47 protein-coding genes (1 of these 47 cut by a window edge) are annotated in these 57671 nt (G+C 47.8%); 39 read left to right on the forward strand and 8 right to left on the reverse strand.

What is annotated here, in order from left to right:
* The first annotated feature begins 50 nt into the window (after positions 1–50).
* From H8S80_RS03760 to H8S80_RS03805, 10 genes are all read left to right on the forward strand, one after another.
* Positions 51–1499 (forward strand): carbohydrate ABC transporter substrate-binding protein, encoded by a 1449-nt coding sequence (locus H8S80_RS03760; RefSeq protein WP_117630264.1) that lies wholly within the window; start codon positions 51–53, stop codon positions 1497–1499.
* Between the two features lie 76 nt (positions 1500–1575).
* Positions 1576–2460 (forward strand): carbohydrate ABC transporter permease, encoded by an 885-nt coding sequence (locus H8S80_RS03765; protein WP_117630265.1) that lies wholly within the window; start codon positions 1576–1578, stop codon positions 2458–2460.
* Between the two features lie 13 nt (positions 2461–2473).
* Positions 2474–3331: a carbohydrate ABC transporter permease gene (locus H8S80_RS03770; protein WP_117630266.1), complete on the forward strand. Its 858-nt coding sequence runs from the start codon at positions 2474–2476 to the stop codon at positions 3329–3331.
* 12 nt (positions 3332–3343) lie between these two features.
* Positions 3344–5866, forward strand: coding sequence for a glycosyl hydrolase family 95 catalytic domain-containing protein (locus tag H8S80_RS03775; RefSeq protein WP_117630267.1), 2523 nt, complete (start codon positions 3344–3346; stop codon positions 5864–5866).
* Positions 5867–5877: 11 nt separating this feature from the next.
* Positions 5878–7302, forward strand: coding sequence for a sulfatase family protein (locus H8S80_RS03780; RefSeq protein WP_117630268.1), 1425 nt, complete (start codon positions 5878–5880; stop codon positions 7300–7302).
* Positions 7303–7326: 24 nt separating this feature from the next.
* Positions 7327–9111, forward strand: coding sequence for a sensor histidine kinase (locus H8S80_RS03785; RefSeq protein WP_117630269.1), 1785 nt, complete (start codon positions 7327–7329; stop codon positions 9109–9111).
* Complete coding sequence (locus H8S80_RS03790) at positions 9096–10586, forward strand: response regulator (RefSeq protein ID WP_117630270.1); 1491 nt, start codon at positions 9096–9098, stop codon at positions 10584–10586. The genes H8S80_RS03785 and H8S80_RS03790 overlap by 16 nt, the downstream gene beginning before the upstream one ends.
* A 291-nt stretch (positions 10587–10877) precedes the next feature.
* Positions 10878–12392, forward strand: a complete 1515-nt coding sequence (locus H8S80_RS03795; RefSeq protein ID WP_117630271.1) for a sensor histidine kinase — start codon at positions 10878–10880, stop codon at positions 12390–12392.
* Between the two features lie 75 nt (positions 12393–12467).
* A complete protein-coding gene (locus tag H8S80_RS03800; RefSeq protein WP_117630272.1) occupies positions 12468–13484 on the forward strand; it encodes an ABC transporter substrate-binding protein in 1017 nt (338 codons plus the stop codon).
* A gap of 36 nt (positions 13485–13520) precedes the next feature.
* On the forward strand, positions 13521–15137 hold the full coding sequence (locus H8S80_RS03805; RefSeq protein WP_117630273.1) for a response regulator: 1617 nt from the start codon (positions 13521–13523) through the stop codon (positions 15135–15137).
* Between the two features lie 8 nt (positions 15138–15145).
* Here H8S80_RS03805 and H8S80_RS03810 read toward each other — a convergent pair whose 3' ends face one another.
* Complete coding sequence (locus H8S80_RS03810) at positions 15146–16228, reverse strand: GntR family transcriptional regulator (RefSeq protein ID WP_117630274.1); 1083 nt, start codon at positions 16226–16228, stop codon at positions 15146–15148.
* 381 nt (positions 16229–16609) lie between these two features.
* On the opposite strand from H8S80_RS03810, the gene H8S80_RS03815 reads away from it, so the two are divergent.
* From H8S80_RS03815 to H8S80_RS03830, 4 genes are all read left to right on the forward strand, one after another.
* Entirely contained in the window at positions 16610–17692 is a 1083-nt protein-coding gene (locus H8S80_RS03815; protein WP_117630276.1) for an ABC transporter substrate-binding protein, read from the forward strand.
* A gap of 108 nt (positions 17693–17800) precedes the next feature.
* Entirely contained in the window at positions 17801–19321 is a 1521-nt protein-coding gene (locus H8S80_RS03820) for a sugar ABC transporter ATP-binding protein (protein ID WP_117630277.1), read from the forward strand.
* A complete protein-coding gene (locus H8S80_RS03825; protein WP_117630278.1) occupies positions 19318–20400 on the forward strand; it encodes an ABC transporter permease in 1083 nt (360 codons plus the stop codon). The genes H8S80_RS03820 and H8S80_RS03825 overlap by 4 nt, the downstream gene beginning before the upstream one ends.
* Before the next feature lies 1 nt (position 20401).
* Positions 20402–21451 (forward strand): ABC transporter permease subunit, encoded by a 1050-nt coding sequence (locus tag H8S80_RS03830; protein WP_002600235.1) that lies wholly within the window; start codon positions 20402–20404, stop codon positions 21449–21451.
* 71 nt (positions 21452–21522) lie between these two features.
* On the opposite strand, the gene H8S80_RS03835 is transcribed toward H8S80_RS03830, so the two are convergent.
* Complete coding sequence (locus tag H8S80_RS03835; RefSeq protein ID WP_002600234.1) at positions 21523–22107, reverse strand: DUF305 domain-containing protein; 585 nt, start codon at positions 22105–22107, stop codon at positions 21523–21525.
* Between the two features lie 234 nt (positions 22108–22341).
* On the opposite strand from H8S80_RS03835, the gene H8S80_RS03840 reads away from it, so the two are divergent.
* The 3 genes from H8S80_RS03840 (at position 22342) to H8S80_RS03850 (ending at position 25253) form a co-directional block, all read left to right on the forward strand.
* A complete protein-coding gene (locus H8S80_RS03840; RefSeq protein ID WP_117630279.1) occupies positions 22342–23250 on the forward strand; it encodes an AraC family transcriptional regulator in 909 nt (302 codons plus the stop codon).
* A gap of 95 nt (positions 23251–23345) precedes the next feature.
* Entirely contained in the window at positions 23346–23837 is a 492-nt protein-coding gene (locus H8S80_RS03845; protein ID WP_117630280.1) for a pyridoxamine 5'-phosphate oxidase family protein, read from the forward strand.
* Between the two features lie 750 nt (positions 23838–24587).
* Positions 24588–25253 carry a DUF3592 domain-containing protein gene (locus H8S80_RS03850; RefSeq protein ID WP_117630281.1) on the forward strand — a complete coding sequence of 222 codons (666 nt, stop codon included), beginning with the start codon at positions 24588–24590 and terminating at the stop codon, positions 25251–25253.
* Between the two features lie 42 nt (positions 25254–25295).
* Here H8S80_RS03850 and H8S80_RS03855 read toward each other — a convergent pair whose 3' ends face one another.
* Positions 25296–26660 carry an FAD-binding oxidoreductase gene (locus tag H8S80_RS03855; RefSeq protein WP_117630282.1) on the reverse strand — a complete coding sequence of 455 codons (1365 nt, stop codon included), beginning with the start codon at positions 26658–26660 and terminating at the stop codon, positions 25296–25298.
* Positions 26661–26890: 230 nt separating this feature from the next.
* Between H8S80_RS03855 and H8S80_RS03860 the strand changes: the two genes are divergently transcribed.
* The 9 genes from H8S80_RS03860 (at position 26891) to H8S80_RS03900 (ending at position 38197) form a co-directional block, all read left to right on the forward strand.
* Complete coding sequence (locus tag H8S80_RS03860; protein WP_002600228.1) at positions 26891–27202, forward strand: hypothetical protein; 312 nt, start codon at positions 26891–26893, stop codon at positions 27200–27202.
* Between the two features lie 202 nt (positions 27203–27404).
* Complete coding sequence (locus H8S80_RS03865) at positions 27405–27782, forward strand: BlaI/MecI/CopY family transcriptional regulator (RefSeq protein ID WP_002600221.1); 378 nt, start codon at positions 27405–27407, stop codon at positions 27780–27782.
* Between the two features lie 5 nt (positions 27783–27787).
* Positions 27788–29503, forward strand: a complete 1716-nt coding sequence (locus H8S80_RS03870) for a M56 family metallopeptidase (protein ID WP_243007805.1) — start codon at positions 27788–27790, stop codon at positions 29501–29503.
* A gap of 208 nt (positions 29504–29711) precedes the next feature.
* A complete protein-coding gene (locus H8S80_RS03875) occupies positions 29712–31088 on the forward strand; it encodes an ABC transporter substrate-binding protein (protein ID WP_117630284.1) in 1377 nt (458 codons plus the stop codon).
* Between the two features lie 82 nt (positions 31089–31170).
* Positions 31171–32052, forward strand: a complete 882-nt coding sequence (locus tag H8S80_RS03880; protein WP_117630285.1) for a carbohydrate ABC transporter permease — start codon at positions 31171–31173, stop codon at positions 32050–32052.
* Positions 32052–32882 carry a carbohydrate ABC transporter permease gene (locus H8S80_RS03885; RefSeq protein WP_002600217.1) on the forward strand — a complete coding sequence of 277 codons (831 nt, stop codon included), beginning with the start codon at positions 32052–32054 and terminating at the stop codon, positions 32880–32882. Before H8S80_RS03880 ends, H8S80_RS03885 begins: the two co-directional genes overlap by 1 nt.
* A gap of 24 nt (positions 32883–32906) precedes the next feature.
* Positions 32907–34721, forward strand: coding sequence for a cache domain-containing sensor histidine kinase (locus H8S80_RS03890; protein ID WP_117630286.1), 1815 nt, complete (start codon positions 32907–32909; stop codon positions 34719–34721).
* A complete protein-coding gene (locus H8S80_RS03895) occupies positions 34718–36235 on the forward strand; it encodes a response regulator transcription factor (RefSeq protein ID WP_117630287.1) in 1518 nt (505 codons plus the stop codon). Before H8S80_RS03890 ends, H8S80_RS03895 begins: the two co-directional genes overlap by 4 nt.
* Positions 36236–36238: 3 nt before the next feature.
* Complete coding sequence (locus tag H8S80_RS03900; protein WP_117630288.1) at positions 36239–38197, forward strand: beta-N-acetylhexosaminidase; 1959 nt, start codon at positions 36239–36241, stop codon at positions 38195–38197.
* Between the two features lie 105 nt (positions 38198–38302).
* Here H8S80_RS03900 and H8S80_RS03905 read toward each other — a convergent pair whose 3' ends face one another.
* From H8S80_RS03905 to H8S80_RS03915, 3 genes are all read right to left on the reverse strand, one after another.
* On the reverse strand, positions 38303–39046 hold the full coding sequence (locus H8S80_RS03905; protein ID WP_117630289.1) for an ABC transporter permease: 744 nt from the start codon (positions 39044–39046) through the stop codon (positions 38303–38305).
* Complete coding sequence (locus H8S80_RS03910) at positions 39039–39767, reverse strand: ABC transporter ATP-binding protein (protein ID WP_117630290.1); 729 nt, start codon at positions 39765–39767, stop codon at positions 39039–39041. The genes H8S80_RS03905 and H8S80_RS03910 overlap by 8 nt, the downstream gene beginning before the upstream one ends.
* A 94-nt stretch (positions 39768–39861) precedes the next feature.
* Positions 39862–40680: an IclR family transcriptional regulator gene (locus H8S80_RS03915; RefSeq protein WP_117630291.1), complete on the reverse strand. Its 819-nt coding sequence runs from the start codon at positions 40678–40680 to the stop codon at positions 39862–39864.
* Between the two features lie 371 nt (positions 40681–41051).
* Here H8S80_RS03915 and H8S80_RS03920 point away from each other — a divergent pair, with 371 nt between their 5' ends.
* Genes H8S80_RS03920 through H8S80_RS03945 form a run of 6 tightly spaced genes read left to right on the forward strand, consistent with a single transcriptional unit; the run spans position 41052 to position 45939 of the window.
* Positions 41052–42332, forward strand: coding sequence for a hypothetical protein (locus H8S80_RS03920; RefSeq protein ID WP_117630292.1), 1281 nt, complete (start codon positions 41052–41054; stop codon positions 42330–42332).
* 15 nt (positions 42333–42347) lie between these two features.
* On the forward strand, positions 42348–43421 hold the full coding sequence (buk, locus tag H8S80_RS03925) for a butyrate kinase (protein ID WP_117630293.1): 1074 nt from the start codon (positions 42348–42350) through the stop codon (positions 43419–43421).
* Entirely contained in the window at positions 43421–44341 is a 921-nt protein-coding gene (locus H8S80_RS03930; protein ID WP_117630294.1) for a phosphate acyltransferase, read from the forward strand. Before buk ends, H8S80_RS03930 begins: the two co-directional genes overlap by 1 nt.
* 23 nt (positions 44342–44364) lie before the next feature.
* Entirely contained in the window at positions 44365–45006 is a 642-nt protein-coding gene (locus H8S80_RS03935) for a nuclear transport factor 2 family protein (RefSeq protein WP_117630295.1), read from the forward strand.
* A gap of 25 nt (positions 45007–45031) precedes the next feature.
* A complete protein-coding gene (locus H8S80_RS03940; RefSeq protein WP_002600211.1) occupies positions 45032–45442 on the forward strand; it encodes a peptide deformylase in 411 nt (136 codons plus the stop codon).
* Positions 45443–45480: 38 nt separating this feature from the next.
* A complete protein-coding gene (locus H8S80_RS03945; protein ID WP_117630296.1) occupies positions 45481–45939 on the forward strand; it encodes a YaiI/YqxD family protein in 459 nt (152 codons plus the stop codon).
* A 26-nt stretch (positions 45940–45965) separates the two neighbouring features.
* Here the strand turns inward: H8S80_RS03945 and H8S80_RS03950 are convergent, their stop codons facing one another.
* Positions 45966–46871: a DMT family transporter gene (locus H8S80_RS03950; protein ID WP_117630297.1), complete on the reverse strand. Its 906-nt coding sequence runs from the start codon at positions 46869–46871 to the stop codon at positions 45966–45968.
* A 131-nt stretch (positions 46872–47002) separates the two neighbouring features.
* On the opposite strand from H8S80_RS03950, the gene H8S80_RS03955 reads away from it, so the two are divergent.
* The 7 genes from H8S80_RS03955 to H8S80_RS03985 all read left to right on the forward strand — a co-directional run bounded on the left by H8S80_RS03955 (position 47003) and on the right by H8S80_RS03985 (position 56623).
* Positions 47003–47680 carry a cyclic nucleotide-binding domain-containing protein gene (locus tag H8S80_RS03955; protein ID WP_320965757.1) on the forward strand — a complete coding sequence of 226 codons (678 nt, stop codon included), beginning with the start codon at positions 47003–47005 and terminating at the stop codon, positions 47678–47680.
* A 197-nt stretch (positions 47681–47877) separates the two neighbouring features.
* Positions 47878–49221, forward strand: a complete 1344-nt coding sequence (locus tag H8S80_RS03960; RefSeq protein WP_117630299.1) for an ABC transporter substrate-binding protein — start codon at positions 47878–47880, stop codon at positions 49219–49221.
* A 77-nt stretch (positions 49222–49298) separates the two neighbouring features.
* On the forward strand, positions 49299–50177 hold the full coding sequence (locus tag H8S80_RS03965; protein ID WP_029466082.1) for a carbohydrate ABC transporter permease: 879 nt from the start codon (positions 49299–49301) through the stop codon (positions 50175–50177).
* 8 nt (positions 50178–50185) lie between these two features.
* Positions 50186–51019, forward strand: coding sequence for a carbohydrate ABC transporter permease (locus tag H8S80_RS03970; RefSeq protein WP_117630300.1), 834 nt, complete (start codon positions 50186–50188; stop codon positions 51017–51019).
* Between the two features lie 14 nt (positions 51020–51033).
* Positions 51034–53133: a DUF5054 domain-containing protein gene (locus tag H8S80_RS03975; protein WP_117630301.1), complete on the forward strand. Its 2100-nt coding sequence runs from the start codon at positions 51034–51036 to the stop codon at positions 53131–53133.
* Positions 53134–53333: 200 nt separating this feature from the next.
* A complete protein-coding gene (locus H8S80_RS03980) occupies positions 53334–55049 on the forward strand; it encodes a sensor histidine kinase (RefSeq protein WP_147338519.1) in 1716 nt (571 codons plus the stop codon).
* A 32-nt stretch (positions 55050–55081) separates the two neighbouring features.
* Positions 55082–56623, forward strand: a complete 1542-nt coding sequence (locus H8S80_RS03985; RefSeq protein WP_181987855.1) for a response regulator transcription factor — start codon at positions 55082–55084, stop codon at positions 56621–56623.
* 48 nt (positions 56624–56671) lie between these two features.
* Here H8S80_RS03985 and H8S80_RS03990 read toward each other — a convergent pair whose 3' ends face one another.
* A protein-coding gene (locus tag H8S80_RS03990) for a GntR family transcriptional regulator (protein ID WP_243010325.1) crosses the window boundary here: on the reverse strand, positions 56672–57671 show its 3' portion. The gene runs 515 nt beyond the window's last position; 1000 of the gene's 1515 nt are visible here — the last part of the coding sequence; its start codon lies off the right edge, out of view — the gene reads right to left on this strand; the stop codon is at positions 56672–56674.

Here is a 57671-nt window from a genome sequence, read left to right on the forward strand (position 1 = left end):
AGCCTTCTTTTTATATAATAGACACATAAAACAATACAGGGGGTTACATCATGAATAAAAAGTTGACAGCATTACTGGCGGTATCATCTGTAACAATAGCGGCGCTGACCGGCTGTGGAAGCGGTCAGAGTGCTAAGACAGAAAGTACAAAGACAGAGAGTCCAAAAACAGAGAGCACGGCGGCTTCGTTGGACCAGAGCGGTGAAGCAGGCATTACCGATGCAGAAAAAAAGGTAGAAGGTGATTTAGAACTGGCCTTATTCCAGGGCGGTTATGGCGCTGATTATTGGGAAGAAATTATCTCCCGTTTTGAGGAAAAGTATCCGGATGTTCATGTGAATTATAAAATCAATCCGAAAATAGGAGATTTAATCCGACCACAGATTATCTCCGGCGATGTGCCAGATCTTATTTACCATAATATGGGGCAGAGCGACGGTGTTGTGCTTGGTCTTATAAAAGATAAAGAACTGCTGGAACTTACGGATTTGTTTGAAGAGAATGCGCTGGATAAAGAAGAGAAATTAAAAGATATTATGCTGGCAGGAAAACTTGAAAGCAAAGCGTACGCACCTTATGGCGATGGAAAAATATATTTAGCTCCGCTCAATACCTCGCCAACAGGACTGATCTATAACAAAGCACTGTTTGAAGAAAAGGGCTGGGAAGTGCCTGAAACGTGGGATGAATTCTTTGCACTGGGCGATGTGGCTAAGGAAGATGGCCGAGCGCTTATTACATTCCCTGGAATATACCCTACCTACTGTGAAAACTTTTTAAATACATCAATTGCGGATGCAGCTGGCATGGACGCTTTGAATGATATCTTTGATTACAAAGAAGGTTCATTTTCAAATGATAAGGTAATGCAGGTGCTTAAGAATATAGAAAAAATTAAAACCGGCGGTTATTTAATGGATGGCAGTACCGGTTTAAACCATACGCAGTCCCAGAGCGAGATGATGCTGGGAAAAGCGCTGTTTATTCCCAATGGTACATGGATTGAGAATGAAATGAAGGACGCGCCGAGAGAAAATGAAGAGAACTTTGAGTTTGCACTTTTACCAGGACTTAAATTAAACGCGGATGATCCGGATTTTGTCTCTACATCTATCGAACAGCTTTCAATACCGAAAAATGCAAAGAATCCGGAAGCTGCGAAGGAATTTATCCGTTTTATATATACAGATGATTCGGTTCGCCTGTTTGGCGAAAAAGCACAGGGAATGATTGCTGTAAAGGGGGCAACAGATCTGGTCAAAGAGTATTTTACTCCTGGTATGAACAACATGTTCTCTGTTCTGAGCGACGAGTCTGTAACCACATACTCTCCGGCATATCAGACGCCACCGGCCAATGCCAAATTTAATAAAAATATGATTTATGAAAATGGACTGCTTCCTGTTTTAAATGGTGAAATGGATGCAGAAGCATGGGCGGCCTTTACGGAAAAAGGATTTGCAAGCCTGAGAGAAGATCTGGCTTCTGAAAACAAATAATACATGACAAAGGAGGTATAAGAGATTGCGTATATGCATTCCTTTAGACCTCCTTTTCTTTTAAGGAGATGAAGATTTGAAAATAAAAAAACAGGAAAAAATATTTATTGCGGCATGTCTCTTTCCAGCACTGCTGCTGACCGTTGTGTTTTTTTTGGCACCTCTTTTCAGGGGACTTGCACTTTCTTTTACAAAATCGACTGCAACTAATATAGGCGGTGAGTTTGTAGGTTTAAAAAATTACATAGATTTGTTTTCAGACCCATATTTTTATCAGGCTCTTGGAAATACCTTTAAATTACTGCTGTTTGTACCATTCTGCTTAAATGCACTTGCATTGACCCTGGCCTTTTTGGTCACTCAGACACGTTTGAGAGAGCGGGGCTTTTATCGTTTCCTGTTCTTTTTCCCCAGCATTATATCGGCTACAGCTCTGGGCGTACTCTGGAGCAATATTTATTCTCCTACGCTCGGTATTGTGAAAAAACTCGGCGAACTTCTGGGAATAAGTTCACTTCAGTCTCTTGCTGTCCTTGGAAACCAAAAAACGGTTCTCATAGCTGTAGGAGTTGTTATGGTCTGGCAGTCAGTTGGATACTACATGGTTATGTACATTGCTTCCATTGACGGAATTGATACTTCTGTTTTTGAAGCGGCTACAATGGACGGGTGTGGGATTATCAAAAAGATAGTATATATAACACTTCCAATCCTTCGAAATATGATCAGCGTGACTTTTGTACTGTCATTGTCCAGTGCGTTGGCGATGAGTTACATTATCACATCGGTTATGACCGCGGGAGGACCCTCCGGTTCATCTACCGTTATTCTGTACTATATGTATAAACAGGCTTTTGAACAGTCGAACTTTGGATATGCCATGAGTGTGGCGGTGGTTACACTGATCCTGGCATTCCTGCTGTCCAAACTCTCCAGGTGTCTTACAGCAGAGCGGGAATAAAGGAGGAAAAAACGTGAATATCAACAAAAAACGAACAAATACTGTCATATTCTTAAGGAACCTTCCGGTAAGATTGATTTTAATAGTCTATAGTGTGATCGTAGGTTATCCATTGATCTGGACCGTCGTTATGTCATTTAAGACAAGCAGGGAAATCCTGACAGATCCCTGGAAGCTTCCGTCCGGATTTGCTGTAGAAAATTATATCAATGCGTTTACAAAAGCGAAGATGGCTGATTACTTCTTTAATTCTGTTGCTGTTGTAATTGTTGCGACCATTGTACTTGTGTTGATCGCGGTGCCCGCAGCTTACGTACTGGCACGCTTTCGGTTTCGAGGCGGAAAACTGATATTAAATGTGTACATGACCTGTATTTTCGTGCAGGGAACGTATCTGATGATCCCTCTGTTTCTTGAAATGATGAATTTTCATATGCTGAACAACAGATGGTGGCTTGCCGTGGTATATGCAGTCATGAACTTTCCCTTTACGATTTTTCTGCTGAATGGCTTTATGAGTTCCATCCCAAAGGAATACGAAGAGGCAGCAAAAGTTGATGGCTGTACGCCGCTTCAGACGATGATAAGGGTGATGCTCCCTATGGCAAAGCCGGGAATTATGACTGCAGTCATGCTGGCCTTTATGAGCTTCTGGAATGAATATCCTCTGGCCCTTATTCTGGTCCAGGATGATGAAAAAAAGACTCTTCCCATTGGTCTGGCTAACTTATTTGAAGTGCAGAAATTTGCAACAGACTGGGGCGCGTTATTTGCCGCGCTTGTCATTGTGTTAATACCTACCACTGTAGTTTATTCACTGATGCATAAAAAACTGACCAGTGGCCTCAGTGTAGGCGGATTAAAGGGATAAGGAGATTAAAATATGTACGGAGCAGTATCATTGAATAAAAATGGTCATTTGAATGTCCGGATTATGCAGTATTTAAAAAAACATAATATTGTATACCGATCACCACAGTATCGGGGATGTGAGGGATTCCCCATAGGAAATGGCAGTTTCGGAGGAATGCTGTACCACAGTGCGGATACGATTGAGATGACGCTTTCTCATACAGATGCCATCGATTTTACGAAAGACGGAAATTTTAAAGCGTGGGCCTGGGAGAGTGAGGAGGAGAATACGGCTCCTGCAGCGTGCGGACGGCTGTCTATATTTGATGGAATGCCGTCTTTTGACAAGCTGTATTTAAAGAAGTACTGCAGTACACTTTCCCTGGCTGAGGGAAGCGTTCAGATGGAATCGGAAACCTGTTTTTCAAAATACCATATGACGATGTTTTGCAGCAGGGAAAAGCAGCTTTTGTATTGCGATGTGAATGTCGATACTGTGGAAGACGTGGTAAAAACGGTAAGACTGACCCGCTGGGGAAGCAGAAACTTTTTTCACGACTATGAACAGATGGCTGAGTGCAGAGAAAAAAACCTGCAAAAAACCAGAACAGGGACAGAAAATGGCTGTCTCTATGTCATGCAGAAGCTGCGTGGCTCTATAACGCTGACTATGGTACAGGTAGCTGGTCAGGGACAGGTGATCGTGAATAACAGTCACAGCATCGAATACCAGGTGAATCCGAAATGCCGTCATTTTACTGTCTTTGTGCGCTGCCAGATCATAGAAACGGAAGAGGAGGCGGCCTCTGCCTGTCTTCAGTTTAAAGAAGAGGCAGAAGGTATTACAGCGGAAAAACTGATGGCTGTGCAGCGACAAGAATGGAAGGAATTCTGGATTAAATCCTTTGTTTATCTTCCGGATGATGATTATATAGAAAATTTGTACAATTCCTATTTATATTTACTCAACAGCTGTTCCAGAGGACAGTATCCGGTAACATTTGGAGGCATCTGGTGTCCTAATGCGGATATCCGAAACTGGGGACATTACTATCATTGGAATCACCAGCAGATTTATTGGGGGCTGCATACAGGCGGGCATTCAGAACTGATGGAAAATTACTACAACTATCGGGAAAATATGCTGCCGCAGGCACAGGCAGATGGAATGGTATTGTTCCATTCCAGCGGAGCGTTTTATTCGGATATCTCTAATTATAACGGATATCAGGCGCTGGAACCCGATACAGTCCGCAATCTGACACCTGGGGCGCAGATTGCCATGGATTTTTATAAACATTATCAGTATACGTGTGATGAAGTATTTCTGCGGCAGCGTGCTTATCCTATGATGAAAGCATGTGCAAAGCTGTATGAAGATTTATTGGAAGACAGTGATCAGGGATACATGATACGAGGCGGAAGTTCCTGTTATGAGAGCTACTGGATCCTAAAAGCAACAATGACGGACTGGGCAATGATTTCAGTATTGTTCGATGCGCTTACAGAAGCCTCTGTCGTGTTAGGCTGTGATGAAGAAAAGAGAAAAGAGTGGGAAACGATCCGGAGACGCCTTTACAGCCTGCCGCTATCGAGAGAAGATACTGGGAAAGGGGAGGCTACACTGTTGTCTCCAGGATTAAAGTGGGATAATATACCGGTCCGATTCGGGGAGGGAGAGTATCCCTTTAATACATTCGGCTTTAGTCAGCTGGCTGCTGTTTACCCATCAGGGGTTATTAGCCTGAAGGATCGGGGCAAAAAGGAATTTAAGGCAGCAGAAGCTACGTTTGAACTGGCTAAAGAACGGGACTTCATGGTGAGAAATTCTGAAGCAACAGCAGGACATAATGCAGCACCGGAAATTGGTGCCAGACTGGGAGATAAGAAGGATACCATGGAATTGATCCGTATGTTCGCCCTGAAATACCAGGTATTTAAAAATGGCACCTGTCATTTTGCAGACATCAGAAGCGGTAAACGCCATGAGGTAAAATACAGAACGCGTGTTATTGAATCTGGAATGCCTACAGATTGGAGAAAAGTCCACGAAAAGAATGATGGGAAGCGGGTATTACTGGATACGGAGGTCTTTTTGCATTGCTATTTTGAGGCCCATGCAAATATCTATACGGGGATAAATGAAATGCTGCTGCAAAGCTGTGATGGAATTATCAGAGTGTTTCCGGCTGCGGAACAGGGCATGAACGCAGCCTTTGAACTGTATGCTGCGGGAGGCTTTCGCGTGGTGTCGGAGATGGTGAGAGGGGAAATACTGTACGTGTCTGTCACGGCCAGTGTGCAATCTGACTGTCGTTTGGAAAATCCATGGGAGCAGGAAGAACCGATTCGTATTATCAGTCAAGACTGTGAGATCCCCTTTGAGGAGATGGAAGGGGTAGTAAAGTTTCACATGGAGGCGGATGAGATCTGCGTGATCGAACGATGTAATCGGCCGTTATGCTGCTATTATCAGAATGAGATTACAGGAAAAGAAAATACTGGAGTAAAGCAGTTCAAAGGGAATCAATTGGGCTGTGACCAGGAATTTTAAGGGGCGATGTTATGGAAAAAAAGTACAATCTTGTTATTATAACTCCTGACCAGCTGCGTCAGGATTATCTGGGGTGTTACGGACACAAAACGATTGGAACACAGCACATTGATGAACTGGCAGCAGATGGAATTACGTTGGATCATTGCTACTGTGCGGCACCTCTCTGCGCGCCAAGCAGAATCAGCTTTGCCACAAGTACCTACATGTCAGAACATGGCCACCGGAACTACTGGTCGGAAATTAGTCCAGATGTCCCCAATCTGGTTACCTCGCTTAAGAAGAACGGATACCGCACGGGGATGTTTGGAAAAAATCATCTGTTTACCTATGACAGGCTACACGAGGTATGGGACGAGATGGATGAGATATGTTTGGGGAATTATGACGGGATGGAGCAGTATCAGCACTCTTTTTCCTCCTTTACCATGGAGAAGGACCATCCCTTCCATATCAATCCCAGATTGACAGAAAAGGCGGAACAGTTTATCAGAGATAACGGCGGGCAGCCATTTTTTCTCTGGTTAAATTATCAGGACCCACATCCTGCATTTACCTGTCCGGCTCCCTATGATACCATGTTTTCACCGGCTGATATAGAGATCCCTGCTTCCGCATATGAGTATATAAAGGAAGAACAGCCGGTACGCTGTGAAGTATGGCGAAAGCATTCGGAGATGGATTTATGTGACGAGTTATCATACAGAAAAGCGATTGCATACTATATGGGACAGATTCGGTATATTGATGACTGCGTAGGGCGTGTGACGAAAGCATTGAAGCAGGAGGGACTCTATACGGATACTGTAATTCTGTTTTTTTCAGATCACGGAGAATTATTGGGGGATTACCAGATGTTTCATAAAATTCCAGTTTTCTATGATTGCCTGACAAAAATTCCAGTAATTGTAAAGTACCCGAACCAGGAGCACCGAGGAGAGAGAGTTGCCGGTCTGGTGGAAGAAGTGGATTTAGCGCCATGGCTTTTGGAGATACTTTCCATAGAACGGCCAGCCGTCATGATGGGGAAATCTCTTGACAGTTCTTTGAAATTAGGCGATTATAAGAAAGGGAAAGACAGCATTCTCTGTGAAGCAGGAGGAGGTGCTCCGACATATCAGAAACCAGTAAAAGATCTTCGTCTGCTTGCGCCGCATGTGCCGACTTCTTTTGGGCCGGGAGCTATGATTCGGAAAGAGAATTTTAAGCTCTCTGTCTATTTTGATGACAGATGCGAGCTTTATGATTTATCCTGTGATCCGAAGGAACTTCATAATTTATACGGAGAGCCCGATTATAGTATGGTTCAGTGGGAACTGACGGAAGCGTTGCTTAAAAGAATTCTGGGAACCAAGGTAAGAGATATCGGTTCTCTGGAATGGAATAAAGCTGAGTATCCGTGGGATGTCAGATTTGAGCCTTTGGAAATATCATAACAGCAGCGGAGGAGAATCCATCAGATGAAATTTGGGGCGGGGAAGATAAAGAAAGAAATAGTCAAAAGCATTCGAAAGCGAAGCATAGCAAAGCGGCTGCGTACAGCATTTATCTGTACCACAGTGGTTCCACTCATTTTACTGGGGATTCTTTTTTCTATATCATATGAACAGGATATGGAAAAGAAACTGACAGACACCTTTATGCAGGTGCTTCAAGGACTAAACAAGACGATGGATGTGACTATGACAAAATTTCTGGATTATTCCTATCCAATGATCGTCAGCGATCAGGTGAATGAACTTTTGAATACACCTGATTCGAAGGGGGAGGATACAAAGATAGAGGATATTGTGGCAGATAACAACTTGACTGAGTACTTTTGGTCGGAAAGCTATGACAATATTCTGCTGTATGACAATGAGATTACAATTGTCAGCAGCATGGGAGTGTCAGAACCTGATAAAGCTGGTATTATGGCGGTTGTTGAAAAACTTTCGGCGACTGGAAAGAATCATTCATGGAGCTGTGTTATGACGGACACGGGGAAAAATGCCATTACATTTTTAAAGCGAATATATTCCAAGAGTGAGAGGGGAAAGCAGATTGGTTACATCTGCTTTGTATTTAATGAAAAACGATTGTTCCAAAATATATATAAAGATGTAAATATTGGAAACGATTCGGAGATCTTTGTTCTGGATCGTGAGTTACAGTATCTTTCCCTTAAGCATGAAAAAACTAAAATTGGCAGCAGTGCGGCAGAAGATATCCCGGAAATAAAAGAGAAGATAACTGGGGATAAGGGAAACTTTACCACGGTTTATAATGGCAGGCGCAGTCTGATCGTTTATCAGTATAACAAAAAACTGGACTGGACACTTTTGACTGTGGTAGATCAATCTTATATTAGTCAAAATATAATACATATGGTGATATTGACTGGAACGATGGTTATCCTCATCATTATTCTGAGTCTTTTTATTGTATCAGTTATTAATGAAACAATTGTAATTCCAATATCCAGGCTTGTTGAGTTCACTGACCAGGTATCAGGCGGAAAGTATGACCTTACCATTTCAGATAACTCCGAAGATGAGATGGGAAAGCTGATACGCTATTCGGATAAGATGGTGAAAAGACTTGTATGGTATACCAGAACAATCGAAGAAGAGGGAAAGAAACGGAGAAAGCTGGAAATCCAGAATCTGCAGTATCAGATACAGCCCCATTTTCTTTTTAATACGCTGAATACATTCAAGTATATAGCCATTATCAATGGAGTGGAGTCTTTGGGAAATGGGATAAGTGCATTGTGCAGTCTTCTGAAAGATACTGTGTATGGAAAGGAAGAGATGATTCCATTGTCTGACGAAATACGCAATGTGCAGAACTATATCTGCATTCAGGAATTTCGGTATACCGGCTGTATCAGGATGGTATATGAGGTGGAAGAAGCGGCCGGTGTATTTAAAGTTCCGAGACTGCTTCTGCAGCCATTGACAGAGAACAGTATTGTACATGGGATGAAAGAGGAGGTTGCAATTACCATATCTATAACAGCGAGGCTTGAGGAAAACGATTTGTATCTGGAAATCCAGGATGATGGAAAAGGTTTTGTGGCAGAACTGACGAAGGAAACGAAAAAACAGAGATTTTCTGGTATCGGTATGGAAAACATTGCTGAGAGAATTCAGCTTATTTATCAGGGAAAAGGACAGTTTCTAGTGTATTCTGCACCGGGGAAGGGAACGAGGATTGTCATAGTGATACCGGGAAAGGGGGAGCTGCCATGTACAGAGCTTTGATTGTAGATGATGAAGATATTATAAAGATCGGGCTAAAAACTATTATTGATTGGGAACAATTAGGATTTGAAATAGTTGGAACGGCAGAGGATGGTTTGGAAGCCATTAAGAAGGTGGAGGAATTATCTCCGGATCTTATCATTACAGATATTATTATGCCCCGGATGGACGGAATAGAGTTGATGGAAGAACTGAAAAAACGGGGATTTGCAGGTAAGATTATTGTTTTGAGTAACTATGGCGAAGTTGATTACGTGAAACGTGCCATGAAACTGGGAGCAGAAGACTATATATTAAAGGTATCTTACAGTAAAGAAGAGTTTGCGGTTTTATTAAAAAAAATGGCGGCGCTGCTTGGGGAATCTGGTAAAGGCAGGGCAGAAGACCGTGACGATATCCGGACGAAGGCGAGTTTACATCAGGAATCGATGCCTGTTTTTGGCCATCTGTTTCTCATCGTACTCCCGGAGCATATACAGAAATTTACGGACACGGAGTACGAAAAGTTTGTCCGAAAGATCAGAATCGTTCTTGAACAGGTTCTGGAGGGCAGAAAGAAACTGGAAATTGACTTTGTTAAAAAAACTCACATAAAGGTTACATTTCAGACTGATCAGGAAAGATTGCCGAAGGACAGCAGTATTCCAGCCAGAATTGATAAGACGCTTGCACTCTATCTGATGTTAAAGAGCTCCGTGATTTATAAGATAAATAATTATGGGGAACGGGAGATGATGGAAGCATATGAGCAGTGCTGGGATAAAGCCGGCGCAGCTTTTTATGGTCCGCTGGTGGCGGCTGAGGAGGATATTTTATTTGAAAAGATCAGCGATATATTCGATTTTATCTCGGTGACTAACCGTTACAGAGGTTATATCAGAGACTGGAAGTTTGAAAAAATGCAGGATGAGATCCAGAGTATTGTGTTGAATTTTCAAGAAAAGATGGTAGACCCTTTTGAGGTGAAGGATTTTATCCGTCAGATTATCATCGCAGTGCAACTTTATTTTGATGAGACTTACCATATAGAGGTCTTAGATGGATACCGAAGCCAGATCCATGAATGTCAGCAGATATCGGAACTCCTTTTGATGATAAACCACAGTATGGATGAAATCAATAAGCGTATCATGGAGATATCGTGGCAGAAAGAGGACTTAGAACTTACAGAAAAAATAAAAAAATATATACAAAAGAATATTGACCATAAATTGACACTTAATGAACTTGCAGATTATGTAAATTTTAATCCGAACTATATCAGTGGATATTTCAAACAGAAGACCGGACAAACACTTTCCTTTTACATTAATAATCAGAAAATGATTTATGCCAAAAAACTTCTGGACGGAGGTCAATATAAAATTAAAGAGATATCGGAAATGGTTGGCTATGATGACGCCTTTTATTTCAGCCGCTGCTTTAAACGATATTTTGGCTACTCTCCGAAGAATTTACTAAATATCGATCTATAGCGAGTCTGCCAAAGCATTTACAATTGTTTGGAAATAGAAAGCGGGAGGAGTGGTCTGTCTATGGAATCCAGTTGGATAGTCCCCCTCACCAAAAGGCCCCAAGCCGCGAAATGATGTAATCCTACTTTCGCAGCTTCCGGCCTTTTTTGCTGCCGCCCTTTCACAACTTTGCATTATCCCCCATTTATCATCAGCTCCCCGCGAAAAGCCGCCAGGCTTTTTATTGCTTAAGCGTTGATCTCATTGTATAATACCCATGAACAGAGAATGTTTTACTTAGGGGATAAAGAGATGAAACGTGACGCTTTGTGGCAAAATGGTTCGAATAAGAGCCCGATCCGGTTTTCGATCAACAAAAAAATATTGATGCTTGCGGCGGCGATTGTCCTGCCATTTTTCATTGTTGTGGTGGTTTTGCTGGTTTCTATGATTCAGTACAGCAGGGTGTACGATAAGATCGTCAGCGATATGACCATTGCCAATAATTACAATCTGAATTTTAAAGATGAGATGGACGAGAGCCTCTATAAGCTTGTGGTGGGATATGTAGACTTTGGAAATATTTCTGAGGACGAGACGTTAAAGGATCCCTATGCCTTAATCGGAGAGCTGCGGGCGGAGTTTACGAAGCTGAAGGATATCACCACGGAGACAGAGAGCCGCGTGTGGCTGGAGACCCTTTTACGGAATATCGACACCCTGGAAAAGAGAGTGGATGATATTTTCGAGAACATCAGAATCGGTGGGCGGTATGATGAAAATATCCAGGAGCTGGATAATAACATCTACATCCTGACAGAACTGATTCAGGACGATATCCAGTATTATATCTATTACCAGACGAAGGCCATGGAGGTGGTCACAGGGAATTTGAAGCAGCAGATGCAGAGCTTTATTATCGTGTGCGGGCTCCTGGTGCTGTTTCTGGTGGTTTTGACAGTTATAGCGACATGGCGGATTACAACCGGTATTCTGCGGCCAATTAAAGTGCTGTATGATGCGACCAGACAGGTCTCGGAGGGGGATTTATCAGCAAGGGCCGACGTCTGCTCAAAAGATGAGATAGAGATCCTGGCCAACGGGTTTAATGATATGGCGGCCAATATGCAGACGCTGATCGGGCAGATCAAAGAGGATGAGCAGAAGATGCGGCGGCTGGACCTGCGCCTTTTACAGGAACAGATCAATCCCCATTTCCTGTATAATACCCTGGATACGATTGTCTGGCTGATCGAGGATGAGAAGGCGGATGAGGCGGTGAACATGGTGGTGTCCCTGTCCAGCTTTTTCCGGCTGGTGCTCAGCAAGGGGAAAGAGATTATTACGCTCAGGGAAGAGGAGCAGCATATCAGCAGTTACTTAAAGATTCAGGAAAGACGGTATCGGGACATCCTGGAGTATGATATCCAGATTGACGATGCGCTGTACGATTATCAGATTCTGAAGCTGTCGCTGCAGCCATTGGTTGAAAATGCCCTTTATCACGGCATAAAATATAAGCGCTCCAGAGGCTGCATCCATATCAGCTGTGAGAAAACCGGAGAGGTCCTCCACCTGGCGGTCAGTGATAATGGAATCGGTATGGATGAGGAAGACTTGGAGCAGCTGCGAAAGGAAATCGAGCGTCCCTGCCGTGAGACGGAAAAAGGATTTGGCCTGGCAAACGTTAATGAGCGGATCCGCATGTATTTCGGGACCGGCTACGGAATGAAAATAGAGTCTGAAAAGGGAAGAGGAACCATTGTGGAACTTATAATACCGGCGATTAAAATTTATGAGAGTCTGCCGGATGACGTTCCTGGATAATCGAATGAAATAAGAACGTAAAACTCATGAAAATACGAGTGTCCGCTGTGGAAAGCATAGAAAGGGTAAATACATATGGAAATACCGGCAAAGAAAATACATACTTTTTTCATTCCTCTGCTGTTCCTGGTTCTGATTCTGTCCGGCTGTGTAAAAGAGTACGGGAAGGAAGATACAGAGAATACAGTCGATGAAAATCTGATCGTGGTGGGAGTATCTCAGGTAGGCAGTGAATCCGTGTGGAGAACTGCCAATACGGCTTCCATTCAAAATGTCCTTACCAAAGAAAATGGATACTTTATGATCTTCAATAACGCGAGGCAGAAGCAGGAGAATCAGATTAAGGCACTGCGGAGCTTTATCTCCCAGCGGGTAGATTATATTGTGTTTTCTCCTATTACGGAGGACGGTTGGGAGACTGTGCTGCAGGAGGCGAAGGAGGCAGGAATTCCAGTCATTTTAATCGACCGTAAAGTGAATCTCAGCGATCAGTCATTATATACGACGTGGATCGGCTCCGATTTTTACAAGGAGGGGAGAATGGCCGGAAATATCCTGGACGAGTATCTGACGAAGCAGCACAGGCAGGAGGAGAGCATCCGCATCGTGGTTTTACAGGGAACCGAGGGAGCGACGGCCACGATCGGCCGCACGAACGGATTCAATGAAGTCGCAGAAGCCCACGATAACTGGTTGATCCTGGAGCAGGCGGATGGGGAGTTTACGACGGCAAAAGGACAGGAAGAGATGGAAATGCTGCTGCACCGGTACAAAGATATCGATGTGGTGATCTCACAAAACGACGACATGACCTTCGGTGCGCTGACGGCCATACAGAATGCAGGGCTTACGGCTGGAGAGGACGGAGACATCATGGTCATCTCCTTTGACGCGGTGAAAAGCGGGCTGCAGCTGGTGGATGAAGGGCTGGTTACCGCGGACATCGAGTGCAATCCCAATCAGGGCGAATACGTTGAAACGGTCATCAGAAAACTGGAGAACAACGAGGCCGTGGCAAAGCTGTATTTTGTTCCGGAAACGGTATTTACAAAGGAAAATGTGAAGGACGCCCTGGAGAAGAGGACTTATTGATGGGAAACGGACTTGTGAATGGAAAAGAGGAAGCAAATGTTAAAAGTATTTCTGGTGGAAGATGAAAGCGTCATAAGAGAAGGGTTTCGTGATAAAATTCCGTGGGAGCAGTATGGGTTTCAGCTGGTGGGAGAGGCCGGAGATGGGGAGATGGCGCTTCCGATGATCCGGAAACTGAAGCCGGATCTGCTGATCACCGATATTAAGATGCCATTTATGGACGGCCTTTCTTTGAGTGAAATCGTGAAAGAGGAATTTCCCAAGATAAAGATCATTATCATCAGCGGCTATGATGATTTTGAATATGCGCGACAGGCGATCAAAGCGGGAGTGGACCAGTATCTGCTGAAACCGATTACAAGAACGACTCTCCGCGGCGTCCTGCTGGAGATGAAGGAAAAAATCGAGCAGGGGATGGAACAGAAGGATTATCAGGCCCAATACCAGGATGAGGTGCAGGAATTTGAACAGTTTTCGCTTCGGAGATTCTTTGAGAAGATTCTGGAGGGGAAGCTTTCGGTGAAGGAGATCTACGAGGAGGCGGCAGCCCAGTCGCTACAGCTTACGGCCTCCTGTTACAATCTACTGCTTTTCTCCATCTATGAGAAAGCCGAGGTATCATCCCGGGAGTCCCGGGAGCGGCTGATCAGAAAACAGGAGGAGGTATTTCACTATTTTCTGCGGCATCCCCAGTATATTCTGTTCCGTTTCAATGTCAGCTGCTATGGCGTTCTGATCAAATCGGAGCAGTTCCAGATGGAGGAGCTGACAGAGAACAGCCTGGCCCATTTTAAAGAGGTCTGTGCGCCGGAGGAGGATCACCTGGAATGGTACGTTGCGGTGGGAACGGAGGTGGAGCGTTTGAGCATGCTGCCTCAGTGCTATAAAGATGCGAACCACTATTTTGCCTACCGGTTTATCAAGCCGGGTCTCCATGTGCTGTCGGAAACGACGCTTTCGGACTGTCTGGCCGGACAGGGCGAAAAGAATATCGGCACGGTGGATTTTATGCAGATGGATCCGGAGATTATCCGCGACTTTCTGTCACGGGGAGAAGATAAGGAGATTCATGATTTCGTGGAATCCTATCTTTACAACATTCAGAATGCCTTAAAATCCAGGATGTTCCGCAGCTATGTGATCCTGAATATCCGATTTGCCGTCGTTGCTTTCCTGGAGTCTATCGGCGCGGATCAGGCGGAGTATTTAGAAGAGATCGAGCATGCGGTGCAGATGATCCGCAGTGAGGACAGCGAGATTTTCGAATACTTTGCAGGCATGCTGGAGACCGCGATGGGGATTCGGGACCGGATCAACAGCTGCCAGGGCGGGAAAATGTTGAAGAAGGCACTGGATTATATAGACGATCACTACGACTGTGACACGCTGTCCCTTAACCTGGTGGCCGAGAACATCGGCATGAGCGCCAGCTATTTAAGCGCCATCTTCAGCCAGAACATGCAGAAAACATTTGTTGAATACGTGACGGAAAAGCGGATTGAAAAGGCAAAAAAGCTGTTAAAGCAGACGGACAAAAATTCCGGTGAGATAGCGAAGGAGGTGGGGTATAAAGACTCCCATTACTTCAGCTTCGTCTTTAAAAAGCTGCAGGGATGCAGTCCGAGAGAATACCGTGCAGAAAAGAAGCACTGACCGGAGCATCACCGGTCAGTCTGAGTACTTTCCTTTAAGTTCAGTTTCCAGCGGGTTTCCTGTGAAGACACGGGAAGCCCGCTCAGTTTTTTTATCACAGCCTCCGCTGCCTTTGTCCCCATCTCATGGGGCTCATGGGAGAGAGTGGTCACCGCTAGAATATTGGAGCTGCTGAAATACGTATGATCGAAAGCGGCCACGGCCATGTCCTCGGGCAGCCGGTAGCCTGCGGACTGGAGTTCATCCACCAGATAATAAGCGATGATGTCGTTATAGCAGACGACTGCGGTACAGGAGGAAAGGGACTCCGCCGCCATTTCCTTTAAAAACTGTGTATCTTTTCCGTGAAGCAGCCGGTCTAAATCACGGGAGCCGTACCAGCAGATGCTGTGGTCGGAGACAGGCAGCTCTAAGTCGCGCAGCGTTTCCGTGAAGCCCTGATACCGCTCGATTCCCTGCATATCATCAGACTTAAAGATACCGCCAATGGCCGTATGGCCCTGAGCGGCCAGATGGCGGACTAAGAGGGCGCTCCCCGAATAGTTATCGTCTTTGATAAAGAGGCAGCCGGTGAGGGCCGGATAATAATTATAGAGAAACACGATCTGACAGCCCTTTTTGACCAGCCTGCGGTACAGGTCCAGATTGGGATTGGGGAGCGCACTTTTACAGCCCTCCGCGATGATTCCGCGCAGAGGGTTTTTCAGAAGCTGCAGCAGGATCTCCCGTTCTCTGGAGATGGAATTACCCGTTGTAAAAACCTGGCCCGTGAAGCCATGTTCAGAAAGTGTGTTTTGGATATCATGGATTACGCCGGGATAGATGTATTCCTGATCGCTGGAAATGAGAATTCCGACGACATTTCCCTGCGGTCTGGAGGAGTGTCCTGTAAGGAACGAGCCGCTTCCCTGCTTTCTGACGATGAAGCCTTTTTCCTCCAGAAGCCCCAGAGCCATGCGGATGGTCTGACGGCTTACGTGATATTTCGTGCAGAGCTCCTGCTCCGACGGCAGCTTATGAATTCCATTTTGAATGTTTTTCTCTATCATGAGTTCCAGACGCTCCGCGACCCATTTGTATTTTACAGTCATAGAATCCTTACCTTTCCCGATTTTATGAAAAATTTGCCTGATTTGTTCCCCGGATAAACGTAAGAAAATGTATAAATATCATAAAAAATCCCCGTTTTATCTTCTTGAAAGTCAATATGCACAACAAAAATCCCCCGCATCTGATCCCTGAAAAATGGCAGAATCTTAAAATTTCCACCTGTTTTGTAAGAAATCACACCAAAGAATACAACTTGTATTGTATTTTGATTATAGCACCACATATTTGTATTGTAAATAACTTCCAAACCGCATAAATACAAGGGATTACAAATTGAATCACAGTGCCGCCGCTGGTAAGATACAGGTACAGGGAGAAACGAATCCCAGGAGGAAATCAATTATAAAAGCGGAGGTAAGAAAATGAAAAAGAGAACTCTCGTAACAATGTTGGCAGTATCCATGGTGGCGGCCAGCCTGGCTGGATGCAGCAGCTCCAAGACATCATCAGCAGGAACGACAGCAGCGACCGAGGCGCCTGCGGCAACTGAAGCAGCGGCTCCTGCGGCAACCGAAGCGGCAAAGGCGGAGACAGAGGCCCCGGCTCCTGCAGCAGCGGATGGGGAACTGATCAAGGTCGGCATCATCAACAACGACCCCAACGAGTCCGGATACAGAACCGCGAACGACGCAGATATGAAGGCCATGTTTACGAAGGAAAACGGATATGACGCCTCCTTTGCCTACAGCTTAAAGAATGACGAGCAGATTACGGCGGCTCAGAAGTTTATCCAGGACGAAGTGGATTACTTACTTCTCTCCGCGGCAGACACTTCAGGCTGGGACAGCGTTTTAAAAGATGCACAGGACGCAGGAATCGGCGTAATCCTGTTTGACCGTACCATCGACGCCAGCGAGGACTTATATCTGGCTTCCATCGTTTCCGATATGAACAAGGAAGGCGAGACCGCAGTAAACTGGCTGGCTGACCAGGGCTTAGACGAATACAACGTAATTCACATTCAGGGTGTTATGGGTTCTGCGGCACAGCAGGGACGTACCGGTGCTCTCGACACAAAGGCAGCGGCCGACGACTCCTGGAATCTGATCACACAGCAGACCGCAGAGTGGAACTCCGAGAAAGCACAGCAGATCGTTCAGTCTGTCATCGATTCCGGCTCTAAATTCAATGTCATCTACGCAGAGAACGACGATATGGCTAAAGGCGCCGTAGCCGCATTGGATAAGGCAAATATCTCCCACGGTGTCGGCAAGGACGTAATTGTTATGGGATTTGACTGCAATAAATGGGCGCTTCAGGAACTGCTGGATCAGAACTGGAACTACGACGGACAGTGCAACCCGTTCCAGGCTGCCTACATCGATGAAATCATCAAAAAGGTTCAGAATGGGGAAACGCTCACCGAGAAGACTATCATTATGGATGAGAAGGGCTTCGACGCCACGACCATTACGGCAGAAGACGTTGAAAAATACGGAATTTAGGCGACAAGCCAATAAAATGTTTATAGGATAGAAAATGGAAAGAGTGCAGCGCGGCATAACTGATATTCGTATGAACGCTTTGCGCTCTTTCCCTACAAAAAGGAGTGAATGGCGCTGGTGAAAGAGAAGTCTGTATTGGAAATGAGAAATATACATAAGAGCTTTCCGGGAGTACGCGCGCTGCAGGCGGTGGATTTTACCCTGTGTGAAGGGGAGATTCACGCGCTGATGGGTGAAAACGGAGCAGGAAAGTCCACACTGATCAAGGTGCTGACGGGTGTATATGAAAAGGATAAAGGCGAAATTTATTTAAAGGGCATGGAGAAGGCCGCGGTTATCAAATCTCCCCGTGACGCACAGAATCTGGGAATCAGCACGGTATATCAGGAGATTACCTTGTGCCCGAATCTTACGGTGGCTGAAAACATGTACATCGGACGCGGAAAAACGCAGATGATGGACTGGAAGAAGATGAATGCGGATGCGGACGCGATTCTTGACAAACTGGGGATTCCGGCAGGGGCCACCCAGCAGTTATCCGACTGCTCCATAGCGATTCAGCAGATGGTAGCGATCGCCCGCGCGGTTGACATGGACTGCAAGGTATTGATTTTAGATGAGCCGACCTCTTCCCTGGACGAATCGGAGGTGGAAAAGCTCTTCGGTCTCATGAGGGATTTAAGAGAGAGGGGCGTCGGCATCATCTTTGTCACCCATTTCCTGGATCAGGTCTATGAGGTATGCGATAAAATCACGGTTCTGCGCGACGGCCAGCTGGTGGGAGAATACGTCATAGAAGAGCTTCCGAGGGTGAAGCTGGTTGCAAAGATGCTCGGCAAGGAACTGAACGATATGGAAAATATCCGGGAGAAGACAGAAGGCTATAAAGGCGCTGACGAGCGTGTCATTGAGGCCGAGGGGCTTCAGAGCGATGCGGGAATCAAGCCGTTTGATTTCTATATCAAAAAGGGGGAGGTCAACGGCTTTACCGGCCTTCTGGGCTCCGGGCGGAGTGAATGTGTCCGCGCTATGTTCAGCGCAGACAAGGTAATCGGCGGAACGATGAAAAAGAACGGAAAATCGGTGAAGATTACAAAGCCTCTGGACGCCATGAAAAATGGGATTGCCTACCTTCCGGAGGACCGCAAGAACGACGGTATCGTGGGGGACCTCTCCGTGAGAGACAATATTATCCTTGCGGCACAGGTGCTGAGAGGATTTTTCCGGCCGTTCTCCAGAGCGGAGGCAAATAAGTTTGCAGACGAATACATCAAGCTGCTGGAAATTAAGACCGCGTCGGCGGATACACCCATTAAGTCACTTTCCGGAGGAAACCAGCAGAAGGTCATTCTTGCCCGCTGGCTGCTGACCCATCCGGAATATCTGATTCTGGACGAACCGACCCGCGGCATCGACATTGGCACGAAAATCGAAATACAGAAGCTGGTATTAAAGCTGGCCGCGGAGGGAATGAGCGTCACCTTTATTTCTTCTGAAACGGATGAGATGCTTCACACGTGCTCCCGTTTGATCGTCATGCGTGACCGCAGAGTGGTCGGAGAGCTGTCGGGTGAGGAGCTGAATCAGGCTAAAATCATGGAAACCATTGCCGGAGGTGAGATGGAATGACAGGGAAGAAGAGTACAACGATATCAAATGCGTTTGCCGGTTTATTCAGGAAGCAGATTTTCATCCCCATTGCGGCGCTTCTGCTGCTGACGGTATTCAACCTGGTAATTGACCCGGCGTTTTTCAAAATCACACTGGGTACCAACAGCGGCGGAGACCCTGTTTTAACCGGATATGTGATGACGATTCTCGACTATGGCTCCGAGGTGGCTATTCTGGCCATCGGCATGACGCTGGTCACGGCGGCTTCCGGCGGACAGGATATCAGCGTCGGCGCGGCTGTGGCGATCGCAGGCTCCGTGATTCTGCGAGTCCTCGTGGGACTGGGCGGAGATGGGACGCTTCAGGCTCCGGTCATCGTGGCATTTCTGGCCGCATGCCTGGTCGCCATGATATTTGGCGCGTTCAACGGCGTGCTGGTAGCGATTTTTAAAATCCAGCCCATGGTTGCGACTTTGATCCTCTATACCGCCGGCCGTTCCATCGCCGCGTGGATCAATAACAATGAGCTTCCTATCGTAACGGATAAGACTTTTACGTATTTCGGCGGATTTATTCCGGGAATCCCGATCCCCACACCGTTTTTCCTGGCAGTGGTCTGCGTCATCATCGCCATGCTGGTGTTAAAGTTCACGAGTCTGGGCTTATATACCCAGGCTGTCGGAATTAACGCCAGCTCTTCCAGGCTGAACGGTTTAAACCCTGCGTTTATCAAATGGCTGAGCTTCGTCATTCTGGGGCTGTGTGTAGCGGTTGTGGCCCTGATTAAAACGAGCCGGCTCTCCACCATCAACTATTCGGTCATTGCCAAGGATATCGAGATGGATGCCATCCTGGCGGTCGCCCTCGGCGGAAATGTGTTAAGCGGCGGTAAGTTTAATATTATGGCGTCGATTCTGGGAGCCTATGTCATTCAGTTCCTCACGACAACCCTTTATAAGTTTAATGTCTCCTCGGATGCCCTTCCGGCCTATAAGGCCATGGTCGTCATCGTGCTGGTCGTCATCAGCGCCCCGGCTGTAAAAGAGAAGATTTCCAGCCTCGGAAAGAGTTTAAGAAAACAGAGGGAGGTCGCCTGATATGTCAAACACAAAAAAAGCAGGCAGCCAGGCGCTGCCAAATAAGCCGAAAAGGCTGACTGACACGAATTTGCTGCTTCTCATTACGATCGTGGTTTTCCTTGTCATGTATATCGGAGCCATGATATTTCTGAAAAAGGGGTTTTTAAAGCCTCAGACGTTTTTTAATATTCTGAATGCGAATGCAGCACTCATCATTACCTCCTGCGGCATGAGCCTCGTTATGATCACCGGCGGAATCGATATCTCCGTGGGAGGCGTCGTCGCACTGGTCAGCATGAGCTGCGCCGTATACCTGGATTATCACGGAGGCAGTGTCTTTGCCTCCCTGCTGATTGCGCTGGGAATCGGTCTGGCATTCGGCGCGGTACAGGGCTTTCTCGTGGCCTATCTGGATATCCAGCCGTTTATCGTCTCACTGGCGGGGATGTTCTTTGCAAGAGGCATGACGACGATTGTTCATACGGCTCCGTTTAATGTGGCCAATGAAGGCTTTGCAGCCTTGAAAGATACACGGATCAATGTACCCGGACTCGGAACGGTAAACAAGCTGGGAAAATACATTAACGCCTATGTGGAGATCGGCGTGATCGTCGCCGTTCTGGTGGTGATTATCCTGTTCTGTATCCTGAAATGGACGAAGGCGGGACGGAATTTTTACGCGGTGGGCGGCAGCAGGCAGAGCGCTCTGATGCTTGGAATCAATGTGAAGAAGACCAGATTTCTGGCGCATTTGCTCTGCGGCCTTCTGGCGGGGATCGGCGGTTACGTCTATTTCCTGCACGTAGGTTCCGGATCGGCCTCCCATGCCATGGGCATGGAGATGAACGCAATCGCGTCATCCATCATCGGCGGAACGCTTCTGACGGGCGGCGTCGGCAATATCGCCGGTACGTTTGTCGGCGTGCTGTCACTCAGCACGATTCAAAATATCGTTTCCTCCATCGGCCTCGATCAGGCGTGGTGGACGGGAATTACCGTGGCCGCCATGCTGTGCCTGTTTTTGGTGGTGCAGAGTATGATTATGGCGCGGAAGAAGAAAAGGGTATAAGAAAGAATTGGATGACAATCCCCCGGTCCGGGTGTTCGGACCGGGGGATTGGGGTGTGTGAAGCTTTTTTGTCAGCACGGTCTGTCACATTTCTCAATACATTTAAGCAGACACTCCATTTCCCGAATCCCATTCTGCTGCGACACGATAATCGACTGGATAATCGGCTTCAGCTCCTGGCAGATTGGAAACTGCAGGGCATTACGTGACATTTGGATGGCGCCTCTGTGATGGGGGATCATTTCACGAATAAAATTCGCATTGATATCATTTGTGTAACATGCATTTCTCATATCATCGAACATAGTCTGTGTAATCTGCTTATAGTGACAAAGGAAAAGTTCGATTTTCTGCGGCGGGTTGCAGAACATCTGACAGCGGTTCCGGATTGCCTCCATATTCTCAATGCTCTTAGTCTGTTCTTCAATGATATTTAACGCAATTTCCTGCAGTGGTACCAGGGTGGTGTACTGCAGGAGATTACAGGACATCTCGATTGCTGCCTTGTGGTGGGGAATCATCTGAACAATAAAATTATAGGAAATACTGTTGCTCAGTTGGGCACTGTTCATCTGCTGTATCATTTGGTCCAGTATGTTGTTAAAGCATGTTAAGTATTTGTCTGTTACGATGCTTAGCTGTTCTTGTCTCATCATTATTTACGCCTCCAATTCTATATAGGGTATGCAGAGGGGGAGGCGGTTGATATAGAATCAGATGCATATTCTGATTGCAAACGTATGTTCGATATGGTATGATGGTAAAAACAGCGTGATATCCAGATGTCCTCAAGAATGGAGTATGCCGGAAGGAACACCGAATAGAAAAAGGGCAGACACGGTCACGCATCTGTCTGAAAATTATGGTATAGTGAGAAGCGAGGTGCTGCTATGCATGCGTGGGAATCCATACAAAAGACTTTAAACTATATTGAGGAACATATTGGCGAGGAAATCCAGATCGAGGAGTTGGCGGATCTTGCCGGACTGTCACTGTTTTACTATCAGAGGCTGTTCGCGCGGCTGGTGAAGAAGCCGGTGCGGGAATACGTCAAACTGCGGCGTTTGGCCCGGGCATGCGAGTCTCTGAGAAACAAAGAAAACAGCATCCTAAACGTTGCGGTGGAATACGGCTTCGGCGGTCGTGAGACTTTTACACGGGCATTCAAGGACACCTATGGCATTACACCGGCGCAATACCGGGACAAGCCCGTAGGCCTAATGAATTATGACAAGCCTGATCTATCCCTGAATTACAGGATGGTAGACGAAGGGGTGCCTTTAATCGGCGAAGGGTTAGTGTTGGAATATAACCGAAGAACCCTAAGGGAGCCTGTCAACTTCCTTGGTGTTGTCGGATATTACTCCTTTACAAAAGGGAAGATGATGGGTGAAAGGACAGGAGTAGATGAATCCGACGCCATTTGGAAAAAGTTTTTTGATGCCCTGAAAGACATTCCGCATATACCCGGCGGTCGGATACTCGGTGTCTCTTATCACGGCGATGCGCCGGATGGGTATTCGACTTATTTCATCGGGGTAGAACCGTGTGAAGAGGATTCCCGTTTTGTAAGCTGGCAGCTGCCTGCGAGAGAATATGTCATCTGTTCATTTGAGGCTGATAATCCCAAACAGCTGATGGCCTCTATGGGAAAGATGATGAAATTTACCAGGGGCTGGCTGAAAAGCCACGGGTTGATTGCTGACGGCTTTTTCCCGGAGATGTATGATCATCATACGCCTGAAATGGCATATATGGAGATGTGGATTCCGTTCAGAGCGCGGAATGGCAGTGAATGAATCATGGCTAAAGCTGTGAATGATTTTAATAAAGATGATGAATTGCCGGTTTTGTGAGTTTCACGAACGATAAATTTAACAGGAGGAGTTAAACAATGAACAGATATGAAGAGGGAATAAAATTAATAGAAGAGAGCTGCGGCAATGGAAAAGATAATGTTATTGCGCTTTCGACCGTAGTAATGGAACCAAATGCTGATGGAATGCCCAGTTCCTGTGTTCGTGATGTGGATGCTTATTATGAAGATGGAGTGTTCTATATTACGACATGGGCGAAGTCAAATAAAATGCTTCAGATCGCTCAGAATAAAGAGACCGCATTTGCTGTTTGCTTCGAGGGGATTTACGGACATGGGATTGGTGAAAATCTTGGCTGGGTGCTGGATCCGAAGAATGCGGAACTGAGAGTGAAACTTCGCCGGGCATTTGCCGACTGGTACGATCAGGCAAACGACGAAAAAGACGAGAGCTGTGTTATTCTGGCGATCCGCATTACTCGTGCCAGAATCATGAGAGACCACGGCGCGGTGCGTTATAATTTGGATTTCGTGAAGAAGACAGAGGCGGAAGACGGGATAATCGGATAAGCAATATATGGATAATGCGATAGCATCAGGCGGACCTTGATTCTATTGTATTATCCATATTCCCATCAGCCTATCATTCCCAAACGACGTTTAGAAACCAACATCCTAAGTTCCAGTTTCCTATCTATAACTAATCATGGAATACAGATTTATCACAATCATCGCAGCCGCAAAGATAAGAAATATTCCGTTGACAGCCCTAACGGCCCTGGAAGAGGTTTTCTTAATAAAACAGATCAGAAAAACGATCCACGCGATATATGCAATAAAAATGATTCCGCGGTTACGAATGAACAGCGACAAAAGAAAAAGCAGATTTATAACAGTCATTGATTTCTCAGAGCTCAAAGCAGTTTTAATCTTATCGTTCATAGAGGCACCTCCCTGTATATTTGCCAATAGTATCGTGTTTTTCCTTTTTATTAAATTATTTTGTATTTTATTTCATTCTACGTTCTCAAAACAATTCTGTCAAATGCTGATATTCCGTTTCAGGGTTTTATCAAGTTGTTATTTTTGACAGGCACCAATGATATATGATTTTAAACCTTCCCGGAGCGCACGAAACTGAAGTTCAAGAAGCGGTATCAGCTTGCAGGCGTTGCAGTGATTCAATCAGTGCCATAGGCGTCTGGAGGAATGGTTTGACATACCGGCAGGCATATACTAGAATTAATTTATGAAGCAGCATGCACCCGATTGCGGCATAAATGTTTGCTGGCAGACCGCTGCCGACAGGAGGATACCGCCATGAATCAATCACTTTGGATCTTTGTTATCGTAGTATCAGCCATTTCACTGATAGGCTCAGCCCTTGTTGTAGTTCATTTCTACAGACTTGTCAAGAGCCGGGAAGATCATACAGGGATGCCGCAGGAAGAAAAGAGTACCGGGAAGAAATGGGGATATTTACTTCTGTGGAGTTTGTTTTACTGCGCCATCGGGGGGATGATCATGGTTCAGTATGACCGCGGTATGGCAGACCGGGAATGGGGAGATATCCTTTTCGTCCTGGTACCTGTTGTATTTATGGTGATCGGATCAGCCATGGGGCGTAAGGCTGTTAAGAGACGCAGATTCGCCACCGCCGTGACCACTGCCGTCGTGGTAGGCAAAGAACCGCGGGGCAGCAGCCAGGACAGAACGTATGCCCCCATATATGAGTTTTACGCAGAGGGCGCTAAGCACAGAATTACTTCGGAATCCAGCACCAACAGCAGCTTTGGGAGCGGCTTTCTTTCCGTCTCCGTTGGAGAGGAGGTAGAGCTTCACTATATTCCCGGGCGTCCGGATAAGATTTATGTGCCAAAAGAACAGAGAGGGACCTGGTTTTTCGTATGGATCTTCCGGTTTATCGGAGTTGGCTTCCCTGTCATTGCATTGGCAGGACCATTCCTGAGGAGCTGGCTGAAGTGACAATACCGGCCGCAACTGCTTTGAAACTTCATTGGCGGCCGCTTATTCCGGCAGCCGCCCCGGCGGATGGTCAGCCCGGATGCTTTGAGGGAAGCGGAAGAGATTGCACGGATCATACCGTTTCTTGATTTCAATTAACCGTTCTTTATTCTCTCCATAGTAAGCGTCCATGTAGTGATCTGTACATAGATATGGGAAATTAATATACGAACCTGTGGTTAAGGAACGTAAATATGGAAAGCGTGCCGCCATCCATGCCTGATTCTCCGGTTCGAAGAGGCAGTCTTCCCATACCGTCTCGATTCCGATGATAAAGTCGGAATTTCTGTAATAGAATGCGGTTTCGCAGGGATTTACAGCTCTGACTTTGCCGCCCATGGCGTAGAGTGCCACGGAAGCATAGGAGGCCCCCCGCGCTCTGGTCTTGATGAGGCTGAGGAGCGATATAATCTGGCTGTCTGAAAAGTCCGCATACGCGAATCGTCCTGCAAACCGAAACGTTTCAGAAGCCGGGTAAATCGAAGCGTCAATTTCGGTGGCTTCCCAAAAAGTAACATAGCGAAACGAAACCTGTGCCCCCTGGATATCGAGAAATGGCTGAACCGCAGCCTCCGCTTCGTCCGGTGTTCCATAGAAGAAGCCACGCAGGAATATGCCCATCCCGTCCCGTGCAGAATTAAAAATGCGGCTGTTGGGGGTGAAACGAATTTCGCCGCCTGTGGTCCATGCCTGCCATGTCTGAAAGAATCGGAGCGCGGTTAAATCATCGATCCGGGAATATTCTATGTCCACATAGGTGACATGAGAGACTACAGGTGTAAGGCGGTAACTCAGTGATGTCACGACGCCGAAGTTCCCGCCTCCCCCGCCCCGCAGAGCCCAGAAAAGGTCGGGATGAGACGCTTCACTGGCAGTAATCAGCCTGCCGGAGGCATCGATGAGTTCTGCTTCCACAAGGCTGTCACAGGCCAGTCCATACATTCTGGAGGAATGTCCCCAGCCGCCTCCCTGAGTCAGGCCGACTGCATTTACGGTTGGGCAAGTACCGCTGGGAAATGGATAGCCGTATTGTTTCAAGAAATGGTAAAGTTCTCTGTTGGAGACACCGCCGCCGATTTTGAGCGTTCCGGTGCTGTCAAGATGAATCCCTTTTAAAGGACTGGTATCAACCGTCATCTTACCATTACCGATGCAGTATCCTTCATAATTATGTCCGCCGGATCTCACTCGGATTTCCTGCTTCTGCCTGGCGCCATAACAAACTGCCTGTGCCGCATCATCATCATTCCTGCAATAGATGATGGAGGAGGGACATTTTTGTATGGAACGGTTAAAGATCTGCCTCGCCGATTCGTAGGACGGACAGTACGGCAGAATAATTCTGCTGCATAGATCTGTATTCATCATAGCATCCTTTTGCCGGCTGCTGTTCGCAGTTCGGGACAACGTTGTTTTATAATACAGTATGCGGGTGGAAGAGGGGAGGTTCTGATGGCAAAACTTATTGTAAACACCTCCATAATTGTGTAAAATAGTAATATACAGGAATCAGCATATCTATTTTCTGAAAGGCTATTACGCAATGCAGTACCAGTTGACACACTGAGGCAGAGCAAAGAATACAAGAAGGAGGGGCTATGTGGAATTATACCAAATGTACGGCAAAGGACAGAATCGAAAAGTTGAACAGGCTGACAGATGCTTTCCATGAGGAGGCGGACTGTCTGGAATACCTGTCAGAAGTACAGAACTGTATTAACAGCACACAGACAACCATGGTATTGCTGCAGGATCTGGATGCCAATATCATGATAGAAATGGACTATGTTCCGGTTAATAACTATTCGTTTCATGTGGTTTGTATCGGAGAAAACGGCATAAAGACACAGGGAAGGCCATGTAAAAATGTTGAGCAGGCGGTGCGGCAGTTTTTAGCGAATATCAGTTGAATATAGTGTTTTCTAAACATGTCTGGAAAAGGTTATCATAAAAATACAACGCAAAAGGTGCTGAAAAATCTCTATATCATCGGGATTTCTCAGCACCTTTCTGTCTCCCCAATCATTTCATGATATCCCTTGACACGTGGAGTACAAAATGTTATCATAAATTTAGAGTACAGCATGTAATCTAAAATGGAGATGAGAAAAGATGCAGCAAATATCAGAATATGAATTGATACTTATGAAAATCATTTGGAACAATGGCGGAACGGCGTTGTATGCGGAGATTGTCAGGGCGTTAGAGGACAGAGGCACCCCCTGGACAAAAAATACGATCATTACTTTATGCTCGAGGTTGGCCAGCAAAGGCTTTTTGAAGACGAATAAGATAGGACGCAGGAATGAATACACAGCTGTTGTTTCCGAGGCAGAGTATCAGGAGGTGCAGACGCAGGATTTTCTCGAAAAAGTCTATGAATGCGATGCGAAGGGACTTGTAGCCACGCTGTTACAAAAAGACTTGCTTTCCTGCGAGGATTATGAGGACTTAAAACGCCATTGGGAAAAAGGAGGCAGTCACAAATAAACGAAATGATAAAACTAATTTTGTCACTATCCCTTTCCGGGTCTATCCTTATTCTCATTCTGTTCCTTTGCAAACCTTTATTTCAATCAAAAATGAGCAAGGCCTGGCAGTATTATATTTGGCTCGCCGTAATTGCCAGACTGCTGCTCCCCTTTGCGCCGGAACATAATCTTGTAGGTAGCCTCTTTAGAAACTATGATTACGCAGCCTCACAATTAGAACGGAAAATGCTTCCTGAATCTGGTTTTGCGTCGCTGCAGGGAACGGATCTCTTTCCAAATACTATCACAGATGACAGTAAAGCCGAGGACGAAGACTATTCTCCGGTAAATGTGATGAAATATGGTCTTCTGATGCTGATACGTAATTTGGGCCTGGTTTGGCTGGTAGTCGCTCTGATCCTGTTAATACGGAAAATTACAATCTATCAGAGCTTTATAAAATACGTAAAAGCTGGATGTACTCCGGTAGACGATATTAATCTTTTGGAGCAGTTTGGAAAAGAGGCAGAAGACGCAAAAATCAATGTTCCGGTGGAACTGTATACAAACAGCCTCATATCATCTCCTCTGCTGCTTGGTTTTTTCCATCCCTGTATCGTGCTGCCGGGAACGGATTGTTCGGATTTAGATTTTCAATATACCATAAGGCACGAGCTGACGCATTTTAAGCGGAAAGATATGTTTTATAAATGGCTTATGCAGACGGCGGTATGTCTGCATTGGTTTAACCCCCTCGTGTACCTGATGGCGCGCGATGTCAACCGTCTGTGCGAACTATCCTGCGATGAAGCTATTATCCGGCATTTGAATGAGAACGCTATGCGGGACTACGGGAATACCTTGCTGGGTGCGGTCAGACCCAAAGGAAACTACAAAAATTCACTTGCCTCTGTTACATTGAATGAAAGCAGAGAGCTGCTGAAAGAAAGGCTGGACGCTATTATGAATTATAAAAAACAATCAAAGATGATTAAAGTATTATCCTTTATCATGACACTTACGATCTGCCTTGGCGGAGCATTTACCGGCGCTTACGCCGCTGCCCCGAATCCGCTGCCGGGAAATGCCTCCGGACAGGATACCGCAGAGACAGAAGAGGAGGTCGTCTTTCATCTGTCGAGTAATGGACACAGCGGCATTACCAAATCGGACAGCTTCGAGGCAGAAGACGATCAGATTTTAACCATAACGATTCAATCTGACATCAAAGGCGGTTCCGTAGATTTGTTTCTCTTCTCACCTGATAACAAAGAACAGCGCATTACCATTAACGATTCTGATGAGACGAAAACAATTACGCTTTCAGCCGGCAGATGGGCTTATAATTGTACCGGATTCTTTAAGAGTGGCAGTATTACCATTTGCGGCACAGTTCCCCGCAGTCATGGTAATGGTGATAGTCCCGACAAAACGGCAGCGGAAGTGGAGAACAATAAAGGTACTGTCATAAATCTGAGTAATGGAAAGCGAGACAGTATTACACGCTCGGGCAGCTTTGATGCGAAAGACGATCAGGTTTTAACTCTTACCATTCAGTCTGATATCAAGGGCGGCTCCGCAGATATCACTCTTTTTTCACCCAATCATGAAGAACATCGTATTACGATCACTGACAGTGATGTGACAAAAACGATCGCGCTTTCAGCCGGCAGATGGGCTTATAATTGTACCGGATTTTTTGAGAGCGGAGATATTACGATTACTGGCAAAATAGAATAGATGGAATTTCGTGTTGTCCTGTTGAATCGGCAGCGGTCTTGAAAGTGACTAATTTCAAGGCCGCTGTTTCTTGTTCTTAGTCCCGGCAGCACGTTTGTCCGAAGATAAACATGTAATTTTTTTCCATACCGCATTTAACTTTTGTACATTTACGGCAGAGGATTAGGAATGGTATCATAAATCTATCAAAGAGACAGGAGGAAGTTACATGAAAAAAAGTGTATTTGCAATTGCAGCAGCGTGTATGGTGACGGTGGGAGCTTTAGCAGGATGCGGCGGCCAGGGGAAGGACACAGCAGCAGAGGTTCCGCAGACAGAATCAGTAAAGGCTGAGGCTTCGAAGGAACAGCAGGAGACACCGGCGAAGGAAGCCGGCAGCAAAGAAAAGGTGGTCGTGACAGCCCTGATTCAGCAGTCCCGAAACTTCGAGGGTCTCCAGAAAATGATTCAGAAGCTGGAAGAGGAAGAGAATATTAAGATCGATGCGCAGATCGTGCCGGATGATGAATCTCTGAACATGATTAAGATGAAGCTCAATTCAGGAGAGTGCCCGGATATCATTGATTATAATGTCCCGGCCGTGTACGATATCATTGATCCGGCATCTAATTTTGCAGACATGACGGGCGAAGCCTGGACAGACCGTCTGGTTATACCGGGGAACGTAACGGCCAAGGATGGAAAGATTTATGGATTCCCATTCCTTTCCGTACCGGGACTGCATGGATTTATCTACAATAAAGATGTGTTTGACAAAGCTGGTGTTGAGGTGCCGGCAACCTGGGATGAGCTTCTCGCTGCCTGTGAGAAAATAAAGGAGAGCGGGACTACACCGATCTTTATGCCGAAAGATACCTGGGTTCCGCAGATACTCATGACAGACAATTTTGCAAAAATCCTGGGAGCGGACGGATGTAAGGATTTTGCTGACAAGATCCTGAAAAACGAAACAAAGTGGAGCGATGTTCCGGAATTCGCCGAGGTACTGGACAAATATCTGGAATTATATCAGAAAGGCTACGTAAACAGCAACTTTGCATCTGCAACCTACGATGATGCCATCGCGGCTGTGGCGGACGGAACAGCAGCCATGCACTTTAACGGAGACTTCTTTGCGACGTCTGTCCTGGAGGCAAATCCAGAAGCCCAAATCGGTATGTTCCCTATCTCTATGAAGGAGGGCGCGGACGTTATCACCGAGAATATGTCCTCCGCAGGATTCGTGGCATATAAAAATTCCGAGAATCTCGATGTCGTGAAAAAGATCTTTGATCTGTGGTCCACACCGGAATATGCAAATCTCTACTTTGCAGACCGCCCGGCATTCCCGGCATTCCAGGGTGTTGACGGCGGCAAGGTTCCGGATTACCTGGCTGAGATTAATGAAAACTATATCAAAGAGGGAAAAGCGATCCCAGAATTCAATTATTACGTAATGACATTAAATCCGTTGTTTGAGAGCAGCTTATACGTTTACTATGTGGATGCTCCTGCCAAAGGAACTATGGATGGAAAGGCCGTTATGGAGAAATTCCAGAAGGATTATGAGCAGTATATGAAGGATCAGGGAGCGGAAGGATTTTAAATAAGTAGTTTAAGGATCGGGTGCTGCGGGCTGTGAAGGCAGAGCAGCGCCCTTTCTTTCATTAATCAGGAGGTTTTAATGTATGAACAGAAAGCTGCGTTCAAAAATATATCCGATGTGGATCGCTCTTCCGGGGGCGCTTGTATTTACCGTTTTTTTTGTAGTGCCGATTATTATTGCATTCTTCTATTCCTTTACGAACTGGAATTTGGACCGTATGGATTCACCGCAGTTTATAGGTCTTCGTAACTTTATTAATCTGTTCCAGGATGAAGTATTTGCCCGTTCCATATTTAACACACTGCTGTTTGCGTTTACGACCACGCTGTTTAAGACTGTAACGGGGCTGCTGATTGCGCTTGTGGTTGTAAAGCGTTTTCGCGGCAACAGCATATTCCGGACCCTGTTCTATCTGCCCTGTGTGCTGAGCTGCATGATTGTGGGCCTTTTATTTACCGGGATTTTAAAGCAGGATGGTCTGGTCAATAACCTGTTGGCTTCCGCGGGGATGGGGCAGTTGGCCAGAGACTGGCTGGGCAGCTATGGAACCGCGATGTTCTGGATTATCTTCATTGAAGTCTGGATGTGGGCGGGATTCAGCATGTTTCTTTTTATCTCAGGCTTAAATGCAATCTCCGGTGAGTATTATGAAAGCGCCCAGTTGGACGGAGCCAGTCCGTGGCAGCAGTTTTGCCACATTACGCTTCCCCTGCTGGCCCCATCCTTTACCGTTGTAACAACGCTGAATATCACCGGTGGTTTAAAGGTATTTGATCTCGTATACTCCCTTACCGGCGGAGGACCAGGGTTCGACACTCAGGTTTTAAGCACTTATACGTACCGCGCGTTCGGAATGGGACTTCTCGGAAAATCCAGCGCCAGCGCGTTGCTGTTGTCTGTCGGAATTGTGATAATCACATTTTTATTAAACAGACTATTAAAATCAAGGGAGATTGATGTATAATGAAGATATTCTGGATACGCCATAGAAAAAAAATAATACCTTTTCTGATCTGCCTTGTTCTATGTCCGGTATTTCTGATCCCTCTGATTATGATGATTCTGGGATCGTTTAAGACTCAGGGAGAGGCACTGCATATGGATTTGAGCCTGCCGTCACACTTTCAGTTTGAAAATTATCTGCATGTGATTCAGACGGGGGAGATTTTAAGGGGCTATAAAAACAGCCTGATTGTGACGGTGTGTTCTGTCGCCATTGTAATTATACTTGGCTGCATGACGGGAATTATAATTTCCAGACGGAACGATAAAAAAGCCGGCGCCCTGTATTACTATTTTGTATTTGGGCTGACAGCCACCATGCAGATGGTGACAACCTATTTTATGATGATTAAAATGAATCTGTATGGAAGTTATATCGGTGTGATTCTCGTCTTCGCTGCGGTGAACCTGCCATTTGCAGTCATGACCTTTTCCAGCTTTGTGACTGGTGTGCCTAAGGAGATCGACGAAGCGGCGATCATAGATGGCTGCAATACATTTCAATTGATATTTAAGGTGCTGCTGCCGATCCTGAAGCCGGTCATGATCACGAACCTGATTATTGCAGCCATCGGAATCTGGAACAATTTCCAGGTGCCCCTGTATCTGATGAGCAGTTCGAAACGAACGACGATTCCGATGATGATCTTCAATTTTTATGGCCTGTATTCCAGAAACTGGAATTACGTCTTTGCCGCGCTTGTTATTACAGTACTGCCCATCGTTATCCTGTATCTGGCCCTGCAGAAATATATAATAGAGGGGATGACAGCCGGAGCTGTGAAGGGGTAGAAAGAACCGAAAAGAAAGGTTTTTATGCTGAAAAAAGTAAAGTTCCAATCGAAAATGATTTTTTTTCACATAGTAATTGTTCTCTTTGTATCAGCCGCCCTCATGGGAATCTTTTACCGGTATGTGGTGGATGCCATAACGGAACGGACAAATGATGATTTTGAGGTGATCGCCACCAGCGTTGCCGACAGACTGGATAACCACCTTTATAATATGGATAAAACGGCGCTTCAGATAGCCGCAAATCCCAATATCGTGAGTGTCTTCCAGAAGGTGGACCAGGAGCCGGACAGCAATTTTTTTATCCGGGAGCCTCTCATTGCTTCGGAGGTTATCAAGCTGCTGAACTCTTATAATTTTAAGAAGGACGGGTATGCCAGAATCTGTCTCTATAATGATGATCAGGATTTTGTCTGTACGGCGACAACCGTTACGACAGCGACCGGAACAGAGGCTTACTTTTCGGGAGAGGAGTATGCAAAGATACGCGATTTCTTCAGGCAGGAGGACAGCTTCGTTTGCTTCGTTCCGCCGCAAAACGATGTGCTGAACGATACCGGGTTATCTGAAAAAATGTATTTTTCCGTTGTCAGACAGATTAAGGATTACTCTTCCAACAGCTTAAAGTGTGGATATGTGGAAGTGCAGGAATTTGCAGAACGGCTGGATGAAATGTTTTATGGGATAGGGAAAGATATTAATTCCGTAATCCTAACGGACGAGGGGGAGGCTGTTTACCGGAGCTTCGGCTCCGAAAGCGGCAGGACCGAGAGCAGACTGGAAGCAATGATACAGATGGCGTCAGAGGGACGGCTGACCGACGGGGATAAAAGTGTACCAGGCCGGTATGTGTGCAGCAGAAAACTGCGGAACGCGCCGTTTACCATTCTCTTCGAAAAACCGGAGAATGTGCTGATGGAGCCGCTGGCCCAGTTTAACCGACTGATGATTCTGGGAATGCTGCTGATTCTTATTACTGCGATTGTGACGGAAATTCTGATTGTGAGGAAGCTGTCAAAGCCGTTGACGGAGTTGAACCGTTCGATCAAAACGATCTCACTGGAACATTTCCGGATGGACATTGCAGGTTATGAAAGCAGCGATGAACTGTTACAGATCAAGAATGCTTTTAATGCGGTAATGAGCCGGATGAAGGAGTCTGTGGAACAGCAGTACGCCGCGGAGACGAATGAACTGAAATCCCATTTATTTGCATTGCAGTCTCAGATGAATCCCCATTTTCTCTATAATATATTGGCGATTATCTCCATGGAATCACAGGCAGACGGCAATAAGAAGGTGGAAAATATCTGTTCGCGGCTCTGCAAAATGCTGCGTTTTACCTCATCGATGGAAGATGGATTCTGTACGATGGAACGGGAAGCTGAAAATGCGGTCAATTATATGGAACTGATGAAGGAACGGTACGAAGACCTGTTCGAATATGAGGTTCATATGGACCAGGCGCTGTCCGCTGTCCGGATACCAAAGCTTATGATCCAGCCTGTCTGTGAAAACTGTTTTAAGCATTCCTTTAAAAACACGGAACCGGTATGGAAAATCAGGCTTCTGGTTTATGCAGAGGATGGGAAATGGTTTATAAAAGTTCATGACAACGGAACGGGATTTGCGGAAGAGTACTTAGAAGAATTTGGAAGGATGAAAGAGAATTTAACCTTCAAAAATGTGAGGGAGAGCCTGGAACAGATATCGATCGGCGGGCTTTGCATCCCCAATATCTATATGAGGCTGATGATATGCTATGACAGGAATTTCGAATGCCGGTTATATAACGATGAGGAGGGGGCAGTTGTGCTGCTTGGAGGTGAATTGGAATGATTAGGGTCCTGATTGCGGAAGATGAATTACCTCTGCTTCGCGGCATAAAAAAGATGATCGAAGGACTTGATCCTGAATTTTCGGTAGTGAAATGCGCGAAAAACGGCAGAGAGGCCATGGAATATCTGGAAGAGCAGCAGGTGGAGGTGGTTTTTACCGATATTAATATGCCAATGGCGGATGGGACAGAGATTCTAAAATACATATATGAAACGTGCCCCTCCACGCTGGCGGTAGTGATAAGCGGTTACCGCGATTTTTCCTATGCACGGAAGGCCCTCTTATACAATGCAAAAAATTATCTGCTGAAGCCCGTGGACAGAGAAGAACTGGCTTCGCTGCTGGCTCAGATGAAGGAAGAACTGAGGCAGAGGGCGGGGGAGGAAAAAAGCAGGATTCTGACAGGGATACTGTATGAAGGGACCCCCTGTGAGGCGGGGAACGCGTTATTTGAGACGGTATATCCCGTCTATCTGATGGCCGGCGCGTTTAATTCCAACAGTCTGGAGGAGATGACACCGGGGAATGTGTACTGGAAGAATCATGACTTAAAACAGATCGTTTCCCTTGTGACCAGACAGGAGAAAGGGATATTCTGCTTTTTCGGAAAGGCGATGAATGAACAGATTCTTCTTCTGGAGGGGTTAAACGAGCCTGATATGGCCGGAATTGCGGAATCAATTCTATCGCTGCTTCCTCCCCGTATTTCGATAACCATCTGCTATGGAAATGCCATTACAGATATCAGTCAGGTGCAGGAGAGGCTTGGCGCACTCCGGGCGGAGATAAGGGAAAAGTGCATGTTTGGCGTATCATCTGTGACTAACACTCTGCCGGAACGAAGACCCTTCACACTTGCTGCGTCAACGGAATCCGCCATCTCCTTTGCCGTAAAGAAAGACGATTTTGCCGAACTGAAGGGGATTCTGATGAATGTCAGAGACCAGATGAAGCTGTTCAGAGTCACGCAGACGGAGCTGGAACGGATTTTGCAGAAGCTGTTTCTGATGGCGGCAGTCCATTCCGCAGAGCGAAATGAGCCGGAGGAAAATAATACATTTCCGGATATTGCGGAACTTCTTTCCTCTGCTGCGGATATGGACCAGGTGTTTGATGAATTTCTTCTATATGTGAAAGACATGAGCATGGGAAAATCGGCAGAGGAAGGAAAGAATCTGATGCGGGAGGTAGATGAATACATTCTGGCCCATTTGGATGCACAGATTACGACGAAGATGCTGGCTGCCAGATTCGGTCTGGTTTCACCGTATCTCAGCAGACTTTTTAAAGCGTATAAGGGCCTGACGCCGTCGCAGTACATCCAGAATATTCGTCTGAACAATGCAAAGGAGCTGCTGACTGCGTATCCGAATATTACTTCAAAGGATATTGCGGGGATGGTAGGATATCAGGATCCCCTGTATTTTTCCAAAATATTTAAGAAAAATACGGGAATCTACCCGTCGGAATACCGGGCGGTATATCAGGAAGAAAAAGAGAAAGGGAAGGACTAAAAAATGAAATTTCGATTGGATCAAAGTGCGGCAAATGTAAGGGAAGGGCTGGAGCTGCTGCTTGAGGAGCGGGGCCATGAGCTCGGGACAGAAGGGGAGAGCACCGCTGTAAGGGAACAGCCGGTCATCTGCTGGGAACAGGAAGGAGAACATGAGATTTCAGTCTCTTTGAAACATGGCGTCTTAACAATCAGATGCAGGGAAAAGGTCCATTTTTTCAGAGGTTTTATGAAGGCACTGGAATATCTGGAGACGCATGGGGCAGATTCGGAATTAGAGCTGCAGGAATTAGAGCTGCGGGAAAGTGCCTGCTTCCAGTCGTCGGGGGCAATGCTTGACTGTTCCAGAAACGGCGTATTAAAGGTCGGGAAAATAAAAGAGTACATCAGACGCATGGCATCCCTGGGCATGAATCTTATGATGCTGTATACGGAAGAGACGTATGAGGTCCCGGAGTATCCGTATTTTGGCGCTTTCCGCGGACGTTACACGAGAGAGGAACTGAAGTCCTGTGATGACTATGCGGAACTGTTTGGAATCGAGATTGTACCGTGCATTCAGACGCTGGCGCATCTGCATACGGCGCTCCGATGGAAGACCATGCAGGGGCTGACCGATACGCCGGACATTCTCCTTGCCGGCGACGATGAGGTCTACAGGCTGATCGATGCCATGATAAGCAGCGTGTCCTCCGCTTTCCGCAGCAGGCGTGTCCACCTCGGTATGGATGAGGCGCATGAACTGGGCCTCGGGAACTACTTAAATAAAAATGGCTATCAGAACCGCTTCGAGATCATGAACAGCCACTTACAGCGGGTGCTGTCCATCTGCCGGAAATACGGGATGGAGCCGATGATCTGGAGTGATATGTATTTTCGTCTGAAGTCCCCCAGCGGAGATTACTACGATCTGCCGCCGGAGACCGATTTTTCCGATCTGCCGGAAATTCCGGAAGGCGTAGCGATGGTCTACTGGGATTACTATCACGATGAGAAAAAACACTATGAGAATTATATCAAGCTTCATAAGAAACTGTCAGACCAGACGCTGTTTGCAGGCGGTGCGTGGATATGGAACGGTGTTGCACCGAATTATTCATGGATGGCGGCGACGCTTATGCCTGCGCTGGAAGCATGCCGGGAGAACGGTGTATCAGAGGTGATCTGTACTTTCTGGCAGGACAATGGGGCGGAGACGCCGATGACGGCCGGAAATCTTTCTCTCACAACCTTTGCAGAAGCCTGTTTTTACGGAGAAAGTGGTTTGCAGGGCGAAGAACGGAGGGCGGACGGCGATTACATGGAATTTCTCTGGGGCGACGGCAGGGAGGCATGGTGGCTTCTGGATCGGTTCGACAATGTTCCCGGTGCCGGTAAGAATAACCGTTACGCGGACAATCCATCCAAGTTCCTGCTCTACCAGGACGTTATGCTGGGCCTGTTCGATGAACAGATTCGTGATCTGGGACTGACGGAACATTATCAGAAGCTGGCGGAGGAACTGGCTGAGTACAGGAGCCGCCATTCGGGCGCCAATGTGCTGTTTGAGTACTACGAGGTTTTAGCACGGCTTCTGGAACAGAAAGCAGAACTGGGGATCCGGATCCATGACAGCTACCACAGCGGAGACAGGGATTATCTGGCGGAAGCGGAACAGAACGGCATTCCGGCCTGTATCAGACTGACGGAGAGACTTGCAGACCTCAGACAGGGAATCTGGATGGAGGAGTGTAAGGTGTTCGGATACGAGGTGCTGGATATCAGACTGGCCGGAGTGAAGGCGCGCCTGGAATATGCCGGAAAAAGGCTGGCCCAGTATCTTTCCGGTGAGACCGGCTGCCTGCCGGAGCTGGAGGAGAAGAGACTTGTTTATGCGCCGGATCAGCGCGACGGCAGCCATGCGCTGTGCAGCTGTAATTTCTGGCAGAATATTGTCAGCGCGGGGAATATCTCAGGGATATAATGGAAGATGCAGAAGAAACACGGGTTAAAGAAATGGGTACGAATGATTCGTGAGTAAAAAAACTGGTTGAGCCTGTGCGCTCAACCAGTTTTTTTACTCCGCCTGTCATTCCCATTTGAAAAATCGAATAGATACTCCGCCGCAGACTACCGTGATCACCGCCATGACGGCAAGGGAAGCCATCACATTTTCAGCCGGCAGGCCCAGGGAGGCAGCCTTCAGCAGCTTAATTCCCTGAGTCAGCGGCAGCAGGTCCGCGAGTTTTTGCAGCACGGCGGGCATCACCTCATACGGAAGCGTGGCGCCGGAAAAGATCAGCATTGGGAAATAGAGTAAGCTTGCAAGAACGCTTGCAATTTTTGTATTAGGAGACACGCCGCCTACCATCATTCCTATACTGAACATGGAGATCATGACAAGGAAAAATGCGCCCATAAACGGTAGGAAGGCTCCCTGCAGCTTCATGCCGAATAACAGTACAGACACCAGATAGATCAGCACCAGTGCGATCAGGGAATAGATCATGTAAATGGCCACCTGAACCGACAGTAAAAGGACGGGGCTGGACGGCGTGATTTTAAAGCGCTTGAGGATTTTCTTCTGCCGGTAGTCGGAGATTACCAGAGGCAGCCCCATGACACCGCCCGCGCAGACGGCGATTGTGGAGACTGCGCCGAAGGATTGTTCCAGAAAAGTATAGTCCGCGCCGTCAAAAGCCGGTTTCCCGCCGTAAATAATCCCCAGCAGTATAACCACGACCACGGGCATACAGACGGCGAATATGATCATGTCCATTCCACGGAAGGAGAGTTTTAACTCGGTTTTCAGCATCGTAAGAAATTTATTCATCTCCGTCAGCCTCCTCTCCCGTAAACCACAGATACGCCTCCTCCAGCGTATTGCCCGGGCTTAACGCAACCGCTTCGGCTGTTGTTCCGCAGAATGCGAATGCTCCGTCTTTTAAGATACCGATTCTGTCGCAGAGCTCTTCCACCTCATCCATGAAGTGCGAGGTTAAGAAGATCGTGAGCCCTCTGTCTTTCAGCTCCTGAAGGCTCTTCCACACACTCCTTCTTGCCTTGGTGTCAAGGCCGGTGGTCAGTTCATCTAAGAATACCACCTGGGGATCGGGGATTAATGCCAGAACGATAAACAGCCTCTGTTTCTGGCCGCCGGACAGTTCGCTGACGAAATTCTTTGCTTTTTCCTGGAGTCCAAACTGCTTTAACAGTTTGGTGTAGTCGGCCGGACCATTGTAGAGGCAGGCTGTTTCCTCACATAGCTCGCTCACCCTGATCTTGTCAGGATAATTGGCCTCCTGAAACTGCACGCCAACCTGCTGAAATAAGCTCCTGCGGTCCTTTTGCGGGCTCATTCCCAGAATGGAAATACTGCCGGTATCGGCTTTTTTTGTACCCAGCATGCATTCGATCGCCGTGCTTTTTCCCGCGCCGTTAGCGCCGAGAAGGCCGTAAACTTCACCTTTGGATACCGTTAAATCAAGATTCTTGATGACATGCAGCGCACCGTATGACTTTGAAAGACGGGATACCTGAATTGTTGTTTTCATACCATTTTCTCCTCTCGTTGTTGTGAGAAGAGAATAGCACACAGATACAGGCTGGTGGGTAAGTGGAGGGTTTCTTTTTTATTCAGACAGCCGGTTACGGCGTATCCGGGCTGCCGTCGATCATTGCAAATGGTTTCCCGTAAAAACCCAGTTTCCTTGAGATTCGTGTGGAGGCATGCAGCAGGGCCTCTGCGATGAGCTGGTGGTTTTCACGCAGATAGTCCGGTGTGCAGGCCACGCTCAAAGCGGCCGTGACATGGCCATCCATATCAAAAACAGGGCATGCGATATCGGCGTGATTGAGACGGTACTCTTCGTATTGCTCCACCCAGAGCCGGCCGCGCAGGGTCTTAAGCTCTTGCTCCAGAACGTCCCGGGAGACAATGGTGTGCGGGGTACGGGGGGCGAGATGGATTCTGCTCAGGATCTCATGCTGCATATGGTCGCTTAAATTAGCGAGAAGAAGCTTTCCGTTTGCATTATCATAAGAACCCATCTCATAGCCAACCCTGGATTTTACGTGCTTTGGCGTATCCCCCTCCATCAGCGCGGTGACGATGGCTTTTCCGTTGGTGTTCAGCTCCGCAAGACAGACCGTTTCATGCAGTTGTTCATAAAGTGCGTGCATAAAGGGCTTTGCCACGTCTACAAGGTTCTGACGTTCCGATACGATGTTTCCGTAATTCTTAAATTTATATCCCAGGCAGTATTTGGCCGATTCCGTCTTTAAGACGTAATCACGCTGCTCCAGGGTATAGAGCAGCTTAAATACCGTACTCTTGTCCAACTCAAGGAGCCTGCCGATCTCAGTGGCTCCAATGTTGTCGCGCACACACAGAAGGTCTAAGATCTTCAGGGCGTTGTTGACGGAGCTTAATATGTAGGTGTTAGCCGGTGTATTTCCTGATTTCATAAACTCTCTCTTTTCTTGATTATTTACTTATTATATAATAATGTTTTCATTAAAAGGTGTTTTCGTCATTCATTATAGCAGAAACAGGCAAAAAAGAGAAGAATGGAAACGTCTGTGTGCATGATGCCATTTCATAACCAGGATCGCATCCAACGAACAAAATACGTTTCTTATACAGAAACACAAAAAAGCGTTTTGTTATTCAGATCGAACAGATTAGAATTTAAAAATTGTCTAAAAGGCAGAAAATAAAAGGAGAAATTGACATAAGAAATCTTCGATGATACAATGAATTTGTAAAAAATATCTACTATACAGAAACAAAAAGTCCGGACTGCGCGTTATGTATAGAGACCAATGTGGAGGTATATATGAAAGAGCGAAATTACACGATTGAGTTTTACCGGTTTATGTTTGCAATCAATTTCATTCTGGTCCATGCGATTATGATTTTTCCGCTGGGCTATATGGGCTTTACCATGAGCGCGGCAAAGGACGCCTATATTTATGAACAGGCATTTGATGTGATTCTTCCGTTTATGATTTTCTCTGGGTATTTCATGATGCAGGGCTTTAAAAAGAAACAGGCAAAGGGTCTGCTAAATGGTGTTTCCCCGGCAAAACAGGCATGGGGATATCTGGCCGGCAGGATAAAGTCCCTGATGCCGCTGTTACTGATCGGTATCTTTGCCGGATGGCTTGCTAACGGACTCTGGAGAGGGTATACTTTAGCACAGTATCCGGAATACTTTATCAGCTGTATCGGCGAGTTTCTGGGACTGCAGATTTCCGGCATCGGTATGGGTAATGGCTTTGTCGGAGCCTGGGGCTCCACCTCGGCAGCGGTTAAACTGCTGTGCAGCACGCCGATGTGGTTTATCTCCGGTGTCTTTATAAGCGGTTATGCCGTTTATTATCTATTGGCGAAGAATGAAGAACGCTTTTTAGGATGGATTCTTCCGGTGGTTACCATCGTATTTCTGGGAAGCTGCTGGATGACTGACACGCTTCCTCTGTGGAATGTTATTCTGGAGATCGGGCAGTTCGCCGTTAATACAGACTTGATTCTCATGTTCATCGGCCTCGGAATCGGATGCGAAATATGGATCGCGGTTGACGCATTGAAAAAGAAAAACTGGTCCTCCGGCGGTAAGCTTGCCTTATCCGCGGTTCAGCTTGTCGCAACTGCGGTAGTTTTAATCAGAACCTGGGTGTCAGTAAATTCTGGATTTATGCAGAACTATTTTAACATCGGATGGGGGCCAACCCTGATTTACTCGATTATTTTCTGTTTCCTGATCCTTCTTGATGTGGATTACGTTTCAAGATGCCCGATTACCCATAATAAAATATGGAAGGTTCCGGGACAGATGGCGCTATACATATATGTGATTCATTTCCCTGTGCTCATCTTCACCGCTCTGGCTCTGGGACTGAAGGGCTCCGCGGCCAGATCCATGGCCAATGGCGTGGTGGTCAGCGAGGATGTGACTCTGGGAATTCTCACACAACCGGATATTCAAAAACTGTTTCTGACATTTGGATTAACCATCGTTATTTCTATTATCCTGGGATACGCGCTGATGAAGCTTAACACAAAAGTGATTCAGCCATGGCTTGACAAGGCGCCCTGGTTCGATACAAAACGGTGAGAATGGGGGATAAATATGGCTTATAAAATTTTGACCTTGAATTTTGGTTCCACCTCCAGCAAAATCGCCTATTTTGAGGACGAGAGACTGGTGGTGAGAGGTTCTCTGGAGCATCCAAATGAGGAACTGGAGCGGTTTGCGGATTTCTGGAGCCAGGAACCGTATCGGATTGCTGCCATTCGGAATTTCCTGAAGGAACAGGAGATTCAGGAAGAGGAGATGGATTTAATCGCCTGTTGGGGCGGCCACTGCAAGCCGGGGAAAGGCGGGGCGTATCGGATCACAAAGCAATTTTTAGAACAGGTGAAAAGCGGGCAGTACGGCCACCATCCCTGTGATCTGGCGCCTTTTGCGGCGTATCAGATGGCGGGGGAGTGTGGTATGGCGATCTCCATCGACCCGCCCACCATTGACGAATTCAACGCTTTAGCCAGATACACAGGAATTCCAGGCATCACAAGAAAAAGCAGAATGCAGACCTTGAACCAGAAGGCTGTTGCCAGAAAATACGCCGCGGATCACGGAAAAGAGTATGAGGAATGCAGCCTGATCGTCGTTCATATGGGCGGCGGAACCAGTGTGGTCGTCCATGAAAAGGGAGAGATGGTGGATGCGAACAATGGCCTGGATGGGGACGGCCCCTTTGCAACAAACCGGGCCGGAACCATACCGGCCGGGGATCTGATCGATCTCTGCTACAGCGGCCGGTACACCCATAAGGAGATGAGAAAGCAGATCACCGGTGAAGCGGGCCTCGTGGCGTATTTAAACGAAAATGACGTCCGGAAAATCGAAAAAAGGATTCTGGATGGCGATGAGAAGGCGAAAGAGGTGTACGACGCCATGCTGTACCAGACGGCGAAACAGATAGCAGCCTCCGCCGCGGTACTCTGCGGAAACGTTGATGCGGTCCTACTTACCGGTGGAATCGCAAATTCCCGGTATGCGATCAGTGAAATAGAGAAACGGGTAATGTTTATAGCCCCGGTGATTGCATATCCGGGCGAGCTGGAGATGCAGTCGCTGGGAATGACGGCATACCGGGTCCTGACTGGAAAAGAAGAGATCAGAGAGGTGGAAAAAGATTGATGAACAGCTTTCGCAGTTTTTCAGAGATAGAAGAGTTTGTAACAGGTTCAGGAATTCGAAAGACGATAGCGCTTGCGGGCGCTCACGATTCCTACGCACTGGATTCTGTGATTCATGCCAGAAAAAAAGGGCTGATCGAAGCGGTTCTGATCGGGCATGCGGGGGAAATCCGGAGGCTTTTAGAGGAACGGGGAGAGCGGGAGGCGGATTATCGCCTGAGCGACTGCCAGGGAAATGCGGAGGCGTCAGAGACGGCGGTCCGTCTGGTACGCAGCGGAGAGGCAGATATGCCGATGAAGGGGCTCCTGCATACATCGGATTTTATGAGGCCTATTCTGAACAAGGAGACGGGACTTCTCCCTCCCGGGAATCTTTTGTCGCAGGTGACGCTCGTGGAAGATCAAAAGGAACAGCGGCTGTTTCAGATCACGGACTGTGCCATCAACATCGCTCCGAATCTGGAGCAGAAACGGAAAATGATCGAGAATGCGGTTGGTCTCGCCGGATGCCTGGGAGTCGGGCTGCCAAAGGTTGCGGTTGTATCCGCACTGGAGGAGGTCAATCCCAAAATACCGAGTACGGTTGATGCCGCTGAACTGGCAAGAGACAACCGGGAGGGGAGAATCCGCGGCTGCATCGTAGAGGGACCGCTGGGCTTCGACAACGCCGTCTCGAGAGAAGCGGCAAAGCATAAGGGAATTGACAGCCAGGTGGCCGGTCAGGCCGATATTATCGTGGTTCCCGACCTTTGCAGCGGAAATATCCTGACAAAGAGCATTATCTTCTTTACGAATATGCCATCCTGCGGTACACTTTTAGGGACGTCAGTCCCTGTTATAGCCGTGAGCCGCACAGATACGCCGGAGAATAAATACAGAGGAATTCTGGTCTCCCTGCTGTGTGCATTAACGCGTGGCTGAAAAATGTTTCAGGAGGAATAACGATGACACATGTAAGAACAAAACTTCAGACAAGACCGCAGATCAACACGGTCGGGGATATACTGGAAAAGGAGAGCGTGAAGGAACTGGTACAGTTTGAGCGGTACTGCAGAGACAACGCGCTGTGGGATGAGATGGACCGGTGCTATACGGCGGATTCCCAGATCATCATCTCCTGGTTTCATGGAACCGGCCATGAATTTGTAGAGGCATCGAAAAAGATGGCTGGCCGGGCTCCTCATAAGATTTACAATACCCAGGTATGGCTGCATGGGGACAGAGCCGTCGCAGTGATGATTACGACCATACAGAAGCGGGTCGAACTGGATGGGGTTCTTCTGGAACTCAATTCTGACGCAAAACTTGTCTTCCGCCTCAGGAAGGAGGAGGGGATGTGGTTCATTGCCGGTATGGAGGGAGTATACGAGAAAGACAGTCTGACGCCGGTGGTGCCGGCAGGCGGCTTTACCCTTCCGAAGCAGGCGCTCGCTGAATTCCGGGAGAGCTATGGATGTCTGGCCTGGGTACTGAGCCGCTCGGGTTATGAGATCGACGGCGAACTGCCAGGCATCGACCGGCCGGATCTGGTGGACGCATTTTTTAAGAAAACAGAAGAATGGCTGAATCAGGATTCAATACAGTAATCAAAACTTAGGAGAGCGAATCAATATGGTAAGAACCGTTGTAAGAGATGTATTTTTTCTGGCACAGAAATCGGAGCCGGCGACAAAGGATGACCTGGGGACAGTACAGGATTTACTGGACACCCTGCAGGCGAATACCGACCACTGTGTGGGTATGGCGGCCAACATGATCGGTGTCAGAAAGAATGTGATTGCCGTTCAGATGGGAATGGTGAACGCAGCCATGCTTAACCCGGTGATTGTCAAAAGGACAGGCCCCTATGAGACGGAAGAGGGCTGTCTGTCGCTGGAGGGAGTCCGCAGGACTACCCGGTACCAGGAGATCGAAGTGGAGTATCAGGACATTCATTTTTGTAAGCACCGCCAGAAGTATTCCGGATGGATCGCGCAGATCATTCAGCATGAGTGCGACCATTTAAATGGAATCATCATCTAGTATAACGTATTTCAGGAAAAAGTCAGCGAGATAACAGAATGAAAATATTAGTAGATGCGGACGCATGTCCGGTAGTGAGAATTGTGGAACAGACGGCGGAGCGCTATAAGATTCCGGTGGTGCTCTTATGCGACACCAACCATGTGCTTCAGTCTTCCTACAGCGAGATAAAGGTCATCGGAGCGGGTGCGGATGCCGTGGATTTCGCGCTGGTGAATCAGTGCGGCAAAGGGGATATCGTGGTAACCCAGGACTATGGAGTGGCGGCTATGATTCTGGGGAAGGGAGCACATGGAATCCATCAAAGCGGAAAGTGGTACACCAACGAAAACATCGACCAGATGCTGATGGAACGCCATCTGGCCAAGAAGGCCCGTATGGGAAAGGGGAAGCACCATCTGAAGGGTCCGGCAAAGAGGACGGTAGAAGACGACGAGCGGTTTCAGGAGTCGTTCAGCAAGTTGATTGAAGTGGTGCTGCACAGCAGCCAGAATTGAAAAGACACCTTATAGCAGCTGATTTTTTAGCTGCTATAAGGTGTCTTTTTTGAAGCTGCAATAACCCGCTCCAGGATCATATTGACCGCGATTCCGGCCGCGATGATCATGCCGCCCCAGAGCGTGGCGCCGGTCTGATAGCTGCCGGCCACGGTATCCAGCAGGATTCCGGTGAAGACCTGGCCGACGAAGACGAGAAGCGTCAGCTGAAATCCCGGTATCTTCGGAACCGTGATATTTAAGAGCATTACCACCACGACGCCGAGAGCGCCGCCGAAGTAAATCCAGGGACGGAAGCTGCCTCCCGCGGAAGCGGCTGCGGAGGTTCCGCTTGCTGCGGCCACGGCAAAGGCGAGGATTACCGTAATCGGAAGTCCCACCAGATGATTCACCAGCGATCCCTGCAGCGCCCCGGTTTTCTCGGCCAGCCGCGCGTTGGCGGTCCGGGACAGCACCATGGAAATACCGGATGCAAAGGAGATGGCAGCCCCCAGCGCCGCTGTCGTGACAGAGGTATCCAGCATCACAAAGATACCGAACACCGATAAACCCAGGCCGATAAACGCATACCGGGGAAGCGGCCTTTTTTCCATACCGAACAATCCGGAACTGTCAATCACCAGGGACGTAACTGTCTGTCCCAGAAGTCCCAGGGCGATCACGCTCGTGATGCTGATGTAGGTGAAGGCCAGATTTTGAAATACCGTTGTAAAAACACCGATTGCACCGCCGAGATAAATCCATTTGGGCCTGTGAGTCCAGACCGGCTTTCTGTTTTTCTGTGATGCGCAGAGCAGCAGCGCAAACAAAGAACCGACCGCATGGATAATCGCGGCAGCCGTGAACGCACTGTACTGAACGGACAGGTTACCATTTACGGAAATCATCACGGACAGAATAATACCATTGATAAGGGCTAAAAGCTGATACATGACAGTTCACCTCCTGATATGAGGATAACAGAATATCCGCCCTACCATGTAGGACATTTGTCATGGTATTTTTTCCGGTTTCTGTTATAATAAATAGTAAGACCATAATCAGGTTAAGCGAGGTAATCGATTTGAAAAGACTCCCATTGAGAAAAGAACATGCCGCCCGTCTGGCAGAATACGGCCTGCAGAATATTCCGCTGAACGCCTGTTGCTGTCTGCGGTTTTCGGCAGGAGAAGAGGTGCTGCGTGAAGGGCAGCCTATCGGATGGCTGTCGATTGTCGTTGACGGCAACGCGAAGGTCTGCCGCACAGCGCCGAACGGCAAGAGCCTGATCCTGTGCTACAACATCTCCCGTGGTTTGATCGGCGAGGTCGAACTGATGACAAGACAGCTCAATGCCACCTGTTCTGTGAAGGCGGTCACGGATTTTGAGTGCATTGCGGTCTCCTATCAGAACTGCCTGGCGGAACTGAAAACGAATCTTGTGCTCCTGAATAAACTGGGAACGGAGCTGGCGGAAAAGCTGACTACCAGTTCAGACAATTTCACATCCACCGCGTTATGCACCGGCGAGCAGCGGCTTTGCGCCTACATTCTTCAGAATTCGCACCGGGGCCTCTTCCGCGATACGCTGACGGATGTCTCCTGCTCCGTGGGAATGAGCTATCGTCATATGTTCCGGCTTTTGGGGCAGCTCTGCGAAGAGGGAATACTGGAAAAGAGGGAGAGCGGATATTACATTAAGAATCAAGAGGAGCTGGCACGGCGTTCCCATACGGCTGCCGAGCTTTATCAAAGAGTATAAGAAAAACGGGACCTGTTTTGCCGGAGGCAAAGCGGGCCTCATTTTTTTGTGCATAGAATAGCTGTAAAATTGGACTGAAATGGTAAAATATTAATATTGCGGTAAAAATCGTAATTATGTTATATTAAAAAAACACAAAAGGACTGCTAGAATTTAATTGTAATTAAGATAGATAGCACAAAGAGAGGAGAAGTTATATGAAACTGAGTAGAATTGGGGCGGCTGCGTTATGCGCGGCACTTTGCCTGGGGACAATGAGCGGCTGTTCTTCCAAAACAGATGGAGCGAATGAGGGGGGAAGCCAGACGGCGGAGAGCCAGACAACAGCGGGACAGACAACAGCAGGCGGAACGGAGGCCGGCGGCGCGGCAGGAAGCGACGAGAAATTTACACTGAAGATTTCCACAACCGGAGAGACAGACGATAATCTGGATCTGGCCATGGCCATGTTCAAGGAACAATACCCGAATGTGGAGTACGAGCTGATTACCAGCCCCTGGAACGAGACGAGAGAAAAGCAGATCATGATGGTGAGCATGGGTGACATACCGGATATCGTAAAGACCGGAGGATGGGCCCAGGAGTTCTTTAAAGATGGAATGCTGATGGATCTTACCGATGAAGTGAAAAACTGGGATATCTATCCGCGTCTCACCGAGGGACAGCTTCAGAGAATGTCCTATGGGGACCAGATCTGTGCAATGAACTATAATACCAATACCATGTTTATGTTCTATAATAAGGAACTCTTAGAGAAGATCGGAGCGGAGGTTCCGAAGACATTTGAAGATTTAAAGGCGATCGGTGAGAAGATTGTAGCGGAAGGAATTACGACAGAAGACGGACAGAAGGTCTACGCTACCAATATTCCTACCAACAACACATGGGAATTATCACCGTGGGTTTTCTCCATGGGAGCCGAGTACATGAATGAGGACTATTCTCAGGTCGTGATCGATTCCCCGGAATCGATTGAGGCCCATACCCAAATGCAGGATTTTGTGAAAAACGGATGGGCGCCGATTCCCGATGGAACAGGCGACCAGCTCTGGCTCAATGGACAGATGGTGACGTATTTTACTGGTGAATGGAATATTCCGGGCACTGTAGATGCTGGGATTGATGTCGCATATGCCACGATTCCGACCGGTAAAGACGGACTGAGCGTTGGCCCGATCGGCGGATGTGACTGGGCGGTTATGGAAGAGTCTGAGAACAAGGCGATGGCCATGGAATTCTTAAAACTGATGTATTCTGAGGAATTCCAGATACAGGCCGACCGCGGCGTCACAGACCTGGCGATTTATGATAACCAAGAAAAGCAGGCTGTATGGGCGGAAAGCGGCCTTACAGAGTCCAAGAAGGTACAGCAGGAGCAGTTAAAGACAGCAAAATTTGTATTCCTGGACAATCCTTACCAGTATCCGGAGGGGGCCAATATCTACGGAGCCGCCGTGGAACGTATTCTCATCAAGCAGGAAGATGTAAAGACGGTACTGGAAGAAGCAGCAGCGCAGATCAACAAGGGAATGGCACAGTAAGAACAGAAAGCGGCAGTCACATGCGGAAGAAGCATCGATGACCGCCGCTTTTATAAAAGGCAGGAAGGAATGAGAGCATGAAATCATTATCACGAACGGTAAAGGACAGGGTATTCGTGTGGAGTATCGTAATACCGGCAATTCTGTTTTTTATCATATTTGTCTACTACCCATTTGCCAAGAATGTGTATTACATGTTCTGTGACTATAATTACATAAAGGCGCCGGTATTTTCGGGGCTTAAAAACATACAGCAGTTTATCACGGACAGTACGGCTCACAGAGCCCTGTTCAACACCTTTGCGATCACCATCTTCAGCGTTCCTCTGGTGCTGGTTGTCTCACTGGGCGCAGCGCTGGCCGTCTTTTCGATGAAAAGAGGGAAGAATTTTATCCGGAGCGCGCTGTTTGCCACGTTCCTGGTTCCTCCGGTCGTCGCCAGCGTGATCTTCAAACTGATGTTCGGAACGGAGTCCGGACTGATCAATACGGTGCTCAATACGCTGGGGCTCCCCTCCGTCGGATGGCTGATCAGTCCCGGATGGGCGCTGGCTGCCATCATCATCGTCCATGTGTGGAATGGAACGGGATATTACATGGTCATCTTCCTGGCCGGCCTGTCCAACATTAACAGGCAGCTCTACGAGGCGGCCAGAGTGGACGGCGCAAACGGAGTCCAGGTGTTCCGGTACATCACGGTACCGCAGCTAAAGCCAACCATTATCTTCTCCATGATCTATGCGACGATAACGTATTTAAGGAGCTTCGCGCTGGTGGAAATCCTGACGGAAGGCGGTCCCTACCGATCGACGGAGACGATAATCATGTATATGTTTAAACAGGGCTTCCAGTCGAGAAATGTCGGATACGCGTCTGTGATCGCGGTCGTGGTATTCTTAATAACCCTGGTGATTTCCCTGATACAGATGAAACTGACAAAATATTATGATGATTAGGTGATAAGATGAAAAAGAAATCAGAACTTAAGCAGCTGCTTCTGCTGGTCTGTATGATGGCTGTGGCATTTATCTTCCTGGTTCCCATTATCTGGATGGTTTCCGCGTCCTTTCAGGGCCAGGGACAGATTTTCAAGGTACCGTTTAACTGGATTCCGAGAGAGGCGAGCTTAAAAAATTACTCCTTTGCCATTATCGTGGGAGGTTTAAAGGACGCGTTTATCACGTCTTCCATCTCGGCGCTCCTGATGATATCCATACAGGTGTCCTTAAGTACGGTTACGGGATACGTGTTCAGCAAATACCGGTTCCCTGGTAAAAAATGGCTCCTGCTGTTGATTATGATGACACTGATGATTCCAGGGGAGTTGACCTATTTCCCGCTTTTTGATATGGTAAGAGGGTTAAAGCTGACGAATAATTATTTCGGCCTGGTGCTTCCCTTCCTTTACAGCGGATTTGGAATCATCTACATGAGCCAGTTTGCCGGTTATATTCCCGATGAGATCCTGGATGCTGCAAGAATTGACGGATGCGGCAACTGGATGACATTTTTCCGGGTGGCACTGCCGATGCTAAAGAGCGCGGTTTCCGGAATTACAATTCTGGCGTTTACATTTATCTGGAGTGAATTCGCATGGTCGAGAGCCATTATCACACAGGAAAAGATGCGGCCGCTCGCACTGGTCCTGGCGCATTTGGCCAAAGGGTCGGACAATTCCGTCAACTACGGCGGGCTGATTGCAGGCGGAGTGATGGTGATGATGCCGATTCTCATCGTCTTCCTGATATTCCAGAAAAACTTTATAGAGAGTGTCGTGTCATCGGGTGTGAAGGGGTGACGAAAGGAGAAATCATGGACTATTCAGCAATTAAAAAGGTACACGTGGTATATAAAACTCATCTGGATATTGGATTCACCGACATGGGAAGCCGTGTAACAGAACGATATGTGAAGGAGTATATTCCCCACTCTGTGAAACTGGCGATGGAACTGAATACAGAAAAGGATAAGAAATTTATCTGGACGCTGGGATCCTTTATGATCGATTATTACTTAAAACACGCGGAGCCGGAAGCCGTGGAGATGCTGGAAAGGGCAATTGGGAGAGGGGATATCTGCTGGCACGGCATTGCCTGCACCACCCATACGGAGCTGCTGGACCGGGATTTATTAAACTACAGCCTGGATATTGGAAAGCATCTGGATGAGCGGTTCGGCAGAACTACGATTGCCTCCAAGATGACGGACGTGCCGGGACACACCAGGGGGCTGATTGCGCCGCTTTGTGATCACGGCATCCGGTATCTTCATATCGGTGTCAATGCGTCAAGCATGGTGCCGGAGGTTCCCGATACATTTCTGTGGAAGCAGGGAAACCGGGAGATCGTTGTACAGTATTCCGGCACATACGGCGCTCCGGGATATGTGGAAGGCATGGATGAGGTTCTGGAATTTGCCCATACGGGCGATAACCTGGGGCCGCAGTCGGCAGAGGCTATCAAGAAGGAGTTCGACCGGATCCGCGGGCTTTATCCCAATGCCCGGGTGGTGGCCTCCACCCTTGACGCATACGCCGAAAGCCTGTGGGAGAAAAAGGGGCTTCTGCCGGTGGTGGAGGAAGAGATCGGCGACTCCTGGATTCACGGAATTGCCTCGGATCCTTGGAAGACAACCAGATACCGGGAACTTTTAAGGCTGAAGGACCGCTGGGTGCAGCAAGGTGTGCTGACGCCAGGTCAGAAGGAGTGTGAGGAGTTCTTCATGAATCTCATGCTGGTGGCAGAGCATACGTGGGGGCTGGATTTTAAAAAGTATCTGGCAGATTTTAAGAACTGGACGAAGGATGATTTTCAAAGGGCAAGGCGGGAAGACACCACGACTCTGGATTTCCTGACGTACCGGAATGCCAGCATGCTGGATATACTGAATACGGACTTTAAAAATTACAGAGGCGGCGTGTTTACCGGTTCCTACGCCTATTATGAGTCATCCCACCAGGAGCAGAGGGACTATTTAGAAAAGGCGGTGAAAGCACTTCCTGACAGTTTAAAGGCCGAAGCCAGGATGGCCATCGACCGCATGACACCGGTGGAGAGCGGACACGAGGGTGCGTGTGTACGGCTGGGAGAGACTGTGACCGTAAAGGGCTGGTCTGTCAAAATTGACGGCAGCGGCGCTGTATGCAGCTTAAAGAAAGACGGCCGCGCATGGATTAAGGACGGGGAAGCGGGAAGACTTCAGTATCAGACCTTTTCAGCCGTGGACTGCGTGGATAATTACTATCGGTATAATCGTGATTTCTATGAGACCTACGGCTGGTCAGAGGGAGATTTTTCGAAACCGGGCCTGGAATTTGTGGAAGACTTAGAGAACCGGTGCTACGATTTTTATGCGGAAACAGTTACGAAAAAAGATGATACGCTTCTGATCTCGGTGCGGGGCGATGAGGAGGCGGTCCGTAAGTACGGCTGTCCCGCAAAAGCGCAGATTCTTTACCAGTTTGATGAGAATGAGGTGCGGTGCACCCTGAAATGGTTTCAGAAGGATGCCAACAAAATGCCTGAGGCACTCTGGTTCCATTATCAGTTCGATGTGGAGAATCCGTACCGCTGGATGATGAGAAAGCTGGGAGAGGCGGTTTCGCCGTTTGATGTGGTTAAGGGCGGCAACCGGAAGCAGCACTGTGTGGAGGCGATGGAGTACCGCGGCGCGGATGGAAGCGTGACGGTCGAGAATATCCATGCGCCTCTGGTAAGCATCGGGGGCCGCAATCTGTATGAGATGGACCAGAAGACGGACAGCCTGGAAAATGGATTCTATTTTAACTTATTTAATAACCGCTGGGGGACGAATTTCAGTATGTGGTGCGAGGACGAGTGCCAGTTTGAATTTCTATTGAAGATTCAGACGGCTAGTGCCTCCCGGCGTAAATGCGCCTTGTATAGTGCCTGATATCTGCGTCAGGTGTGCGTCTGCGAAGCGACGGCGTAGTGGGGCCTACGGCTAGCTTCGCAGGCGTGCAACTGGCGTAGAGAGCGGGTGCTATGCATGGCGTATTTACGCCGGGAGGCACTAACCCGATGTAGTATTCTGTATGGCAGCCGGGAGGAGGACTTTGAGAAGTGAGGCATTTTAAGCATGTTTTCAGGAGTATGAGATTTCATATCATTATACTGTATACACTACTGATACTGGGGGCGATAACCGTTTTAAGCAGTGTATCCTACCGCATGTCGTATTCGATGGCGAAACGGCAGAAGATGGAAGAGATCGGTCTGCTGACCAGCCAGATCGCGGACAGTTTAAATGTATACTTTGAGGACGCGGTAAATGCCATGAACTTCTTCCGGAGCGACATCACCCTGCGGGAGGATATCAGGGAATGCAACCGGAAATCCCAGGCGGAGCGCTATGAGCACGTCAGAAAGATTCAGGGGAAGATGAAGCAGGCCATACTGAATGACAACGACATTCACAATATCATTATCATATCAGACAATTTCCAGTTCAACTGCCAGGATTCGGGGATTGGCAATGTGAATTACGGTTCGGACCTGATCCGGGAGATTGTCAGCCGGTGTGACGAGATGAAGAAGTATAATATGGAGTTTTTGTCGGCGAAAAACAAAGACTACGTCTATGGAGGAAGCGGAAAAGAGGAGATGCTGGTCTGCTTCCCCATTAAGGATGCGGACGGGAGCAAGACGCTGGCCACGATGATTTACGTCCTGAACTTTGACCGGATCGATAAAATATGCAAGAGGCAGCAGCTGTGGGAGCAGTACGGCTGTTACTTAATTGACGGAAAGGGCAAACTGTTTTATGCGCCCAGCAGCACATTTCCGTGCCCGGATTACGACTGGAGTCCGGAAAGTGCAACCAATGAGATCGATAATATGATGCTTCTTTCCTTTGCAAAGATAGAGGCCAATAACTGGAAGGTAGCTTACCAGATTGACCTGTCGGAGATAAAGAAACAGTTGGCAACGATCCGCCATTTCACCGTGATCACAAGCATTATCGCCATTTCTCTGGTTATTTTTATCTCCGTCTATATCGGATGGAAGTGTACCAGATCGGTACGGACGCTCAGTGACAGCATGAAGAAGTTCGGAGAGGGTGAATTCTATATCCAGGTAGATGAAAACAGCGGTTATGAGGAAATCGATATCCTGAATAAGAACTTTAATCATATGGCACAGCAGATTGAGAATCTGATCAATGAAGTGTACGCCATAAGGGTGAGCAAGCAGCAGGCGGAGCTGGAGGCGCTGCAGTCCAAGATCAATCCTCATTTCCTGAATAATACGCTGCAGTCGATAACCTCTCTGGCGATTCTCGGGCGGAATCAGGAGATTATTTTTGCGATTGACTCTCTCCGGGGAATGTTCGATTACATCCTGTATGAGATGTCCGATATGGTGCCGGTTTCGAAGGAACTGGAGTATATCGAGCGATACATTGAAATCCAAAATATCCGCTTTAACCATGGAATTGAGTGGAAGCGGGATATTCCGGAGCTGATGCTTTCTTACCGGGTTCCCAAGCTGATCCTTCAGCCGGTCGTGGAGAATTCGATCCGCCACGGTCTCAAGGAAAAGAAGGGTGCCAAAAAGCTGCTGATACAGGGGGAAGTGATTGAGGGGAGAATCTGTTTTACCATAACAGACAACGGCGTGGGAATCGGCGCGCAGAGGCTCGGACAGCTGGAGGAGATGCTGGCAGAGGGGCAGGAGACGCCGGGCCATATTGGCCTGACGAATGTTCACAGCAGGCTGAAGCTGAATTACGATTCAGGAAGCGGCATCCGGATTCGTTCACTGGAAGGCCGTTACTGCAGCGTCCGTCTGTGTATGGGACTGGAATGAATTTTCAGATACACTCTTGGAGGAGAAGGAATATGGGGCTTAGAGCCGTTGTAGTAGATGACGAATTACTGACCGTTGAGGCGCTTACAAAGCTGATTCCCCTTTGCTGCCCGGAGATCGAGGTGGTGGGAGACGCCGGGAACGGGGAAGAGGCGCTGGAGCTGATCGGCCGCATAGAGCCGGACATCGCCGTGGTGGACATCAACATGCCTGGCATCAATGGAATCAAACTGATTCAGCTGCTGAAAGAGCGGGGGAGCACTGCGAAGATCGTGGTGCTTTCGGCCTACCGTGAGTTCGAGTATGCGGTCGATGCGCTGAATTACGGGGCGTATGCCTATCTGCTGAAACCGATCAATGTGGAGAATGTCAAAAAGACAATGAAGGAACTCGCGGAGTGCATATACAGGGAGAGAACCGCGCAGCAGGTGCAGAAGAAGTATGGGGAGATCCTTCCGGATTTGGGAAAGAGCGTCTTTCTCAAGTTCTTGAACGGAAAGCTTTCGGCGGAGGAGGCAAAGCAGGAGGCGGAAGCCATGCAGCTGAAGCTTCCGAGAGAGTTCCTGACTGCACGGATCAGGCTTCTGCCCATGGACGGCGGAATGGAAGGAAACGGCATGGCCAGGGATATTTTAAGCGCGTTTCGGGAAAAGTTCATTCTTTTCGCGGAGCAGGGAATGGATGAACTCATCCTTCTGCTTCCGGCCGGCGGTGCGTATAACCAGCTGGCCCTGGTGAAAAAAGAGCTTGATACCGCAGGGATTCCCGCCGTAATCTACATGGGAGAGAAGTGCCATAATTACCAGGAACTCTATCAGAGCTTTAAAAAGATAAGGGAGACGGAGTGGTTCCATTTTTATATGGATTTCACCGGGAAGATAGTCAAGTGCGGCGAGGCGGCATTTTACAGAGAGCAGCGGAAGAATTTTCTTCTCGATTCGGTGATCGTCAAACAATGGCTCCATGAAAAGGACCGGGAAGCGGTGATCGCCTACTTCCGCCAGTGCGTCCGGATCTGGAAGGACGAGATGGCCGTAAGTCCGAGGCTGGTCTATCAGGCGGTCTATGAGCTGCTCCTTCTCATAAAGGCGGAGATCCCCATAACAGACGGCGGTCTTCGGTATGCTCTGGATAATCTTACGGTTGAAGATTTAAAGAAATATACGACGCTGTCAGCTCTGGCACGGTACACGGAGGGGCTTCTGATCCAGATCTTTGGGGAGAATACGCCGGATCACGAGGCGGAACCAGGTGCAGACAAGGTGATTGTCATGGTAAAGGATTACTGCAGCAAGCACTACGGCGAGGACTTAAGCCTGGATGAAATCTCCGATTACGTGAATATGTCAAAGAACTACTTCTGCAACTATTTTAAGAAAAATACAGGAGAAAATTTCGTTCAATACTTGAGAAAGCTGCGAATTGAAATTGCCATGAGAAAGCTGCGGGAAGGAAATGAAAAGATCGGAGATGTGGCGCAGGAGGTTGGTTACCGCAATGTAAGCCATTTCAGCAAGGTGTTTAAGGAAGAGACGGGAATGAATCCGGCGGAATACCGGAGCAGAAAATACTGATGGAGCTGTACCCCCTGGTTCGTGTGATCGAACCGGGGGTTCTTTTGTTTAGCTGTCGGATGGAAGTTCCTTATCGGCGGTCCTGGATTCCGGCCCATCCCCATCCGTAAGAAACAGCCGTATGGCCGGTGAGAGCCGGAGCTCTTCCGGCTGAATGCCATGCCGGATTAAGTAGCGCTTCGCGGCCGGGAACTGTCTGGTAAGAAAATCCTTTACATCGGCAGCGCACTGCTCAATTTCATCTTCCTTCAGATGCATGACCAGGGATTCCGCAAAATGCTGCGTTGCCCTCTCCAAATCCGGCAAAGCTCCGGAGGACGCCTTTAAAGGATATCCCCAGAGGAAGAGATGATAGACGGTCCGGTAGATCTGCCGGATACCGGCAAGATGGCTGTATTGGCTGACATGGATCAAGTAACACCAGAAGGAGAGCTCCCCGCGTCTGGTAATCAGGCATTCTTCCAGACACCCGATCAGCGCGGCTTTTCTGTCCGGACTCAAAGCGGTCAGAAAAGACCGGGTCACCCCATCACAGGAATAGATCAGAATCTCAAAGGACTGAACGAAAAATGCCAGATTCCGCCGTACTGCGGGGCTATTAAAATCCGGTGGATCGCAGGGGACCCCCAAGGTGAAGATGCGGGTGCCCTTACCGTTGATGGTGCGGCAGGCGCCGGCCTGGCTCAGCATGGCAATGGTGCGGCGCAGCGTGCTGACGGATACACCGTATTTTTCCGCCAGCTTCTCATAGGAAGGCAGATACTGCACTTCCCGGAATTCCCCCAGATAGATGTCATGGAGGATCTGGGAAGCGAGATTGTAGCAGATCTGCGGGCGGTTGTGGTACACACGCCAGACAAAGGGGATCTGCGACTCCTTCGGCAGAGGGCGTATGTATGGCCCCAGAGCTTTTTGGATTGCATGGATATCACTTTGCTGGTACTCCAGGAGGGCGGCCTGTACACCCTTCCAGTCTTTTTCATATACACGGCTCATCAAAACCTTTAACCGTCTGCGCACCAGACCGGTATCGAAATGGATAGGCTGC

The sequence above is a fragment of the Hungatella sp. L36 genome (genome assembly GCF_014288035.1).

Excerpts from the sequence above, each read along its gene's own strand:
- H8S80_RS03760 (WP_117630264.1), top strand. The coding sequence starts at position 51 with ATGAATAAAAAGTTGACAGCATTACTGGCGGTATCATCTGTAACAATA.
- H8S80_RS03775 (WP_117630267.1), top strand. The coding sequence starts at position 3,344 with ATGTACGGAGCAGTATCATTGAATAAAAATGGTCATTTGAATGTCCGG.
- H8S80_RS03780 (WP_117630268.1), top strand. The coding sequence starts at position 5,878 with ATGGAAAAAAAGTACAATCTTGTTATTATAACTCCTGACCAGCTGCGT.
- H8S80_RS03785 (WP_117630269.1), top strand. The coding sequence starts at position 7,327 with ATGAAATTTGGGGCGGGGAAGATAAAGAAAGAAATAGTCAAAAGCATT.
- H8S80_RS03790 (WP_117630270.1), top strand. The coding sequence starts at position 9,096 with ATGTACAGAGCTTTGATTGTAGATGATGAAGATATTATAAAGATCGGG.
- H8S80_RS03795 (WP_117630271.1), top strand. The coding sequence starts at position 10,878 with ATGAAACGTGACGCTTTGTGGCAAAATGGTTCGAATAAGAGCCCGATC.
- H8S80_RS03800 (WP_117630272.1), top strand. The coding sequence starts at position 12,468 with ATGGAAATACCGGCAAAGAAAATACATACTTTTTTCATTCCTCTGCTG.
- H8S80_RS03805 (WP_117630273.1), top strand. The coding sequence starts at position 13,521 with ATGTTAAAAGTATTTCTGGTGGAAGATGAAAGCGTCATAAGAGAAGGG.
- H8S80_RS03810 (WP_117630274.1), bottom strand. The coding sequence starts at position 16,228 with ATGACTGTAAAATACAAATGGGTCGCGGAGCGTCTGGAACTCATGATA.
- H8S80_RS03815 (WP_117630276.1), top strand. The coding sequence starts at position 16,610 with ATGAAAAAGAGAACTCTCGTAACAATGTTGGCAGTATCCATGGTGGCG.
- H8S80_RS03820 (WP_117630277.1), top strand. The coding sequence starts at position 17,801 with ATGGCGCTGGTGAAAGAGAAGTCTGTATTGGAAATGAGAAATATACAT.
- H8S80_RS03825 (WP_117630278.1), top strand. The coding sequence starts at position 19,318 with ATGACAGGGAAGAAGAGTACAACGATATCAAATGCGTTTGCCGGTTTA.
- H8S80_RS03830 (WP_002600235.1), top strand. The coding sequence starts at position 20,402 with ATGTCAAACACAAAAAAAGCAGGCAGCCAGGCGCTGCCAAATAAGCCG.
- H8S80_RS03835 (WP_002600234.1), bottom strand. The coding sequence starts at position 22,107 with ATGATGAGACAAGAACAGCTAAGCATCGTAACAGACAAATACTTAACA.
- H8S80_RS03840 (WP_117630279.1), top strand. The coding sequence starts at position 22,342 with ATGCATGCGTGGGAATCCATACAAAAGACTTTAAACTATATTGAGGAA.
- H8S80_RS03845 (WP_117630280.1), top strand. The coding sequence starts at position 23,346 with ATGAACAGATATGAAGAGGGAATAAAATTAATAGAAGAGAGCTGCGGC.
- H8S80_RS03850 (WP_117630281.1), top strand. The coding sequence starts at position 24,588 with ATGAATCAATCACTTTGGATCTTTGTTATCGTAGTATCAGCCATTTCA.
- H8S80_RS03855 (WP_117630282.1), bottom strand. The coding sequence starts at position 26,660 with ATGATGAATACAGATCTATGCAGCAGAATTATTCTGCCGTACTGTCCG.
- H8S80_RS03860 (WP_002600228.1), top strand. The coding sequence starts at position 26,891 with ATGTGGAATTATACCAAATGTACGGCAAAGGACAGAATCGAAAAGTTG.
- H8S80_RS03865 (WP_002600221.1), top strand. The coding sequence starts at position 27,405 with ATGCAGCAAATATCAGAATATGAATTGATACTTATGAAAATCATTTGG.
- H8S80_RS03870 (WP_243007805.1), top strand. The coding sequence starts at position 27,788 with ATGATAAAACTAATTTTGTCACTATCCCTTTCCGGGTCTATCCTTATT.
- H8S80_RS03875 (WP_117630284.1), top strand. The coding sequence starts at position 29,712 with ATGAAAAAAAGTGTATTTGCAATTGCAGCAGCGTGTATGGTGACGGTG.
- H8S80_RS03880 (WP_117630285.1), top strand. The coding sequence starts at position 31,171 with ATGAACAGAAAGCTGCGTTCAAAAATATATCCGATGTGGATCGCTCTT.
- H8S80_RS03885 (WP_002600217.1), top strand. The coding sequence starts at position 32,052 with ATGAAGATATTCTGGATACGCCATAGAAAAAAAATAATACCTTTTCTG.
- H8S80_RS03890 (WP_117630286.1), top strand. The coding sequence starts at position 32,907 with ATGCTGAAAAAAGTAAAGTTCCAATCGAAAATGATTTTTTTTCACATA.
- H8S80_RS03895 (WP_117630287.1), top strand. The coding sequence starts at position 34,718 with ATGATTAGGGTCCTGATTGCGGAAGATGAATTACCTCTGCTTCGCGGC.
- H8S80_RS03900 (WP_117630288.1), top strand. The coding sequence starts at position 36,239 with ATGAAATTTCGATTGGATCAAAGTGCGGCAAATGTAAGGGAAGGGCTG.
- H8S80_RS03905 (WP_117630289.1), bottom strand. The coding sequence starts at position 39,046 with ATGAATAAATTTCTTACGATGCTGAAAACCGAGTTAAAACTCTCCTTC.
- H8S80_RS03910 (WP_117630290.1), bottom strand. The coding sequence starts at position 39,767 with ATGAAAACAACAATTCAGGTATCCCGTCTTTCAAAGTCATACGGTGCG.
- H8S80_RS03915 (WP_117630291.1), bottom strand. The coding sequence starts at position 40,680 with ATGAAATCAGGAAATACACCGGCTAACACCTACATATTAAGCTCCGTC.
- H8S80_RS03920 (WP_117630292.1), top strand. The coding sequence starts at position 41,052 with ATGAAAGAGCGAAATTACACGATTGAGTTTTACCGGTTTATGTTTGCA.
- buk (WP_117630293.1), top strand. The coding sequence starts at position 42,348 with ATGGCTTATAAAATTTTGACCTTGAATTTTGGTTCCACCTCCAGCAAA.
- H8S80_RS03930 (WP_117630294.1), top strand. The coding sequence starts at position 43,421 with ATGAACAGCTTTCGCAGTTTTTCAGAGATAGAAGAGTTTGTAACAGGT.
- H8S80_RS03935 (WP_117630295.1), top strand. The coding sequence starts at position 44,365 with ATGACACATGTAAGAACAAAACTTCAGACAAGACCGCAGATCAACACG.
- H8S80_RS03940 (WP_002600211.1), top strand. The coding sequence starts at position 45,032 with ATGGTAAGAACCGTTGTAAGAGATGTATTTTTTCTGGCACAGAAATCG.
- H8S80_RS03945 (WP_117630296.1), top strand. The coding sequence starts at position 45,481 with ATGAAAATATTAGTAGATGCGGACGCATGTCCGGTAGTGAGAATTGTG.
- H8S80_RS03950 (WP_117630297.1), bottom strand. The coding sequence starts at position 46,871 with ATGTATCAGCTTTTAGCCCTTATCAATGGTATTATTCTGTCCGTGATG.
- H8S80_RS03960 (WP_117630299.1), top strand. The coding sequence starts at position 47,878 with ATGAAACTGAGTAGAATTGGGGCGGCTGCGTTATGCGCGGCACTTTGC.
- H8S80_RS03965 (WP_029466082.1), top strand. The coding sequence starts at position 49,299 with ATGAAATCATTATCACGAACGGTAAAGGACAGGGTATTCGTGTGGAGT.
- H8S80_RS03970 (WP_117630300.1), top strand. The coding sequence starts at position 50,186 with ATGAAAAAGAAATCAGAACTTAAGCAGCTGCTTCTGCTGGTCTGTATG.
- H8S80_RS03975 (WP_117630301.1), top strand. The coding sequence starts at position 51,034 with ATGGACTATTCAGCAATTAAAAAGGTACACGTGGTATATAAAACTCAT.
- H8S80_RS03980 (WP_147338519.1), top strand. The coding sequence starts at position 53,334 with ATGAGATTTCATATCATTATACTGTATACACTACTGATACTGGGGGCG.
- H8S80_RS03985 (WP_181987855.1), top strand. The coding sequence starts at position 55,082 with ATGGGGCTTAGAGCCGTTGTAGTAGATGACGAATTACTGACCGTTGAG.